Origin of the sequence: Streptomyces azureus (assembly GCF_001270025.1) — a bacterium.
Classification (GTDB): Bacteria; Actinomycetota; Actinomycetes; order Streptomycetales; family Streptomycetaceae; genus Streptomyces; species Streptomyces azureus.
On the sequence record NZ_DF968256.1, the window covers coordinates 1 to 53,713 of the forward strand.

Annotated in this window: 56 protein-coding genes, 2 pseudogenes and 1 riboswitch; of the genes and pseudogenes, 25 read left to right on the top strand and 33 right to left on the bottom strand. The window is 72.8% G+C overall.

Going from position 1 to position 53,713, the window contains the following annotated elements; all coding sequences use genetic code 11:
* The 5 genes from AOQ53_RS14915 to AOQ53_RS14935 form a co-directional block, all read left to right on the top strand.
* Nucleotides 1–323 (top strand): FecCD family ABC transporter permease (locus tag AOQ53_RS14915; protein WP_148640327.1); only part of this gene is annotated, 323 nt, incomplete at its 5' end.
* Nucleotides 324–340: 17 nt separating this feature from the next.
* On the top strand, nt 341–1,120 hold the full coding sequence (locus AOQ53_RS14920) for an ABC transporter ATP-binding protein (protein ID WP_078945321.1): 780 nt from the start codon (nt 341–343) through the stop codon (nt 1,118–1,120).
* A 195-nt stretch (nt 1,121–1,315) separates the two neighbouring features.
* Complete coding sequence (locus AOQ53_RS14925; RefSeq protein WP_174523290.1) at nt 1,316–2,071, top strand: hypothetical protein; 756 nt, start codon at nt 1,316–1,318, stop codon at nt 2,069–2,071.
* Nucleotides 2,068–2,610 carry a SixA phosphatase family protein gene (locus AOQ53_RS14930; protein WP_059417558.1) on the top strand — a complete coding sequence of 181 codons (543 nt, stop codon included), beginning with the start codon at nt 2,068–2,070 and terminating at the stop codon, nt 2,608–2,610. The genes AOQ53_RS14925 and AOQ53_RS14930 overlap by 4 nt, the downstream gene beginning before the upstream one ends.
* A 27-nt stretch (nt 2,611–2,637) precedes the next feature.
* Nucleotides 2,638–3,264: a YigZ family protein gene (locus tag AOQ53_RS14935; RefSeq protein WP_059417561.1), complete on the top strand. Its 627-nt coding sequence runs from the start codon at nt 2,638–2,640 to the stop codon at nt 3,262–3,264.
* Nucleotides 3,265–3,448: 184 nt separating this feature from the next.
* On the opposite strand, the gene AOQ53_RS14940 is transcribed toward AOQ53_RS14935, so the two are convergent.
* On the bottom strand, nt 3,449–5,026 hold the full coding sequence (locus AOQ53_RS14940) for an MFS transporter (RefSeq protein WP_236711698.1): 1,578 nt from the start codon (nt 5,024–5,026) through the stop codon (nt 3,449–3,451).
* A gap of 91 nt (nt 5,027–5,117) precedes the next feature.
* Between AOQ53_RS14940 and AOQ53_RS14945 the strand changes: the two genes are divergently transcribed.
* Nucleotides 5,118–5,705 (top strand): MarR family winged helix-turn-helix transcriptional regulator, encoded by a 588-nt coding sequence (locus AOQ53_RS14945; protein ID WP_059417722.1) that lies wholly within the window; start codon nt 5,118–5,120, stop codon nt 5,703–5,705.
* A gap of 93 nt (nt 5,706–5,798) precedes the next feature.
* Here the strand turns inward: AOQ53_RS14945 and AOQ53_RS46250 are convergent, their stop codons facing one another.
* Nucleotides 5,799–6,041 (bottom strand): hypothetical protein, encoded by a 243-nt coding sequence (locus AOQ53_RS46250; protein WP_059417563.1) that lies wholly within the window; start codon nt 6,039–6,041, stop codon nt 5,799–5,801.
* A 294-nt stretch (nt 6,042–6,335) separates the two neighbouring features.
* Here AOQ53_RS46250 and AOQ53_RS14955 point away from each other — a divergent pair, with 294 nt between their 5' ends.
* The 5 genes from AOQ53_RS14955 (at nt 6,336) to AOQ53_RS14975 (ending at nt 12,446) form a co-directional block, all read left to right on the top strand.
* Nucleotides 6,336–7,499 (top strand): exonuclease SbcCD subunit D, encoded by a 1,164-nt coding sequence (locus tag AOQ53_RS14955; protein ID WP_059417565.1) that lies wholly within the window; start codon nt 6,336–6,338, stop codon nt 7,497–7,499.
* Complete coding sequence (locus AOQ53_RS14960) at nt 7,496–10,492, top strand: AAA family ATPase (protein ID WP_059417567.1); 2,997 nt, start codon at nt 7,496–7,498, stop codon at nt 10,490–10,492. The genes AOQ53_RS14955 and AOQ53_RS14960 overlap by 4 nt, the downstream gene beginning before the upstream one ends.
* Nucleotides 10,462–10,911 (top strand): rhodanese-like domain-containing protein, encoded by a 450-nt coding sequence (locus AOQ53_RS14965; RefSeq protein ID WP_059417569.1) that lies wholly within the window; start codon nt 10,462–10,464, stop codon nt 10,909–10,911. The genes AOQ53_RS14960 and AOQ53_RS14965 overlap by 31 nt, the downstream gene beginning before the upstream one ends.
* Nucleotides 10,912–10,955: 44 nt before the next feature.
* Nucleotides 10,956–11,480 carry an immunity 21 family protein gene (locus AOQ53_RS14970; RefSeq protein ID WP_059417571.1) on the top strand — a complete coding sequence of 175 codons (525 nt, stop codon included), beginning with the start codon at nt 10,956–10,958 and terminating at the stop codon, nt 11,478–11,480.
* A 120-nt stretch (nt 11,481–11,600) separates the two neighbouring features.
* Nucleotides 11,601–12,446, top strand: a complete 846-nt coding sequence (locus AOQ53_RS14975) for an SDR family oxidoreductase (protein WP_059417573.1) — start codon at nt 11,601–11,603, stop codon at nt 12,444–12,446.
* Nucleotides 12,447–12,469: 23 nt separating this feature from the next.
* Here AOQ53_RS14975 and AOQ53_RS14980 read toward each other — a convergent pair whose 3' ends face one another.
* Nucleotides 12,470–14,161 carry a DUF885 domain-containing protein gene (locus AOQ53_RS14980; protein ID WP_059417575.1) on the bottom strand — a complete coding sequence of 564 codons (1,692 nt, stop codon included), beginning with the start codon at nt 14,159–14,161 and terminating at the stop codon, nt 12,470–12,472.
* A gap of 32 nt (nt 14,162–14,193) precedes the next feature.
* Complete coding sequence (locus tag AOQ53_RS14985) at nt 14,194–14,685, bottom strand: Lrp/AsnC family transcriptional regulator (protein ID WP_059417578.1); 492 nt, start codon at nt 14,683–14,685, stop codon at nt 14,194–14,196.
* Between the two features lie 59 nt (nt 14,686–14,744).
* Here AOQ53_RS14985 and AOQ53_RS14990 point away from each other — a divergent pair, with 59 nt between their 5' ends.
* Nucleotides 14,745–15,929, top strand: a complete 1,185-nt coding sequence (locus AOQ53_RS14990; RefSeq protein WP_059417580.1) for a trans-sulfuration enzyme family protein — start codon at nt 14,745–14,747, stop codon at nt 15,927–15,929.
* Nucleotides 15,930–15,996: 67 nt separating this feature from the next.
* Here AOQ53_RS14990 and AOQ53_RS14995 read toward each other — a convergent pair whose 3' ends face one another.
* From AOQ53_RS14995 to pdxR, 3 genes are all read right to left on the bottom strand, one after another.
* Nucleotides 15,997–17,262 carry a GNAT family N-acetyltransferase gene (locus AOQ53_RS14995; RefSeq protein WP_408055166.1) on the bottom strand — a complete coding sequence of 422 codons (1,266 nt, stop codon included), beginning with the start codon at nt 17,260–17,262 and terminating at the stop codon, nt 15,997–15,999.
* 149 nt (nt 17,263–17,411) lie between these two features.
* Nucleotides 17,412–18,986: an alkaline phosphatase D family protein gene (locus AOQ53_RS15000; protein ID WP_059417584.1), complete on the bottom strand. Its 1,575-nt coding sequence runs from the start codon at nt 18,984–18,986 to the stop codon at nt 17,412–17,414.
* A gap of 129 nt (nt 18,987–19,115) precedes the next feature.
* Nucleotides 19,116–20,555: a MocR-like pyridoxine biosynthesis transcription factor PdxR gene (pdxR, locus tag AOQ53_RS15005; RefSeq protein ID WP_059417586.1), complete on the bottom strand. Its 1,440-nt coding sequence runs from the start codon at nt 20,553–20,555 to the stop codon at nt 19,116–19,118.
* 180 nt (nt 20,556–20,735) lie between these two features.
* On the opposite strand from pdxR, the gene AOQ53_RS15010 reads away from it, so the two are divergent.
* The gene (locus AOQ53_RS15010; RefSeq protein ID WP_059417723.1) at nt 20,736–21,239 is read left to right on the top strand and encodes an SRPBCC family protein; all 504 of its coding nucleotides are present in this window, start codon (nt 20,736–20,738) and stop codon (nt 21,237–21,239) included.
* Nucleotides 21,240–21,269: 30 nt separating this feature from the next.
* Here the strand turns inward: AOQ53_RS15010 and AOQ53_RS15015 are convergent, their stop codons facing one another.
* Complete coding sequence (locus AOQ53_RS15015; RefSeq protein WP_059417587.1) at nt 21,270–22,100, bottom strand: alpha/beta fold hydrolase; 831 nt, start codon at nt 22,098–22,100, stop codon at nt 21,270–21,272.
* A 162-nt stretch (nt 22,101–22,262) separates the two neighbouring features.
* On the opposite strand from AOQ53_RS15015, the gene AOQ53_RS15020 reads away from it, so the two are divergent.
* Together AOQ53_RS15020 and AOQ53_RS15025 are read left to right on the top strand one after the other, a co-directional pair.
* Entirely contained in the window at nt 22,263–23,147 is an 885-nt protein-coding gene (locus tag AOQ53_RS15020; RefSeq protein WP_059417726.1) for an RNA polymerase sigma-70 factor, read from the top strand.
* A 168-nt stretch (nt 23,148–23,315) separates the two neighbouring features.
* Nucleotides 23,316–24,077 carry a GntR family transcriptional regulator gene (locus AOQ53_RS15025; RefSeq protein WP_059417589.1) on the top strand — a complete coding sequence of 254 codons (762 nt, stop codon included), beginning with the start codon at nt 23,316–23,318 and terminating at the stop codon, nt 24,075–24,077.
* 91 nt (nt 24,078–24,168) lie between these two features.
* Here the strand turns inward: AOQ53_RS15025 and AOQ53_RS15030 are convergent, their stop codons facing one another.
* From AOQ53_RS15030 to AOQ53_RS15040, 3 genes are all read right to left on the bottom strand, one after another.
* Nucleotides 24,169–25,326 carry an ROK family transcriptional regulator gene (locus AOQ53_RS15030; RefSeq protein WP_059417727.1) on the bottom strand — a complete coding sequence of 386 codons (1,158 nt, stop codon included), beginning with the start codon at nt 25,324–25,326 and terminating at the stop codon, nt 24,169–24,171.
* A gap of 86 nt (nt 25,327–25,412) precedes the next feature.
* Complete coding sequence (locus tag AOQ53_RS15035; RefSeq protein WP_059417591.1) at nt 25,413–26,075, bottom strand: response regulator transcription factor; 663 nt, start codon at nt 26,073–26,075, stop codon at nt 25,413–25,415.
* A 14-nt stretch (nt 26,076–26,089) separates the two neighbouring features.
* Nucleotides 26,090–27,259 carry a sensor histidine kinase gene (locus AOQ53_RS15040; protein WP_059417594.1) on the bottom strand — a complete coding sequence of 390 codons (1,170 nt, stop codon included), beginning with the start codon at nt 27,257–27,259 and terminating at the stop codon, nt 26,090–26,092.
* A gap of 108 nt (nt 27,260–27,367) precedes the next feature.
* On the opposite strand from AOQ53_RS15040, the gene AOQ53_RS15045 reads away from it, so the two are divergent.
* The 3 genes from AOQ53_RS15045 to AOQ53_RS15055 all read left to right on the top strand — a co-directional run bounded on the left by AOQ53_RS15045 (nt 27,368) and on the right by AOQ53_RS15055 (nt 29,526).
* Entirely contained in the window at nt 27,368–28,288 is a 921-nt protein-coding gene (locus tag AOQ53_RS15045; protein WP_059417596.1) for an ABC transporter ATP-binding protein, read from the top strand.
* A 2-nt stretch (nt 28,289–28,290) separates the two neighbouring features.
* On the top strand, nt 28,291–29,016 hold the full coding sequence (locus AOQ53_RS15050; protein WP_059417598.1) for an ABC transporter permease: 726 nt from the start codon (nt 28,291–28,293) through the stop codon (nt 29,014–29,016).
* Nucleotides 29,017–29,094: 78 nt separating this feature from the next.
* Entirely contained in the window at nt 29,095–29,526 is a 432-nt protein-coding gene (locus AOQ53_RS15055; RefSeq protein ID WP_059417600.1) for a hypothetical protein, read from the top strand.
* Between the two features lie 4 nt (nt 29,527–29,530).
* On the opposite strand, the gene mug is transcribed toward AOQ53_RS15055, so the two are convergent.
* From mug to AOQ53_RS15080, 7 genes and pseudogenes are all read right to left on the bottom strand, one after another.
* A complete protein-coding gene (mug, locus tag AOQ53_RS15060) occupies nt 29,531–30,076 on the bottom strand; it encodes a G/U mismatch-specific DNA glycosylase (protein ID WP_059417602.1) in 546 nt (181 codons plus the stop codon).
* A gap of 13 nt (nt 30,077–30,089) precedes the next feature.
* Nucleotides 30,090–31,532: an adenylosuccinate lyase gene (gene purB, locus AOQ53_RS15065; protein ID WP_059417604.1), complete on the bottom strand. Its 1,443-nt coding sequence runs from the start codon at nt 31,530–31,532 to the stop codon at nt 30,090–30,092.
* A 59-nt stretch (nt 31,533–31,591) separates the two neighbouring features.
* Nucleotides 31,592–31,672: pseudogene (locus tag AOQ53_RS48060) on the bottom strand (DUF4326 domain-containing protein); the annotation flags it as partial.
* 102 nt (nt 31,673–31,774) lie between these two features.
* A complete protein-coding gene (locus tag AOQ53_RS48065; RefSeq protein WP_078945322.1) occupies nt 31,775–31,876 on the bottom strand; it encodes an SHOCT domain-containing protein in 102 nt (33 codons plus the stop codon).
* Nucleotides 31,877–31,907: 31 nt separating this feature from the next.
* A complete protein-coding gene (locus AOQ53_RS15070; RefSeq protein WP_059417607.1) occupies nt 31,908–32,687 on the bottom strand; it encodes an SGNH/GDSL hydrolase family protein in 780 nt (259 codons plus the stop codon).
* A gap of 73 nt (nt 32,688–32,760) precedes the next feature.
* Nucleotides 32,761–33,774, bottom strand: a complete 1,014-nt coding sequence (locus AOQ53_RS15075) for a hemolysin family protein (protein WP_059417608.1) — start codon at nt 33,772–33,774, stop codon at nt 32,761–32,763.
* On the bottom strand, nt 33,771–35,111 hold the full coding sequence (locus AOQ53_RS15080) for a hemolysin family protein (RefSeq protein WP_059417610.1): 1,341 nt from the start codon (nt 35,109–35,111) through the stop codon (nt 33,771–33,773). Before AOQ53_RS15080 ends, AOQ53_RS15075 begins: the two co-directional genes overlap by 4 nt.
* Between AOQ53_RS15080 and AOQ53_RS48070 the strand changes: the two genes are divergently transcribed.
* Nucleotides 35,029–35,625 (top strand): amidase family protein, encoded by a 597-nt coding sequence (locus tag AOQ53_RS48070; RefSeq protein WP_408055165.1) that lies wholly within the window; start codon nt 35,029–35,031, stop codon nt 35,623–35,625. The genes AOQ53_RS15080 and AOQ53_RS48070 overlap by 83 nt on opposite strands.
* Nucleotides 35,577–35,974, top strand: a pseudogene (locus AOQ53_RS15085) (TetR-like C-terminal domain-containing protein); the annotation flags it as partial. The gene AOQ53_RS48070 and the pseudogene AOQ53_RS15085, both read left to right, overlap by 49 nt.
* On the opposite strand, the gene AOQ53_RS15090 reads toward AOQ53_RS15085, so the two are convergent.
* Genes AOQ53_RS15090 through AOQ53_RS15105 form a run of 4 tightly spaced genes read right to left on the bottom strand, consistent with a single transcriptional unit; the run spans nt 35,971 to nt 40,780 of the window.
* Nucleotides 35,971–36,396, bottom strand: a complete 426-nt coding sequence (locus AOQ53_RS15090) for a GNAT family N-acetyltransferase (protein WP_059417612.1) — start codon at nt 36,394–36,396, stop codon at nt 35,971–35,973. The pseudogene AOQ53_RS15085 and the gene AOQ53_RS15090 sit on opposite strands and share 4 nt — an antisense overlap.
* Nucleotides 36,397–36,438: 42 nt before the next feature.
* Entirely contained in the window at nt 36,439–37,347 is a 909-nt protein-coding gene (locus AOQ53_RS15095; protein ID WP_059417614.1) for an LLM class F420-dependent oxidoreductase, read from the bottom strand.
* Nucleotides 37,348–37,392: 45 nt separating this feature from the next.
* Nucleotides 37,393–39,960 (bottom strand): ABC transporter permease, encoded by a 2,568-nt coding sequence (locus AOQ53_RS15100; protein ID WP_059417616.1) that lies wholly within the window; start codon nt 39,958–39,960, stop codon nt 37,393–37,395.
* Between the two features lie 4 nt (nt 39,961–39,964).
* Entirely contained in the window at nt 39,965–40,780 is an 816-nt protein-coding gene (locus AOQ53_RS15105) for an ABC transporter ATP-binding protein (RefSeq protein WP_059417618.1), read from the bottom strand.
* Nucleotides 40,781–40,914: 134 nt separating this feature from the next.
* Here AOQ53_RS15105 and AOQ53_RS15110 point away from each other — a divergent pair, with 134 nt between their 5' ends.
* Nucleotides 40,915–41,154: a toxin-antitoxin system, antitoxin component gene (locus tag AOQ53_RS15110; protein ID WP_059417620.1), complete on the top strand. Its 240-nt coding sequence runs from the start codon at nt 40,915–40,917 to the stop codon at nt 41,152–41,154.
* Nucleotides 41,155–41,158: 4 nt separating this feature from the next.
* A complete protein-coding gene (locus tag AOQ53_RS15115) occupies nt 41,159–41,533 on the top strand; it encodes a hypothetical protein (protein ID WP_059417728.1) in 375 nt (124 codons plus the stop codon).
* A 9-nt stretch (nt 41,534–41,542) separates the two neighbouring features.
* On the opposite strand, the gene AOQ53_RS15120 is transcribed toward AOQ53_RS15115, so the two are convergent.
* The 6 genes from AOQ53_RS15120 to bioB form a co-directional block, all read right to left on the bottom strand.
* Nucleotides 41,543–42,226, bottom strand: coding sequence for a class I SAM-dependent methyltransferase (locus AOQ53_RS15120; RefSeq protein WP_059417622.1), 684 nt, complete (start codon nt 42,224–42,226; stop codon nt 41,543–41,545).
* Between the two features lie 69 nt (nt 42,227–42,295).
* Nucleotides 42,296–43,225 carry an endonuclease/exonuclease/phosphatase family protein gene (locus tag AOQ53_RS15125; RefSeq protein WP_059417624.1) on the bottom strand — a complete coding sequence of 310 codons (930 nt, stop codon included), beginning with the start codon at nt 43,223–43,225 and terminating at the stop codon, nt 42,296–42,298.
* A gap of 9 nt (nt 43,226–43,234) precedes the next feature.
* On the bottom strand, nt 43,235–44,134 hold the full coding sequence (gene bla, locus AOQ53_RS15130) for a class A beta-lactamase (RefSeq protein ID WP_236711699.1): 900 nt from the start codon (nt 44,132–44,134) through the stop codon (nt 43,235–43,237).
* Nucleotides 44,135–44,218: 84 nt separating this feature from the next.
* Nucleotides 44,219–44,944 (bottom strand): dethiobiotin synthase, encoded by a 726-nt coding sequence (gene bioD, locus AOQ53_RS15135; RefSeq protein ID WP_059417625.1) that lies wholly within the window; start codon nt 44,942–44,944, stop codon nt 44,219–44,221.
* 1 nt (nt 44,945) lies between these two features.
* A complete protein-coding gene (locus AOQ53_RS15140) occupies nt 44,946–46,226 on the bottom strand; it encodes an adenosylmethionine--8-amino-7-oxononanoate transaminase (protein WP_059417627.1) in 1,281 nt (426 codons plus the stop codon).
* The gene (gene bioB, locus AOQ53_RS15145) at nt 46,219–47,397 is read right to left on the bottom strand and encodes a biotin synthase BioB (RefSeq protein ID WP_059417628.1); all 1,179 of its coding nucleotides are present in this window, start codon (nt 47,395–47,397) and stop codon (nt 46,219–46,221) included. The genes AOQ53_RS15140 and bioB overlap by 8 nt, the downstream gene beginning before the upstream one ends.
* A 150-nt stretch (nt 47,398–47,547) precedes the next feature.
* Here bioB and AOQ53_RS15150 point away from each other — a divergent pair, with 150 nt between their 5' ends.
* A complete protein-coding gene (locus tag AOQ53_RS15150; protein WP_059417630.1) occupies nt 47,548–48,675 on the top strand; it encodes an 8-amino-7-oxononanoate synthase in 1,128 nt (375 codons plus the stop codon).
* A 63-nt stretch (nt 48,676–48,738) separates the two neighbouring features.
* Here AOQ53_RS15150 and AOQ53_RS15155 read toward each other — a convergent pair whose 3' ends face one another.
* Entirely contained in the window at nt 48,739–48,969 is a 231-nt protein-coding gene (locus AOQ53_RS15155) for a DUF397 domain-containing protein (protein ID WP_059417631.1), read from the bottom strand.
* A gap of 9 nt (nt 48,970–48,978) precedes the next feature.
* Entirely contained in the window at nt 48,979–49,839 is an 861-nt protein-coding gene (locus AOQ53_RS15160) for a helix-turn-helix domain-containing protein (RefSeq protein WP_059417633.1), read from the bottom strand.
* 214 nt (nt 49,840–50,053) lie between these two features.
* Between AOQ53_RS15160 and AOQ53_RS15165 the strand changes: the two genes are divergently transcribed.
* The gene (locus AOQ53_RS15165) at nt 50,054–50,512 is read left to right on the top strand and encodes an ATP-binding protein (protein ID WP_059417636.1); all 459 of its coding nucleotides are present in this window, start codon (nt 50,054–50,056) and stop codon (nt 50,510–50,512) included.
* An 11-nt stretch (nt 50,513–50,523) separates the two neighbouring features.
* Here the strand turns inward: AOQ53_RS15165 and AOQ53_RS15170 are convergent, their stop codons facing one another.
* On the bottom strand, nt 50,524–51,441 hold the full coding sequence (locus tag AOQ53_RS15170; protein ID WP_059417638.1) for a LysR family transcriptional regulator: 918 nt from the start codon (nt 51,439–51,441) through the stop codon (nt 50,524–50,526).
* A 90-nt stretch (nt 51,442–51,531) separates the two neighbouring features.
* Between AOQ53_RS15170 and AOQ53_RS15175 the strand changes: the two genes are divergently transcribed.
* Nucleotides 51,532–52,161 carry a LysE family translocator gene (locus AOQ53_RS15175; RefSeq protein ID WP_059417640.1) on the top strand — a complete coding sequence of 210 codons (630 nt, stop codon included), beginning with the start codon at nt 51,532–51,534 and terminating at the stop codon, nt 52,159–52,161.
* Here the strand turns inward: AOQ53_RS15175 and AOQ53_RS15180 are convergent.
* Both AOQ53_RS15180 and AOQ53_RS15185 read right to left on the bottom strand, forming a co-directional pair.
* Nucleotides 52,097–52,738: a DUF6328 family protein gene (locus AOQ53_RS15180; RefSeq protein ID WP_059417641.1), complete on the bottom strand. Its 642-nt coding sequence runs from the start codon at nt 52,736–52,738 to the stop codon at nt 52,097–52,099. The two genes, AOQ53_RS15175 and AOQ53_RS15180, sit on opposite strands and share 65 nt — an antisense overlap.
* An 81-nt stretch (nt 52,739–52,819) precedes the next feature.
* Nucleotides 52,820–53,293: a C40 family peptidase gene (locus tag AOQ53_RS15185; protein WP_059417643.1), complete on the bottom strand. Its 474-nt coding sequence runs from the start codon at nt 53,291–53,293 to the stop codon at nt 52,820–52,822.
* Between the two features lie 3 nt (nt 53,294–53,296).
* A riboswitch (cyclic di-AMP (ydaO/yuaA leader) is annotated at nt 53,297–53,493 on the bottom strand.
* Nucleotides 53,494–53,713: the final 220 nt, after the last annotated feature.

Sequence of the window (53,713 nt, forward strand, 5' to 3'; positions counted from 1 at the left end):
CCGCGCTCGGGGTGTCCGTGGCCCGCACCCGCCTGGTGCTCTTGTGCGTCACGGCCCTGCTCACGGCCGCGCTGGTCAGCTCGGCCGGGGCGATCGGCTTCGTCGGGCTGGTCCTGCCGCACGCCGCGCGGGCCCTGGCCGGTCCCGGGCACGTCCGGCTGCTGCCGGTCACCGCACTCGCCGGCGCGGTGTTCCTGGTGTGGGTGGACACGCTCGCCCGTACGGTCCTGGATCCGCAGGAGGTGCCGGTGGGAGTCGTGACGTCGCTGATCGGGGTGCCGGCGTTCGTGGCGGTGCTGTACCGGACACGGAGGGTGCGGTGAGCGGGGTGGAAGCGGAGGTGAGCGGTGCCGGGCTGCGGGCCGAGCGGGTCGGTCGCCGGGCCGGCGGGCGCCTCGTCCTCGACGGTGTCGTCCTCGCGCCGGAGACCGGCTCCACCGTCGGCGTCCTCGGACCCAACGGCTCCGGCAAGTCCACGCTGCTGCGGCTGCTGGCCGGGCTGCTCACACCGACCGCCGGAGTCGTCACCCTCGACGGCACGCCACTGGGTGGCCTGCCCCGCCGTACGGTCGCCCGCCGCCTCGCCGTGGTCGAGCAGCAGGCCGACACACAGGTCGAGTTGACGGTCGCGGACGTAGTACGGCTGGGCCGCGTGCCGCACCGCCGCGCCTGGAAGCCGGCGTCGCCGGACGACGAGCGTGCGGTGCGCGGCGCTCTGGAGCGCACCGGCCTAGCCGACCGCGCCGACCAGCCCTGGCACACCCTCTCGGGCGGCGAACGCCAACGGGTGCAGATCGCCCGCGCGCTCGCCCAGGAACCCCGCGAACTCCTCCTGGACGAGCCGACGAACCACCTCGACATCCACCACCAGCTCGGCCTGCTCGCCCTGGTCACCGGCCTGCCGGTCACCACCGTCGTGGCCCTGCACGACCTCAACCTCGCGGCGATGTACTGCGACCAGGTCGTCGTGCTGAGCGCGGGGAGGGTCGTGGCGGGTGGTGCTCCGGGCGATGTCCTGACGGAGGAACTCATCGCCGAGGTGTACGGGGTGCGGGCCGCCGTCAGCTGTGACGGCCCCGGGCGGCGGCCTCATGTGCGGTTCCTGGGGACGCTGGGCTGAGCGGGCGGCGGGCGATCCGACGGGTGCGTTGCGGGGCCACGGAGTCTTCACCGACCGGCGTCTCGTCCCCGGGGCGACCTCTGCCCCGGGGACCTGGTCCGTCCGGCACGCCATTGGTGGGGTGTTCCCGCCACACTGGCCGGAAAAAGCCGCACGTGCCTGCGTGGGGCAGCCCGCCCGTCCTACGCTCGCCTCGTGCTGCGCATCATCGACGCCCGTACCGGCGAGCCGGTCGACGCCGCTCCGGCCCGCCGGGGCCTGACCCGTGTCGAGGTGCACGCGCCCGGCTCCGACCCGACGAATCTGCGGGTGCTGCTCGTGGCGGACCTGCTCGTGCGGGCGCTGGAGATCGGCGGCACGCCGGTGTGGGCCCTGCTGACCGGCGGGAGCCGGCAGGCGGAGCTGCGCGCGGACGCCGCGGCCCTCGGCATCCGCCCCTTCGAGGACAGCCCCGACGTCGGCGCCGGACTGGGCGAGGCCCAGGTCGTCCATGTCGCCGCCGAGGGCAGGACGGCCCCTGACGGGGTGCGGATCGCTGTCGCGCCCGTGGAGGCGACGGAGCCAGGCCCGTCGAACGGCCAGCCGGCGGGAGCCGGAACGCCGGGCGGTGTCGACCCCACCGTCCTGCGTCTCGCTCTGCTCACCCGGCACCGCAACGCCCCCGTCCGGCTGGAGGCGGCCTTCCTGGACGACGCCGGCGCCACCCTCGCCCGCTGGCGCGCCGCGGTCGCCCGTTGGGCCCGAAGGCCCTCCCGGCCCGTCCCTGACGATGTGCGGCGGCGGTTGCGTGAGGCCTGGGAGGACGATCTGGACGTGCCGCGGGTGCTCGACGAACTGCGGCGGCTGGAGAACGAGCCGGAGCTGCCGGACGGGGCCCGTTTCGAGACATACGCCTACGCCGACCGGCTGCTCGGCCTCGAACTCACCCGCGACCTGGGAGCCCTGTCATGATCGAGCGCGCCGGAGCGGGCCCGCTGCGCCGACTGGTCGTGCTGCGGCACGCCAAGTCCGCCTGGCCCCTGGACGTCGCCGACCACGAGCGCCCGCTCGCGCCGCGCGGCCGCCGGGACGCCCCCGCGGCCGGGCAGGCCCTGGCCGAGGCCGACTGCCTGCCGGACCTCGCGCTGTGCTCCACCGCCGTACGCGCCCGCCGGACCTGGGAGCTGGCCGCCGCCGAGTGGGGCACGCCCCCGCCGGTCCGCTACGACCGGCGCCTGTACGCCGCCGGCCCCGCCGGTCTGCTGGCCGTCGTGCAGGAGGTGTCGGCCGAGGTGGAGACGCTGCTGCTGATCGGGCACAACCCGGGCCTGGAGGAACTGGTCCTGGCGCTCGCCGGTGACGGTCTCGACGACAGCCTGGAGCGGGTCCGCACGAAGTTCCCTACGTCGGCCATCGCCGTACTGTCCTGGTACGGCACGACCTGGCGGGCCCTCACCCCCGGCACCGCGCTGCTCACCTCCCTGGCCGTGCCCCGGGGCGCGAAGAAGTAGCCCCGGGCCCGCGCATAGGGTGGCCGGATGCAGGACGAATACCGTACGGTCGCCCGCGCCGGCGTGCACGAGACCGAGGTCAACCGCTCCCGCTTCCTGTGCGCCCTCGCCCCGGCGGCCACCGAGCAGGAGGCGCAGGACTTCATCGCCGCGGTCCGCAAGGAACACGCCGACGCGTCCCACAACTGCTGGGCCTACGTCATCGGCGCCGACGCCTCTGTCCAGAAGGCGAGCGACGACGGCGAACCCGGTGGCACCGCCGGCGTCCCCATGCTCCAGATGCTGCTGCGCCGCGACATGCGGTACGTCGTCGCCGTCGTCACCCGCTACTTCGGCGGGGTCAAGCTGGGCGCCGGCGGGCTCATCCGGGCGTACGGCGGAGCGGTCGGCGAGGCCCTGGACACCCTCGGCACGCGTACCCGCCGCCGGTTCCGGCTGGCCACGGTCACCGTCGACCACCAGCGGGCCGGGAGGCTGGAGAACGACCTGCGTACCGGTGGGCGCGAGGTGCGGGACGTGCGCTACGGGGAGGCGGTCACGATCGACATCGCGCTGCCGGACGCCGACGTGGACGCCTTCCGGGCGTGGCTCGCCGACGCGACCGCCGGAACGGCCGGCTTCCAACCGGGCGGGGAGGCGTACGGCGACGCCTGACGCGCCGTCGGTCACCTGCGCGGCGCCCGGGAGCCGGCCCGTCGGGCGTCACCGGTGGTGGAGTGGGACGGCTGCCCGCAGCGCACCACCGAGGGCGTCGGGCACGCGTACGGGCTCCGCCCCCTCGGCCGGATCGGAGAAGGGGCGGAGCGACGGGTGCCGGAGCGGCTGTCGCGGACGGCGGCTATCGGTCGGTGCCGGTGACGGCGGGCTCTTCCACTCCGGTGGGGCCTCGGGCGCCCTCGGCCCCCGCACCCCCCGCTTCCGCGCTCGCTGGTACGCGGCCCAGCCGGACGGCGAGCAGTGCCGTGCCGACGGCGAGTGCCGCGAGGACGTAGGCGGTGAGGTCGAAGGCCTCCGCGAAGTCGGCCGTGCCGGTGTCCGGTCCCGGTGCCTGGGGATTGGTACCCAGGAAGCCGCGGTACAGGGCCCCGATGACGGCTACCCCGAAGGCCATGCCCGCTTGGGTGACGGTGTTCAGCACACCTGATCCGGCGCCCGCGTCGTCCGGGTGGACCCGGGAGAGGACGGTGTCCACCAAGGGCGCGACGACCAGGCCCTGCCCGAATCCGGAGACCCCCATCACCGCCGCGAGGCCGATCGCCTGGCTCGTGCCCTCCAGGCCGGTGACGGCGGGCACGGCGGCGAGAGAGGCCGCCATGACCAGGCCGCCCGCCACCGACACCCCGATGCCGAACCGGGCGGCGAGCCTGCGGCAGGCCGCGGAGGCGGCGATGAATCCGAGGCCGAGCGGCACAAAGACCATGCTCGCTGCCAGCGGCGTCAGCCGGAGGCCCGACTGGAGGTGGTAGGTGAGAACCAGGAACAGCCCGGCGTTGCCGGAGAAGAACAGCAGCACGGTGCCCATGCTGAGCGGGAAGCCCTTGGCCCGCAGCAGCCGGCTCGGCAGCAGCGGGTCGTTGCCCCGGGATTCCGTCCAGCGCTCCCACCGCAGGAAGGCCATGGTGCCGGCCGCACCGAGGGTGAAGCAGACGTACGTCCACCAGGGCCAGCCGTGCTCGCCGCCGAGGATCAGCGGGATGAGCACGAGAGGCAGCAGCACGGCGGTGAAGACGGCGCCGACGATGTCGAGCCGCGGCAGATCGGTGCTGCGGCTCTCGGCAATGGCGGGCACGGCCGCGCACAGGATCGCCGCGCCAATGGGCACGTTGATCAGGAAGATCACGCGCCAGCCCAGACCGGCCACGTCGAGGTCGAGCAGCAGGCCGCCGCCGACGAGGCCTGCGATGACGCCCGCGCCGATGGAGGCACCGTAGGCGCCGACGGCACGTGCGCGGTCGCGTTCGTGGACGAAGACGGCCCGGATGAGCGAGAGCACCTGCGGTGTCATCACCGCGGCCGACAAACCCTGGAGCACCCGGGCCGCGATCAGCGTGGCCGGGCCGGGCGCGAGCGCGCACAGCAGGGACGTCAGGGTGAAGGTGGCCACGCCGTACTGGAAGGTGCGCTTGCGGCCGATCCGGTCGCCGAGCCGGCCACCGGTTACCATGCCCGCTGCGTAAGCGATCACGTAACCGTCGATCACGAACTGGAGTTGGCCGAACCCGGCGTTCAGGTCCGCCTGGATCCCCGGAGCCGCGACGTTCACGATGAACATGTCGATCTGGCTCATGAACATCGCGAGCAGGACCACGGTGAGTCCCGCCCAGTCCCGGCCGGTGGCCCGGGGAGGGCCGGTGGCGGTGGCGGCCCCGGCCTCGGCTCCCGCCTTCGGGCTCGCTTTCCGTGTCTCTGTGCGCATATCACCACTCGGTTCGAACGTGCGCTGAAGCGCGCTTGTTTAGTGCTAAATTCAGATCTAAATGTAGCAGGTCGGTGTGGAGGGTGAGCTCATGACGGCATCAGAGGAAACCGATCGCCGACCGGCGGGAGAGGACCCGGTGGACGCCATCGCGGCTGCCTGGAGCCGTGAGCGGCCCCAGACCCCGGTGAGCTCCATCGGCGTGGTCACGAGGATCTGGCAGCTCGCCAAGCACTTCGGCGACGACCGCCGGCGGGTCCTCGCCGAAGCAGGGGTCGATCCGGCCACGCTCGATCTGCTCAGCGTGCTGCGCCGCAGCGGCCCGCCCTACACGCTGAGCACCCGGGACCTCGCCGGGCACTCCCTGGTGACCGCGGGCGCCATCTCCCAGCGGGTCGCGCGTGCCGAGCGCGACAACCTGGTCACGCGCCGCCCCGCCCCCGGCCGCAGCCGCGCGGTTCTGGTCGAACTGACCCCGGCCGGGCACGAGTTGGTGGAGCGCACGGTGGACCGGGTGCTCGCCCGCGAGGCGCAGCTGCTGGAACGCCTGGGCCCGGAGCGGCGCGAGGCACTCGCCGAGTTGCTGCGCGAGCTGCTCGACGACGTGCAGGACGAGCTGAACGTGCGGGGTGTGTCCCATGTCGGGCACGAGGGCCTCGACCCCACGGGGCGGGGCTGAGCCGGACCGTCGTCGGTACGGCTGCCCCGTGGCCGTCCCGGGGGAGCCGTGCCGTCCTGTTCCCGGGGCGGCGGGACCGGCTCGGTATTGGGCTCAGTACCCGTATGCGCTGGGCGTGTTCCGGCCGCCGTCCACCGGGATTTTCGCGCCGTTGACGGCCCGCACCCGGTCCGAGAGCAGGAAGGCCATCACCTCGGCGACTCCCCGCCGGGACGCCGCATGCACGATTTCAACCGCCTGCACCTCACCAACGAGAAGGACCTGCGGGCCCGGACCCAGGCGCTGCTCGCCGCCCGCTCCTCTCCCGCCTTCGACGCCGGCGAGCTCAACCCACATGCTCGACCTCCCGCAGGGCCGCTACCACACGCAGCTGCACCGCAACGGGCTGGAGACCGCGCTGCGCCTGGACCGGTGGAAACGGGAGCACGACCTCGCGCCGGAGTGACCTGTTCCACGGCATACGCGCGGACATTTCCCCTGAATTGACGCCCGATGGCTGGGGCATCCCGAGGTTCGTGATGGACCAGGTGCCCGCACGGGTTAGCGTGGTGGGTGCTGACAGCGAGCCGTGCCGGCTCGTACGGGTCGTGGAGCGGTAGCAGGGGGAGACATGCAGGTCGGAGCGGCGTCGTGAGACTGCTGCACACGTCCGACTGGCACCTGGGCCGGTCGTTCCACCGGGTGAACATGCTCGGCGCCCAGGCCGAGTTCATCGGCCACCTCGTCGCGACCGTGCGGGAGCGGGCCGTGGACGCGGTGCTCGTGTCGGGGGACGTCTACGACCGGGCCGTGCCGCCGCTCGCCGCGGTCGAGCTGTTCGACGACGCCCTGCACCGCCTCGCCGACCTCGGCGTGCCGACCGTGATGATCTCCGGGAACCACGATTCGGCCCGCCGGCTGGGCGTCGGCGCGGGCCTCATAGGGCGGGCCGGCATCCATCTGCGGACCGAGCCGTCGGCGGCCGGCACCCCGGTGGTGCTGGCCGACGCCCACGGGGACGTCGCCTTCTACGGACTGCCCTACCTCGAACCGGCCCTGGTGAAGGACGAGTTCGGCGTGGAGAAGGCCGCGCACGAGGCCGTGCTCGCCGCCGCCATGGACCGGGTCCGCGCCGACCTCGCCGCGCGAGCGCCCGGCACGCGCTCCGTCGTCCTCGCGCACGCCTTCGTCACCGGCGGCGAACCCAGCGACAGCGAACGGGACATCACCGTCGGCGGCGTGGCCGCGGTGCCCGCCGGCGTCTTCGACGGCGTCGACTACGTGGCGCTCGGGCACCTGCACGGCTGCCAGAGCCTCACCGACCGCGTCCGCTACTCCGGCTCTCCGCTGCCCTACTCCTTCTCGGAGTCCGCGCACCGCAAGAGCATGTGGCTCGTCGACCTGGCCGCCGACGGCTCCGTCGACGCCGAGCGCGTCGACTGCCCGGTGCCGCGCGCCCTGGCCCGGATCCGGGGCAGGCTGGAGGACCTGCTCGCCGACCCGGAGCTGGCGCGGCACGAGGAGGCGTGGGTCGAGGCGACGCTCACCGACCCGGTCCGCCCGGCCGACCCCATGGCCCGGCTCGCCGAGCGCTTCCCGCACACCCTCAGCCTCGTCTTCGACCCCGACCGGACCGAGGACGATCCCGAGGTGTCGTACGCCCGGCGCCTCGCCGGCCGCAGCGATCAGCAGATCGCGGAGGACTTCGTCGCCCACGTGCGCGGCGCCGGACCCGACGCGCACGAACAGGGCGTGCTGCGGGACGCGTTCGACGTGGTGCGGGCCGACGAGACCGTACGGGAGGTCGCCCGGTGAGGCTCCACCGGCTGACGGTCACCGCCTTCGGACCCTTCGGAGGCACCCAGACCGTCGATTTCGACGAGCTGTCGGCGGCCGGGCTGTTCCTGCTGCACGGACCCACCGGCGCGGGCAAGACATCCGTCCTCGACGCCGTGTGCTACGCCCTGTACGGCTCGGTGCCGGGAGCCCGGCAGGGCAGCGGACAGGGCACGGCCCTGCGCAGCGACCACGCCGCACCGGCGACCCGCACGGAGGTCACCCTCGAACTCACCGTGGCCGGACGCCGCCTGGAGATCACCCGGCAGCCGCCCTGGGAACGCCCCAAGAAACGCGGCACCGGCACGACCCTCGACAAGGCCCAGACCTGGCTCCGCGAGTACGACACCACGGCCGGGGCCTGGAAGGACCTCAGCCGCTCCCACCAGGAGATCGGCGAGGAGATCACCCAGCTGCTCGGCATGAGCCGGGAGCAGTTCTGCCAGGTCGTGCTGTTGCCGCAGGGCGACTTCGCGCGGTTCCTGCGCGCCGACGCCGAGGCCCGCGGCAAGCTGCTGGGCCGCCTGTTCGACACCCGCCGCTTCGCCGACGTCGAGAAGCGCCTCGCCGAGCGCCGCCGCGCCACCGAGACCCAGGTCCGGGACGGGGACGCCGCGCTGCTGGCCGACGCCCACCGCATGCAGCAGGCCGCGGGCGACGCCATGCGGCTGCCGGACCTGGCCCCCGGCGAACCAGGACTCGCCGACGCCGTGCTGGGCGCCGCCGCCGTCGCCCGCAGCACCGCCCGCGAACAGCTCGCCGTCGCCGAGTGCACCCTCACCGCCGCCGAGTCCGCGCAGGCCGCCGCCGCCCGTGCCCTCGACGACGTACGCGAACTCGCCCGCCTCCAGCGGCGGTTCGCTCAGGCGCGGGAACGGGCGGCGCTCCTGGAGGAACGGACCGAGGGGTACCGGCAGGCGCAGAAGCGCATGGAGCGCGCCCGCAAGGCCGAGGCGGTCGCACCCGCCCTGGACCTGCGGGAGACCGCCGACGCCGAACACCGCCGGGCGGCCGCCGCCGAGGCAGGCGCGCGTGCCCTGCTGCCCGAGACCTTCGCCGACGCGGGCGCGGCCGGACTCGCGGCCGCCGCCCGCCGGGCCGCCGAGGAACTGGGCGGACTGGACTCGGCCCGCCGCGCAGAGCGGCGGCTGACCGAACTCCTCGACGAACGCGCCGGCCTGGACCGCCAGGAACGCGCCGACGCCGACGTCCTTCAGGAGGCGGACGCCTGGCTCGACGGCTGGGAGGAGACGCGCACCGCCCTCCAGGCCGGCGTCGACTCCGCGCAGCAGGCCGCCTCCCTCGCCGAACAGCTCGCCGTGCGCCGCGAGCCCGCGCGGCAGCGGCTGAAGGCGGCCCGGCTGCGCGACCAGCTCGCCGAGGACACGAACAAGGCCGTAGAGCAGGTCCGCACCGCACAGGAAGAGGTGCTGGGCGCCAAGCAGCACTGGCTCGACCTGAAGGAACAGCGCCTGACCGGCATCGCCGCCGAACTGGCCGCGCACCTCACCGACGGCGAGCCCTGCGCCGTCTGTGGTGCCACCGAACACCCCGCCCCGGCCCGCAAGGTCGCCGGGCACGTCGACCGCGAGGCCGAGGAAGACGCCCTGGCCGCCTACCAGCACGCCGACGAACAGCGTGCCGAGCGCGAGCGGAACCTCGGTGTCGTCCGGGAGGCGCTGGCCGCCGCCACCGCCGAGGCCGGTGACACCCCCACCGGACAACTCGCCCGCGAGGCCGAGGAGCTGGAGGAACAGTACTCGCGGGCCCGCCGGGGCGCCGCCGAGCTGCACGCCGCGCAGGAACGGCTGCGGCAGGCCGGGCACGAGCACGAGCGGCGCGTCGCCGCCCGGCAGGAGGCCGCCGTGCGGAGCGCCGCCCGGGTCGGTCACCGGGAGCGGCTGGAGAGCGAACGCGCCGCCCTGGAGGAGGAGCTGGACCGGGCGAGGGGCGCCCTGGACAGCGTCGCCGCCCGGGCCGCGCAACTGGAGCGCCGAACCGCGCTGCTCACGGACGCCGCCGACGCCGCCCGCGCCGCCGAGGACACCGCCCAGCGGCTCAAGGACGCCGACGCCCGCCTCTCCGACGCGGCCTTCCGCGCCGGCTTCGACACCCCGCGGGACGCGGCCGCCGCCCTCCTCGACGACGCCGCCCACCGCGAGCTGCAACGGCGGCTGGACGCCTGGCAGACCGAGGAGGCCGCCGTACGGGCCGTCCTCGCCGAGGCCGACACCGCGGCCGCCGCCCGGCAGCAGCCCGCCGACCTCGCCTCGGCGCAGCTTGCCGCCGACGCCGCGGCCCGCCGGCTGCGTGACGCCGCCTCCGCCCACGACGCCGCCGTCCGGCGCTGCGCCGAACTCGACCGGCTCTCCGCCCGGGCGACCGCCTCCGTCCGCCGGCTGGCGCCGCTGCGCGAGGAGTACGACCGGGTCGCCCGCCTGGCCGGCCTCACCGCCGGCACCTCGGCGGACAACGAACGCCGGATGCGCCTGGAGTCGTACGTGCTGGCGGCCCGCCTGGAACAGGTCGCCGCCGCCGCGACCGTACGGCTGCGGCGCATGTCGTCCGGCCGCTACACCCTCGTCCACTCCGACGACCGCACCGGACGCGGCCGCAGCGGACTCGGACTGCACGTCGTCGACGCCTGGACCGGCCGCGAGCGGGACACGGCGACGCTCTCGGGCGGCGAGACGTTCTTCGCCTCGCTCGCCCTCGCCCTCGGCCTCGCGGACGTCGTCACCGATGAGGCGGGCGGGGTGCGGCTGGACACCCTCTTCATCGACGAGGGCTTCGGCAGCCTCGACGACCAGACCCTCGACGAGGTCCTCGACGTCCTGGACTCCCTGCGCGAACGCGACCGCAGCGTCGGCATCGTCAGCCACGTGCCCGACCTGCGGCGGCGGATCCACGCCCAACTGGAGGTCGTCAAGGGCAGGTCCGGATCGGTGCTGCGGCAGCGCGGCGTGGGCTGAGGTCAGCGGCCCAGGCCGCCGCCCACTTCCGCGCCGGTCTCGCCTTCCACACCGACGTGTCCGACGTCGCCGCCCTCGCGGCCGGCGGCGACCCCGGCTTCGTCGTCGTCGACTCCCGCTCCACCGAGGCGTGGGACCAGGGCCGCATCCCCGGCGCCGTCGACCTGCCGACCGCGCTCGCCCGCGAACAGGCCGCACACGTCCTCGGCAGGCCGGTACCGGTCGTGACGTACTGCTGGGGCCCCGGCCGCAACGGCGCCGCCCGTGCCCTCGCCGAACTCGGCTACCTGGTCAAGGAGATGCTCGGCGGTTTCGACTGGGTGCGCGAGGGCCTCGAGTTCGAGACCTGGCAGGGCCCGGAACGGCGTGCCCCGGATCCCCTGACGGCACCCGCGGAGGCCGGCGACTGCGGCTGCTGACCCGCGAAACCCTGAAGGGAGTTGACCATGTAGGTTCTTGCGCCATGGTGCGATACGCGGAGCCGGGCGTCGTGGAATGGGTGGAGTCGGGCGGCGGGCCGCTGATAGCGGTACCCGAGACGGTTCTGCCGTTCTGGGCGGGTGCCGACGGCGAGGAGACGGCCTCGGATTACGACCGGGCCTGTGAGGTGGACGGGCACGTCGGGCTCCTGCCGGTCGGCGACTGCACGGCCCTGGTCCTGGGCGACGAGCCTGCCTCGACGGCCTATCTGCCCGACCAGGGGATGTTCGTCCGGTGGTGCGCGGCGAATTCCGAGGACGAGTTGCTGGCGAGCGTGCCGGTGGCAGTCGACACGGCGGAGTGGGAGCCGGAGGTTCTGTGGGAGGTGCCGGGGGCTGTGCTGCTTTTCGACGCGGCATGGCCTGGGGCGGAGCCGGACCCTTCGGGGATCGAGCGGGTCCGGGTGGGGCTGGAGCCGGGGCGCTACGCGGTTCGGGCGGCTCGGGTGCAGCCCGGGCCCGAAACGTGGTTGGGCTTGGTTCAGTTGAGGTTGCTTGTGCCCAGGTGACCGTGGGGTCTTCGCTGTTCGGCGAGTGCGGGTCGTCTGTGGCTGGTCGCGCAGTTCCCGCGCCCCTGAGGGGGCGATATTCGCGTGCATCGGTCCCAGAGGCCCGGCCACGATGATCGTATGCCTCGACTTCCTCAGCCCCGTCCCGAAGAACTCCGCCGCGACCCCCTGCCCCTGCGCGGCCGCACAGCCCTCGTCACCGGTGCCAGCCGGCGCAGTGGCATCGGGCACGCCGTGGCCCGGCGCCTCGCCGCCTACGGGGCGAGTGTCTATCTGCACCACCATGTGCCGCACGATGCCGGTCAGCCCTGGGGCGCCGACCGTCCCGAGGACGTGGTCGCGTCCGTGCGCGAGGCGCTCGGGGATCCCGCAGCCCGGGTCGTCGACGGGCCCGGTGATCTCGCCGATCCGGCCGTGCCCGGTGAACTCGTCGGCAGGGCCGCCGAGGCGCTCGGCGGGCGTCTCGACATCCTCGTCGCCAACCACGCGCAGAGCGGGTTCGACGGCTCCCTGGACGAGATCGACACGGCGATGCTCGACAGGCACTGGGCGGTCGACACCCGCTCCGTGATCCTGCTGCTCCAGGCCTATGCGCGGCTGCGTTCCGCGCTGCCGCCGCGCAGCCCGGGCGGACGCGTGGTGATGATGACCTCCGGCCAGGACATCGCGGGCGGCATGCCCTGGGAGCTCGCCTACGCCCTCCAGAAGGGCGCCCTCGCCTCCGTCACCCGCTCCCTGGCGACGGCGCTCGCCGACCACGCGGTTACCGTGAACACCGTCAATCCGGGGCCCGTGGACACGGACTACATGACCGGCGAGGACTACGAGGCCATCGCGGAGCTCTTCCCCGCCGGGCGGTGGGGCATGCCCGACGACCCGGCCCGCCTCATCGCCTGGCTGGCCACGGACGAGGCGGAGTGGGTCACCGGGCAGGTCATCGACTCCGAGGGCGGCTTCCGCCGTTGACTTCCCCTGGAGGCCGACTTCCCCTAGAGCCGGGACAGTTCGTCCACCAGGTCGTCCAGGCCCAGCGAGCCCTGCGACAGGGCCGCCATGTGCCAGGCCTTCGGATCGAAGGCGTCGCCGCGCCGGGCGCGGGCCTTCTCGCGGCCCAGCAGCCAGGCCCGCTCGCCGAGCTTGTAGCCGATGGCCTGGCCCGGCATGGACAGATAGCGGGTCAGCTCGCTCTCCACGAAGTCCGCGGGCCGGCTGCTGTGCGAGCCGAAGAACTCCTGCGCCAGCTCGGGCGTCCAGCGCTCGCCCGGGTGGAAGGGGGAGTCGTCCGGGATCGCCAGCTCCAGGTGCATGCCGATGTCGATGATGACGCGCACGGCACGCATCATCTGCGCGTCAAGGTAACCGAGCCGGCGCTCCGGGTCCGTCAGGAAGCCCAGTTCGTCCATCAGGCGCTCGGCGTACAGGGCCCAGCCCTCGGCGTTGGCGCTCACCATGCCGACACTCGCCTGGTAGCGGGAGAGGTTCTGCGCCACGTGCTTCCACTGCGCCAGCTGGAGGTGGTGGCCGGGCACGCCCTCGTGGTACCAGGTCGACACCAGGTCGTAGACGGGGAAGCTCGTCTCGCCCATGGTCGGCAGCCAGGTGCAGCCCGGGCGCGTGAAGTCGTCCGACGGCGGCGTGTAGTAGGGAGCCGCGGCGCTGCCCGGAGGGGCGATGCGCGACTCCACCCGGCGCACCCGCTCGGCCAGGTCGAAGTGGGTGCCGTCGAGCGCGTCGATCGCCTCGTCCATCAGGGACTGCAACCAGTCGCGGACCTCGTCGACGCCCTCGATGTGCGTGCCGTGCTCGTCCAGGTGCGCCAGCGCCACCCACGGAGTGGCGGCACCGGGCAGGATCTTCTCGGCCTCCGCCTTCATCTCGCCGAGGAGGCGGTGGTACTCGGACCAGCCGTACGCGTACGCCTCGTCCAGGTCGAGATCCGTGCCGTTGTAGTACCGCACCCAGCGCGCGTACCGCTCCCGGCCCACCACGTCCGGCGCGCCCTCGATCGCCGGCGCGTACACGTCCCGCATCCAGTCGCGCAGCCGCAGAACCGCCTCGGTGGCCGAGCGGGCCGCCGTGTCCAGCTCGGACCGCAGCGCCTCGGGGCCGGCGGCCGCGAAGGTCTCGAACCAGCCACGGCCCTCGCCGTCGGCGTCCGCCCACTCGCCGAGCTGCTCCACGAACGTGGCCGTGGCACGCGGCCCGCCGTACAGCTTCCGCTCCAGGCCGAGCGCCAGGGACTCCCGGTACCCCTCCAGCGCGGCCGGGACCGCGCGCAGCCGCTCGGCGATCGCCGCCCAGTCCTCCTCCGACTGCGCCGGCGTCACGGTGAACACCTGGCGCACCGCATGAGCGATGGAGCTCAGATTGCTGACGGAACGCAGACTCTCCTCGGCCTCGTGCACGCCGAGCTCGGCGTTGAGCCGCTCACGCAGCAGCCGCGCGCACCGGCGCTCGATGTCACTGTCCGCGCCGGGCAGCCGCTCCGCCTCGTCCAGCCGGGCCAGCGTCCGGCGCGCCAGCTGCGCGAGCGCCTCCTGCCCCGCGGGCGAGGTGTCGGGCAGCCTGCCCGAACTCTCCTTGACGCCGAGGAACGTGCCGGTGATCGGGTCGAGGGCGACGAGCTCGTCGACGTACGCGTCGGCGACCTCACGGGGCAGCGGGCTCTTGATCTCAGACATGCGGTCCATCCTGGTACGACGTGCAGCGCACGTCACGCGGATTGAGCCGAGGGCGAAGGCGGCAGCAGCGGCCCGCACTCCCACTGCTGGAAGATCAGCCGGGTCTCCACACGAGCCACCTCCCGCCGCGAGGTGAACTCGTCCAGCACGAGCCGCTGAAGGTCGGCCATGTCGGCGACCGCGACATGGACGAGGTAGTCGTCCGGCCCGGTCAGGTGGAAGACCGTCCGCGACTCCGGCAGGGCGCGGATCCGCTCCACGAACGGCCCCACCAGCTCCCGCCGGTGCGGCCTGACCTGCACCGACAGCAGGGCCTCCAGCCCTCGCCCCAGCTTGGCCGGATCCAGCTCCAGCCGGTGCCCCAGGATCACGCCCGAGCGGCGCAGCCGGGCCACCCGGTCCAGACAGGTCGACGGCGCCACCCCGACCTGGGCGGCGAGATCCCGGTACGTCGTCCGGGCGTCGTTCTGCAACAGCCGCAGCAGGTGGAGATCGACCGGGTCCAGTACGACAGATTCCGCCATCGGCCGAACGTAGCACGGGCTTCTCACCCTCGGGCCCGGTCGGTGTTCACCCTTCCGTCATGGACACAGCGAGCATGGGCGCCCACGACGACGTACGCACCGCACCGAGAGCACTCGCCACCGAGGCCGTCCACGCCGGGCGGGACGACCTCGCCCGGCAGGGGCTGCACGCCCCGCCGATCGACCTGTCCACCACCTACCCGTCGTACGACAGCCGCGGCGAGGCGGCCCGTATCGACGCGTTCGCGGCCACCGGGGCGGAGCCGGACGGCCCGCCCGTGTACGGGCGGCTGGGCAATCCGACCGTCGCCCGCTTCGAGACCGCGCTGGCCCGCCTGGAGGGCACCGAGGCGGCGGTCGCGTTCGCCAGCGGCATGGCCGCCCTGAGCGCCGTCCTGCTCGTACGCGCCTCCATGGGGCTGCGGCACGTGGTGGCCGTACGCCCCCTCTACGGGTGCAGCGACCATCTGCTGACCGCCGGGCTGCTGGGCTCGGAGGTGACCTGGACCGACCCGGCCGGAATCGCGGAGGCACTGCGTCCGGACACCGGCCTGGTGATCGTGGAGTCCCCGGCCAACCCCACGCTGGCCGAGGTCGACCTCCGGGCCGTCGCACACGCCTGCGGCTCGGTGCCGCTGCTCGTGGACAACACGTTCGCCACGCCGGTGCTCCAGCGCCCCGCCGGACAGGGCGCACGGCTGGTGCTGCACAGCGCCACCAAGTACCTCGGCGGCCACGGGGACGTGCTGGCGGGCGTCATCGCCTGCGACGAGGACTTCGCGGGCCGGCTGCGGCAGGTCCGCTTCGCGACGGGCGGCGTCCTGCACCCCCTGGCTGGCTATCTGCTGCTGCGCGGCCTGTCCACCCTCCCCGTCCGGGTACGGGCCGCCTCCGCCAACGCCGCCGAACTCGCCCACCGCCTCGCCGCCGACCCGCGCGTAGCCCGTGTGCACTACCCGCGCATCGGCGGCGCGATGGTCTCCTTCGAGACACACGGCGACCCTCACGAGGTCATCGCCGGTGTCCGCCTGATCACCCCGGCGGTGAGCCTCGGCAGCGTGGACACCCTCATCCAGCACCCGGCCTCCATCAGCCACCGCATCGTGGACGCGGACGACCGCAGGGTGGCCGGGGTGAGCGACCGGTTGCTGAGGATGTCGGTGGGCTTGGAGGACGTGGAGGACCTCTGGTCGGATCTCGACCAGGCGCTGAAGCGCCCCACCAGGGGCGCGGAGCTGTACTGATATGCGGCCCCGCCGCGTGGGCGCGACAAGCCGCGACGAACCCGCACCCGCCGACACACAGACGCTCCTACGACGCTGAGGCGCTCCCCAACTCACCCGCACTCGACCCGACCGGCTCACCCAGCCGCGCGGTGATGACCAAGGTCCCCTCCTCGACCTGATAGTCGAGGGGGAGGCCCAGCCCCCGCATCGCAGCAACCATCCCGGTGTTGGACGACTGCGTCACGGCGTACACACTCCTGCAACCCCCTTCCGCGGCCATCGCGACCAGCCGGCCCAGCAACTCCCCGCCGACACCACGCCGCTGCCACGCGTCCTCGACGATCAACGCGACTTCCGTCTCGTCCCCGTCCCACAGCAGATGCCCGAGCCCGACCAGCCGCCCGGAGGCCGTCTGCACGGCGAGGGTACGGCCGAAGCGCGGACTGAGCAGGTGGTTGAGATACCGGTCGGCGTCCCCGACCGGCCCGTGGTAGCGCAGCCTGAGCGTGCGGTCCGAGCACCGCTCGTGCATCGCCCTGGCCGCCTCCAGATCACGGGTGTCGGCCCGGCGCACCGTGATGTCGCTGCCCTCGGCCAGAGTGAGCACGTCCCGGCCGTGCGGGACGCGCGGCCCGAGCCGGGCGTCCAGTTCCACCAGGGCCCTGGCCCGGGCGAACTCGGTCGGTGTGAAGGCCAGGTACGGCCGCTCCACGGTGATGACTCCGCCTTCCGGGGCGCGCAGGCGCATCACGGTGTCGTCGAGGGCTCCCTCCACCGGGACACCGTGGGACGCCCGGCCGCCGCCGGCCGGGGCGGGCTGGGAACGGATCGTGCACCGGCCCAGCAACTGGCGCAGCGCCAGGGGAAGTTCCGCGGCATCCAGGGCGGTCCGGGTGGCGAGGCCCAGCACCCGGGTCGGCGCGTCCACCAGGTCGTGGGCGTCGGCCCGCTCGAGCCAGGTGTCGGTGCCGCCGGCCGTCCGGACCGCCGTGGCGATCCCCGAGGCCGGCAGCTCGCCCGGGGCACGCAGCAGGAACTCGTCCACCGTGCCCTCGGCCAGCGGATGTGTCTGGAGGCTGAGGATGTCGACCCGGTGCCCGGCGAGGGCCGTGCACAGGGCCGCCAGCGATCCGGGCTCGTCCTTCACCGTGGTCCGCATCCGCCACAGCGTGTTCGATGCAGGCGTCTTCGCCCCCGGCACCGGCTCCGGTGCCGGGGACTCGGTATCGTCCGTCGGCGGCGCGTGTTCGTGGCGTCGTGTTCGCCAGGTCTGGAGCGCCGCCGCGACCCGCTGCCACGGGTTGGCCGGGCGGCAGTCGTTCAGGTGCGTCGCATCAGTCACTTTTCGCATCATGCACCCACTGTGACCGAACGGTGTTGCGTGATCACGAACGCATTGTGACCGGCGGGTAAAAGGGTTGGCTTGCCCTCTTTATCGACCCTTCAAACGTTGCGCGCCGTACCTTACGCCGTGCCTGACGCCGCACCTCGCGTCGCACCTCACTGGCCGACCAGGCCCGGCTGGAGCACCTTCGTGAACAGCACGGTGCCGTCCTGCTCGCGCAGACGCACCGTCAACTCGCCGCTGCCGCCGTCGATGTCGACCTCGCCGAAGAACTGGTAGCCCCCGGCGGGGGAGACGTTGGCGGTCGTCGGTGCTTTCAGGAACACACGGTCGGGACCGAAGGTGCCGTCGAGCGTGTTCGCCGGGAACGCACCGGCGTTCAGCGGGCCCGACACGAACTCCCAGAACGGCTCGAAGTCGGTGAAGGTGGCCCGCGACGGCTGGTAGTGCTGCGCCGAGGTGTAGTGGACGTCGGCCGTGAGCCACACCGTGCCGGTGATCCTGCGGTGCTTGACGAAACGCAGCAGCTCGGCGATCTGGAGCTCACGGCCCAGGGGCGCCCCGGGGTCGCCCTGGGCCACGGCCTCGATGTTCGGCCTGCCGTCGCCGGTGTCCGGGACGACCAGCCCGATCGGCATGTCGGAGGCGATCACCTTCCACACCGCGCGGGAGCGGGACAACTCGCGCTTGAGCCACTCCAGCTGCTCGCGGCCGAGGATGCCCTGCGGGTCGGTGGGCTGGTCGTCCGGCGAGTTGGCGTTGCGGTAGGTGCGCATGTCCAGCACGAAGACGTCCAGCAGCGGGCCGTGGTGCTGCACCCGGTAGACGCGGCCGTCGGGGCGGCGCAGCGTGGAGATCGGGAAGTACTCCGAGAAGGCGCGGCGGGCGCGGGCGGCGAGCACGTCGACGTTCTTCTCGGTGTACCGGGTGTCGCCGAGGATCTCGCCCGGGTACCAGTTGTTGGTGACCTCGTGGTCGTCCCACTGGATGATGGAGGGGACCCGGGCGTTGAAGGCGCGCAGGTTCTCGTCCAGCAGGTTGTAGCGGAAGTTGCCGCGGAACTCCGCCAGGGTCTCGGCGACCTTCGCCTTCTCCTCGGTGGTGATGTTCCGCCAGGTACGGCCGTCGGGCAGGGCCACGGTCTCGGTGAGGGGCCCGTCGGCGTAGATGTTGTCGCCGCTGCAGATGAAGAAGTCCGGGTCGAGGGCGGCCATCGCCTCGTAGATCCGGTAGCCGCCGAGCTCCGGGTTGATGCCCCAGCCCTGACCGGCCAGGTCGCCGGACCAGACGAACCGCACGCCGTCACGCCGCTTGTCGGAGGCCGTGCGGAAGGTGCCGGTGACCGGCTCGCCGGTGCGGCGCGGGTCGTCCGGGTCGGCGAGCAGTACCCGGTAGTGGATCTGCTCGCCGGACGGCAGGCCGCGAAGCCGGGTCGTGCCGGTGAAGTCGGTGCCCTGACCCAGCAGCGGGCCGTGCCATCTGCGCGGGTTGCGGAACGACTCGGTCGCCGACGTCTCGACGATCATCCGGGCCGGCCGGTCGGACCGCACCCACACCAGCCCGGAGTCGCAGGTCACGTCTCCCGCCTGCACACCCCACCCCGCCTTCGGACGCCCCGACCGCGCGAAGGCCGGCGCCGCGCCGAGAGCGGTGGGCAGGGTGAGGGCCGCCGACGCGGCGAGGGAGCCACGCAGGACGCTACGGCGCGCGGGGAACGGACGGTGTGACATGGATGCGCCTCCAGGGACGAGATCCGGCCAGTGTGCACAGCCACAACTACTGGCACGCCGCAGCGCACACACGAACCCCAAGTGAACAACTGACCGCAGCGGGAGGGGAACCGGCGGGAACCCGCGAGCTCAGCCGGAGTCACCCGTGGCCGCCTCCGCCATCAGACGTACGCCCTCGTGGATCCGGGCGGGCGGTACGTGCGCGTAGCCCAGAACGAGCCGTGTCCGCTTCGGCGCGTCGGTCTCCTCCCGCGCGGGACGCGGGTGTGCGTAGGCCGACAGGGGGCGTACCGCCACCCCGGCCGCCGTCACGCGGGTGAGGAAACGCTCCTCGGGGCCGTAGCGCTCCGGCAGGGTGGCGATCACGTGCAGGCCGGCGGCGATGCCCGAGACCCGGGAGCCGGGGAAGTGCTCGTCGAGGGCGGCGGTCAGGGCGTCACGGCGCTCACGGTAGGCGCGCTGGCAGCGGCGCAACTGGCGGTCGTAGTCGCCGCGCTCCAGGAAGCGGGCGAACAGTGCCTGGTCGAGGGCCGGATGGCCGAGGTCCAAGGTGCGCTTGCGTTCGACGATCTCCTCCGCCCAGGACTCGGGCACCAGCAGCCAGCCCAGCCGCAGGCCGGGCGCGAGGGACTTGCTGACCGAGCCCGTGTAGGCGACGTGGTCCGGGTCGAGGCCCTGGAGCGCGCCGACGGGAGCGCGGTCGTAGCGGAAGTCGCCGTCGTAGTCGTCCTCCAGGACGATGCCGTCCACGGACCGCGCCCAGTCCAGCAGCGCGGCGCGACGGCGGGCCGAGTAGGCGATGCCGGTGGGGAACTGGTGGGCCGGCGTCGTCACCACGGCCCGCACACCCGACGCCCGCAGCGGTTCCAGGGCGATTCCCTCGCCGTCCACCGGCAGCGGTACGGCGGTGGCTCCGGCCGAGGCGTACAGCGCGTCGTGCTGGGGACTGCCCGGGTCCTCGACACCCACCGTGCGCACCCCGCGCCCGTGCAGCGCGAAACCCAGCAGCGTCGCCGCCTGGGCCACCCCGGAGACCACCACGATCCGCTCCGGGTCGGCCACCACACCCCGTCGCCGGGCGAGCAGTTCGGCCAGCGCGGTACGCAGCCGGGGCAGCCCGCGCGGATCGGGATACCCCAGCTCATGGTGCGGCAGTTCCGCCAGCACACCGCGCTGCGCGGCGGCCCACGCCGAGCGCGGGAACAGCGACAGGTCCGGCATCCCGGGCACGAAGTCCGCCCGGGCCCCGGGGGAGCGCGGAGCGAGGTCGTGCGCCCGCGGCCGGGCGGCCCGCACGGCCGAGCCCACCCACGTCCCGGCGCCCCGGCCGCTGCGCAGATAACCCTCCGCCGTCAGCTGCTCGTACGCCTCCGTGATCAGCCCGCGCGAGACCCCCAGATCGGCCGCGAGGTCCCGGCTCGACGGCAGCCGCGTGCCCGGTGCGAGCCGGCCCGAGCGGACCGCCTCGCGCAGCGCCGCCTGGAGGGAACGGCCACGCGTGCGTGCCGGTGCCGAAGCGGCCGGGAGCAGCAGCTCCCAGGCGGGCGACGCGGGTTCGTTGCGGTCCATGCGGTCAGTCTGCCGGATCCGTCGGCGGGCCTTCCGTCACCCGCCTTGCATGGGACGGCGGCTGTCGGCCACCAGCGTCCGAGCGCGCGTCGGCGTGCGTCGGCCGCGCCCCCGGCGTGCGCTGCGGTTCCCCGATCGGGGTAGTTGCCGGGCCGGAGGACAGGGCAGTTTCCGCCCGTGATCACCGTGCTGAACGTCCACGAACGTGAGCTGCCCGCGGCACCGGCAGCCGTCGGCACCTTGATCGACTCCCTCGGCACCGGGAACGACCGGCTCTGGCCGCCCGGCTGGCCGCCGGTGCGCTTCGACGGGCCGCTGGCCGTCGGCGCGTCGGGCGGCCACGGTTCCGTGCGGTACGAGGTGAGTCACTACGTGCCGGGGGAGTGGGTGCGGTTCCGCTTCACCGGCCCGCGCGGATTCCGGGGCTTCCACGAGTTCAGCGTCCAGCGCCTGGGCGAGGAGCGCACCGTCCTGCGCAACACCCTGGTGCTGCGCCCCCGGGGAGTGCGCTGGTTCGGCTGGCTGCTGTTCTTCCGCCCCCTGTACGACGCGGCGTTCCGGCAGAGCCTGGACTGCGCCGAGCGCGCACTGACCGGGAAGGTCGCGCGTCCGACCGACTGGGGCTGGTACGTACGGCTGTTGCGCGCCGCGACCGCGCGGGTGGCGCCCGAGTCGGCCGAGTGACGACGACCGACCGGCCGGGCGCCCGGCCCCTCAGCGGCTGCCGTCGAGGAGGACCCGGGCGACCAGGGCCGGGTCGTCGTTCATCGGGACGTGGCCGCAGCCGGGCAGCCTTACCAGCCGGGCGCGGGGGATGACGCTCTTGGCCCGCACGCCCTGGCGAGGGATCAGCAGCCGGTCCCGGTTGCCCCACGCCACGGTGACCGGTGTGCCCACGATGTCGTCGGTGAACTGCACGGACCTGCCGGAGCGGAGAGTCTCGGAGAACCCCTGGGACCGGGCCAGGGCGAGCGTCTCGGCGACCACGGCCTCGGGCGAACGACGGCCCGGGCGGGCGTAGATGGTGCTCGTCAGCAGCGTGCGGCCGATCGCCGGGCGGGCCAGTCGTTCGACGACGGGCAGCGGCATCCGCTGGGCAATCTGCCGCATCGTCATCAGCACCGTGAACGCGTAGCGGCGCTCGAGCTCGTTCCAGAACCCCGCGGGGGACAGGGCGGTGACGGAGCGGACGAGCTGCGCCCGGGCCAGGTCCAGGGCCAGCAGGCCGCCCAGCGAGTTGCCCGCCACGTGCGGCCGTTCGATCTCCAGCGCCTCGCAGAGCGCGGCGAGGACGGTGTTCATGGTCGGCAGGTCGTGCGCCATGCCGTCCGGCAGCGCCGGCGACTCGCCGCACCCCGGCAGGTCCACGGCGATCACGTCCCGCTCGGCCGCCAGCGCGGGTATCACCGGGTCCCACACCTGCCGGTGGTGACCGATGCCGTGCAGCAGGAGCAGCGGTTCGCCGCTGCCCCGACGCGTGTAGGACAGGGTCACGTTCTGCTCGCCGTGTGCGGAGGCGACTTTGAAGGAGACGGTGACGGACATGCGGTGCTCCTCGGCTGTACTCGCTGACGGACGCCGTAGACAGCTTGTCAGCAATTACTACCGGCGGGTAGCCCCGAGTTGCCGCCACCGTCCCGGCCGCGGCTGTCCGGGAGGGGCGATTCCGCCTGGACAGCGCCGGACCGGTGGGTTGGGATGGAACCCGTGACCACCGAGACCGCGACCGACGTCTTCGAAGAGCACCGCCCCGTCCTGCTGGGCGTCGCCTACCGCATGCTGGGCCGCGTCGCCGACGCGGAGGACGTGGTCCAGGAGGCCTGGCTGCGCTGGTCGGGCAGCGATCGCGGCGATGTGCGCGAACCGCGCGGCTACCTCGTACGGATCACCACCCGCCTCGCCATCGACCGGCTGCGCGAGATCAAGGTCCGCGGGGAGACGTACGTGGGTCCGTGGCTGCCCGAGCCGTACGTCACCGACTTCGGCGACACCGTGCCGGACACCGCTGAGCGGGCCGTGCTCGCGGACTCCGTCTCGCTCGCCCTCCTCGTCGTGCTGGAGTCTCTGTCACCGTTGGAGCGGGCGGTGTTCGTGCTGCGTGAGGCCTTCGGCTTCCCGTACGCCGACATCGCCGCCATGCTCGACCGCGGCGAACCGGCCGTGCGCCAGCTGGCCGGAAGGGCGCGCAAGCACGTCGAGGAGCGGCGGCCGCGCTACGAAGTCGACCCGGCCCGGCGGCGCGACCTCACCGAACGGTTCCTCGCCGCCGCGGCGGGCGGCGACCTCGAAGGGCTGATGGAACTGCTCGCCCCGGACGTCCGGCTCGTCGGCGACAGCGGAGGCAGGAAGCGGGCGCCGCTGCGGGTCCTGCGGACCGCGGACAAGGTGGGCCGCTTCCTCGTCGGCGCCGCGCGGAAGAGCTACTCCGGCCTCTCCGTGCGTTTCCTGGAGCTCAACGGCGGCCCGGCCGTGCTGTTCCTGTCCGGCGGCAGGCCCGACTCCGTCTTCCAGCTCGACGTCGCCGACGGCCGTGTCCAAGCGGTCTACATCGTCCGCAACCCTGACAAGCTGCGCTCGCTGGCCGCCGTCTAGACGGCGCCGCAGAACCACCGCCGCGCCCTCGCATGAACCTCCCGTGAACGTTCCCGGCCATTGGTCTTGACCAAGCATCAGGGCCGCCCTATGGTCGCAGAGAAGTGAAACAACCTTTAAAAAACAAGGGCGCTAAAGCCGCCGACCACGGCGATTGCGGAGGACAGGGTGGGGACCACGCAGTTGGAATCGGTGCCGGAACCGAAGTACTGGCATCTCAAGACCGTGCTCAGTGAAGCGCTCGACTCGGAGTTCTCCGTGGGGGAGATCCTGCCCAACGAGCGCGACCTCGCGGCCCGCTTCGGCGTCGCCCGCGCCACGCTCCGCCAGGCCCTGGAGCAGCTCGAACTGGAGGGCAGGCTCCAGCGCCGCCGCGGTGTCGGCACAACCGTCGCGCCGCCCCGCATGGGCGTCTCCCTGGGCACCGGCCCGCACACCTGGCCGGGCGGCCCCGAGGACGACTGGCAGCCCGTCGACTGCACGGCGGCGGTGCCGCCCGCGGCGGTCGCCGAGGCGCTGGAGACCGGCCTGGAGGAGCCCGTGCACATCGTGCGGCGCTCCCGGGTCTCGCACGGTCGGCCCGTCGCCGCCGAACTGCTGTACGTCCCGCAGTCCTCGGTGCCCGAGCTCGCCGGCATCGACGCGCCGTCCGGAGCGGCACGCGCGCGTGCGGTGCTGGGCGAGCTCCAGCGGCTGGAGCTGGAGCGGCAGGAGAACGCGGTGGAGCTCGGCTCCGCCGGGGCCGACGACGCGAAGGAACTGGACCGGCTGCCGGGGGCGCCCGTGCTCGTGGTGACGACCCGGTTCGTCGCCGCGGGGCGCGCGGCCGCGTTGTCCGTCGCGACGTATCGCGCTGACACGTGTCGGTTGACCTTCGGTGATGCGGGGGGCGTGGAGATCCACGCCGGGCCGCAGCGGCAGGCGTCCTGACCGTCGCCACCATCCGGGTGCGGTCCGTGGGGGGGCTGCCGGTTCGTCGTGGCTGGTCGCGCAGTTCCCCGCGCCCCTGTAGGCGTTGTCGTCAGCGGCGAGTCGTCGTCGTGCCTTCCACGCTGAAGAGCTGCTCCTCCACGTGGTCCAGAGCCAGGCGCAGGGCGCCCGTGGCCACTGCCGCGTCTCCGAGGCGGGACAAGGTCACCTGCGGAGGGCGCAGACAGTAGTGGGCCAGTTCCTGGCGGAGGGGATCCAGGACGCCGTCCAGGCCTGCTGCCCAGCCGCCGATCACGACCAGTTCCGGGTCGAGGGCGAGGACCAGGGCCGCCACGTCGTGGACCAGGCGCTGGAGGAAGCGGTCGACTGCCGCGCGGGCCCGCTGGTCGCCCTCGCGGGCCTGCGCGAAGACCTCGGCGACGGCCTGTTCGTCGAGCGGGTGCAGCGGTTCGTCCGTGGTGGACAGCAGCGTCTCCGGTGTCACCTCCCGGCCGAGCAGATGCAGCGCGCCGATCTCGCCGGCCGCCCCGCCGTAGCCCCGGTGCAGCCGCCCCCCGATCAGCGAACCGGCGCCCGGGCTCAGCCCCGCCAGCACGAACACCACGTCGTCCGACTCGGTGGCCGCCCCCTTCCAGTGCTCGGCGACGGCCGCCGCGTTGGCGTCGTTCTCGACCAGGACCGGGCACTTGAACGACCGGCTCAGCCGCTCGCCCAGCCGCAGCCCCGTCCACCCGGGCAGCGCGGTGCTCAGCCGTACCGTGCCGTCCGCCTCGACGATCCCGGGTGTCGCCACGCCCACGGCCCGAAGCGAGCCGCGTGCGACACCGGCCCGGCGCAGCAGCTCGGCGACGGCGCCGCGCAGCCGCTCCAGCCGCTCGTCGGCCCCCGCCGTCTCGGGCACGTCCTTGGCCTGGGAGCCGATCACCCGGCCGTCCAGGTCGGCCAGCAGCGCGGCCACCCGGTGCGCGCCGATCTCCAGCCCCAGCAGATGCCCGGCCTCCGCCCGGAACCGGAACCGCCGCGCCGGCCGCCCCTGCCGCCGGGCGGCACCCTCCTCGGCCGCCTTCTCGACGACGAGGCCGGCCTCGATGAGCCCTTCGACGACGCCCTCGACGGTCGGCCGGGACAGCCCCGTCACCCGGGTGATCTCGGTCAGCGTCGCGCAGTCCGTGGCACGCAGCGCGTGCAGCACCACCGCGGAGTTGATCCTTCGCAGCAGCGAGGGATCCCCGCCGGTCAGCCGCCCCACCGTCCGTCCTCCCAGCTCGCGCGTGTTGGCCGGATCGTACTCGGCGCGGCGCACCCCGGCGAGGGACAGGCACCGGCCCCCGCCGATCACCCAGGCGCCACGAACCCCGACTCGTACGCCGCGATCACCGCCTGCGTGCGATCCCTGGCTCCCAGCTTCGCCAGTACGGCGCTCACATGCGACTTCACCGTCTCGGTGCCCACGACCAGCCGGGCGGCGATCTCCCCGTTGGACAGGCCCCGTGCCATCAACCGCAGCACCTCGCCCTCCCGCTCGGTCAGCTGGGCCCGCTCCATCGCCGCCCGCGCGGCCCGGTTCCCGCCGTCGTCGCCGTACTCGGCGGCCAGCTGCCGCACCGAGGCCGGGAACAGCAGCGACTCGCCCTCGGCGATCAGCCGCACCGCGTGCACGATCTCGGCCGGCCGGGCCCGCTTCAGCAGGAACCCGTCGGCGCCCGCCCGCAGCGCCTCGTACACGTACTCGTCGTTCTCGAACGTCGTCACCACGAGGATCCTCGGCGGCTCGTCGACCGTCCGCAGCAGCGACCGGGTGGCCTCGATCCCGTCCAGCAGCGGCATTCGCACGTCCATGGCGACCACGTCGGGCCGCAGCTGCCGCACGAGCGGGATCACCGACGCCCCGTCCGCGGCCTCCCCGACCACCTCGATGTCGGGCTGGGCCTCCAGCACGGCCCGCAGACCCGCGCGCACCAGGGGTTCGTCGTCGACGAGGAGAACGGTGACCGGCATCGGACCAGCGTAGATCAACTCAAGGGCAGCTCGGCATGGACCTGCCAGTCACCCTCGTCGGGGCCGGTCCGGGCCAGCCCGCCGAGCAGGGCGGCGCGCTCGTGTATCCCCCGCAGGCCGCTGCCGCGCCCGGGGCCGGGTATCGGCTCCGTCAGCGGGTTGCGTATCGCGAGGACGAGGGTGTCCGCGGCGACGTGCACACGGACCCGTACGGGAACGGCTCCGGCGTGCCGCAGCACATTGGTCAGCGCCTCCTGCAGGATCCGGTAGCCCTCCCGGGACACCGGCCCGGGCACCGCGTCCACGGGGCCGGTCACCGCGGCGTCGACCTTCGCCCCGGAAGTGCGCGCGGACTCCAGCAGGCGGTCGGCGTCCGCGAGGGTCGGTCTGCTGCTCACCGGCTTCCCCGACTCGCGCAGGACACCGAGCACCCGCTCCAGGTCCTCCAGAGCGGCTCGGCCGGTCTCCTCGATCGCGCCCAGTGCCCGGTCGGTGAAGGCGGGATCGCCCGCCGCCCGCGCGGCCCCCGCCTGTACGACGGCGACCGTGAGCGCGTGGCCGATGGAGTCGTGCAACTCGCGGGCGATGCGCGTGCGTTCAAGGAGCTGTTCGGTGCGCTCCTCCATGGCCGCGAGCCGCTCCGCGGGAGACGGGCCGAGGAGCTTCACGGCCAGCGCGGTGATGAGGTGACCGGACCAGACCACGACCACGGGCAACAGCAGCAGTGGCAGGGGCGCGAGCAGGGCGTGCCACCAGTGGTGCTCCTCGACGCTTACGTAGCCGTCGGCGGCCGGCCCCTGACCCAACCCCGTCGTCAGCAAGTCGACCGCGAGGAAAGGCAACTGGACGGAGAGGTGGGCCACGATCCAGCCGAGGGCCAGCCGCGCCTCCAGCCACACCACCGTCCGACCGCGGTCGGCCCACGTGGCCGACGGGGTGGCCACGATCTCCGCATTCTCGCTGTCATGCCGCCGGCCGGTCAGCAACAGACGGGCCTGGAACCCCTCCACCAGTCGTGTGGCGGGCACGAGGCCCGCGAGTCCGAGCAGCACGGCGGCCGTGGCCTGGGTCCACCACGCCTCCTGGACGAACAACCACAGGGACGGCCACACGAAGGCCACCAGCAGGTGCAGCCACCGCGTGTACGTCACCGCCCGCGTCAACGGGCGCGGCATGCGGACCATTGCCCCATCGTGCCAGCCGCCACCGACAGCGAGCCTCCCCCGCACGGGGGAGACGATCTCCACCGCCGGGGGAGGCCCGCACCCCGGCCGACCGGCCACGCTGCTGCCATGACCAGCATCGAAGTCCAGGACCTCACCAAGGAGTACGGCACCAGACGGGCCGTGGACGGCCTCACGTTCCGCGTCCTGCCCGGCCGCGTCACCGGCTTCCTCGGCCCCAACGGCGCCGGGAAGTCCACCACCATGCGGCTGGTGCTCGGCCTCGACCGGCCGACCGCCGGTACCGCCACCCTCGACGGCCGCGCCTACCCGACGTTGCGCGAACCCCTGCGCCATGTGGGCGCCCTGCTCGACGCGCAGGCCGCGCACGGTTCCCGCACCGCCCGCGACCACCTCCGCGTCCTGGCGACCAGCAACCGCATCCCGGACCGGCGGGTCGACGAGGTACTGGAGGAAACCGGCCTGGCGTCGGTGGCCCGGCGCCGTGTACGGACGTACTCCCTGGGCATGCGCCAGCGCCTGGGCATCGCCGCCGCCCTGCTGGGCGATCCCGAGGTGGTCATGCTGGACGAGCCGTCCAACGGCCTCGACCCCGAAGGCATCGTGTGGATCCGGCAGTTGCTGCGCCGGCTCGCGGGGGAGGGCCGCACGGTCCTGGTCTCCAGCCACCTGATGAACGAGACCGCCTCCTTCGCGGACCACCTCGTCGTCCTCGGCCGGGGCCGGCTGCTGGCCGACACCCCGATGCGGGACTTCATCGACGCGCGCGTGCAGCCCAGCGTGCGCATCCGCACGTCCGACCCCGCCGCCCTCCGGAGCGCTCTGGCCCGGCACGGCCAGGACGCTGTGGAACACCCGGGCGGTCACTGGACCGTGCACCACGCACGCGTGGACGACATCGGCCGCATCACCTCCGCCGCGGGTGTGCCGGTCCTCGAACTCACCGCCGAGGAAGGCACGTTGGAACAGGCCTATTTCGACCTCACGTCGGCCGAAGCCGAGTTCACCACCCAGCCGCAGGAGGCCTGACCATGGAACTCACCCCCGTCCTCCGCTCCGAGTGGCTGAAGATCCGTACGCTCCGCTCGCTCCCGGGAGCGCTCCTGGCCCTGTTCGCCGCGACCACCGCGTTCTCCGCGATCGCCGGGGTCTCCGAGACGTCGGGCCCCGGCTTCGACCCCCTGTTCACGTCCCTGTCCGGTGTCGTGCCGGGGCAGATCGCGGCCGTCTCCTTCGGCGCCATGGCCGTGTCGTCTGAGTTCCAGTCGGGCGCGCTCCGGCTCTCGCTGGCCGCGGTTCCGCGGCGCGGCCGGTGGTTCGCGGCCAAGGCGGCCGTCATCGCCGTGCCGGCCCTGCTGGTCGGACTGGTGACCGCGCTCGCCGCACTCCTGGTGGCGCGGGCCGGGCTCGGCCCGGCGGCCGACGGGCTCGGCACCGGCGAGCAGGTGCGCGGCGTCGTGGGCTGCGGCGTCTACCTCATGCTGATGGCACTGTTCGCCGCGGGGCTCGCCGCCCTGCTGCGCAGCGGCGTGGCCACGCTGTCCCTGCTGATCCCGTTCATCCTCGTCGTGTCGTTCGTGATCGGCGACGCGACGGGCACCGTCGCCGACTTCCTGCCCGACAAGGCGGGACAGCTGGTCCTGAGGGAGACGTACGACGGGACCCTCGGGCCGTGGTCGGGGCTCGCGGTGACCGCGCTGTGGGCGGCGGCCGCCCTGCTGGCGGGGGCGTGGAGCCTGCGCCGCCGGGACGCCTGACCGGAGACCCGACCGGAGAACGGCCGGAACAGGGGTGACGCCCCGCCAAGTGTCAGTGGCGGCGGGTTTACTGGACCCATGAACATCGCACAGCACATCGCCCTCATCGACGAGCTGTGCTACCGCCCCTTTCCGGCGGAGCACGGCCCGTCGGACGTCGGCGTTTCCGGACCCGGTCATCACACCGCGGTGTTAGACGCCGCGGGCGACGACGACCCGGCCCTCCGCGCGGTGACGATCGACCAGTACGAGAAGGACCGGGACGCCGTCTACGAACTCCTCGCCTCACGCTGGGGCGACACACCCCCCTACAACCTGCAGACCGTCCTGCTGCGCACCGAGCAGGAGGAGATACCGCGGCCGTGGGCCGAGTTGAGCGAGCGCGCGAGCGTCGCGTACCTGTGGGAGGTGGAGGGCACCGGCCGCTGGGTCGCCGTGGCGGTCACCGACCGCGACACCTCGCAGGAGGTCCAGCTCCTGGCCGTGGTCACGGAGACGGACCCGCCGTAGGAGATCAGCTCTCGGCGGCTTCCCGCAGCCGCGCGAACTCCTCGGCCATCGTCTCGGCCGTCCAGTGCGCGTTCAGCCCGCTCGGATTGGGCAGCACCCACACACGCGTGTCTCCGATCATCCGCGACTGCGGCCCGACCCGGGCCTTCCGGTCGTCGAACGCGGCGCGGTACGCGGTCACTCCGACCACGGCCAGCCAGCGCGGCCGCAGCCGCCCCACCTTCAGCGCGAGCAGCCGCCCGCCTTCCTGGTACTCCTCGGCGCTCAGCTCGTCGGCCCGAGCGGTCGGCCGCTCCACGACATTGGTGATGCCGAGCCCGTACGACAGCAACTCCTGCTGCTCGGACGGCTTCAGCAGCCGTGGTGTGAACCCGGAGCGGTGCAGCACCGGCCAGAAGCGGTTGCCGGGGCGGGCGAAGTGATGGCCCGTCGCGGCCGTCATCAGACCGGGATTTATGCCGCAGAACAGCACGCGCAGACCGTCCGCGACCACATCCGGCACGACTCGGTCGCGGGCGGCCTCAAGCTCCTCGGGCGTGAAACGGGGCATCCTGAGCGGCGCGTCAGAGGATCGCGCCGGGCGTGTAGCCCGCGGCCTGGGGGTGCTGCTTCACGATCTCCTCGACCCGGGCGACGACGGCGGCGACCTGGTCGCCCGCGGCACCCGTGAAGGACAGCTTGTCCGCCATCAGCGCGTCCAGCTCGGCGCGGTCGAGCGGAATGCGCGTGTCGGCGGCCAGCTTGTCGAGCAGCTCGTTGCGCTCGGCTCCCTGCTCGCGCATCGCGAGCGCGGAGGCCACGGCGTTCTCCTTGATCGCCTCGTGCGCGAGCTCGCGGCCCACACCCGCGCGCACGGCACCCATCAGCACCTTGGTGGTCGCGAGGAACGGCAGGTAGCGGTCCAGCTCCCGGGCCACGACCGCCGGGAACGCGCCGAACTCGTCGAGCACCGTCAGGAACGTCTCCAGCAGACCGTCCAGCGCGAAGAACGCGTCCGGCAGCGCGACCCGGCGCACCACCGAGCAGGACACGTCGCCCTCGTTCCACTGGTCGCCCGCCAGCTCGCCGGTCATCGAGGCGTAGCCGCGCAGGATCACCATCAGGCCGTTGACGCGCTCGCAGGAGCGGGTGTTCATCTTGTGCGGCATCGCCGAGGAACCGACCTGGCCCGGCTTGAAGCCCTCGGTGACCAGCTCGTGCCCGGCCATCAGCCGGATCGTCTTCGCCAGCGACGACGGCGCGGCCGCCACCTGTACCAGAGCCGTCACGACCTCGTAGTCGAGCGAGCGCGGGTAGACCTGGCCGACCGACGTGAACGCCTGCGAGAAGCCCAGGTGCGTGGCGATCCGCTGCTCCAGCTCCGCGAGCTTCGCGGCGTCCCCGCCCAGCAGGTCCAGCATGTCCTGCGCGGTGCCGACCGGGCCTTTGATACCGCGCAGCGGGTAGCGGCCCAGCAGCTCCTCGATGCGGCCGTAGGCGACGAGCAGCTCGTCGGTGGCGGTCGCGAAGCGCTTGCCGAGGGTGGTGGCCTGCGCGGCGACATTGTGCGAGCGGCCGGCCATGACCAGCTCGCCGTACTCGCCGGCCAGCTTGCCCAGACGGGCCAGGACCGCCACCGTGCGGTCGCGCATCAGCTCCAGCGAGAGCCGGATCTGGAGCTGCTCGACGTTCTCGGTGAGGTCCCGGGAGGTCATGCCCTTGTGCACGTGCTCGTGCCCGGCGAGGTCGTTGAACTCCTCGATCCGCGCCTTCACGTCGTGCCGCGTGACCTTCTCACGCTCGGCGATGGAGGCCAGGTCGACGGTGTCGAGCACACGCTCGTAGTCCGCCAGCGCCGCGTCCGGCACCTCGATCCCGAGGTCCTTCTGGGCCCGCAGCACGGCGAGCCAGAGCTGCCGCTCCAGCCTCACCTTCTGCTCGGGCGACCAGAGCGTGGCGAGCTCGGCGGAGGCGTACCGTCCGGCGAGGACGTTCGGGATGCGGGGCTTGGCGGGAGCGGAAGTCACGTGGACGGATTCTACTGGCGATTCGTGCAGGCCAGCGCCGCGGGTACCTTCGTGGGAACCTACGAGAGGTGCTCGACGAGGTCCGCGGGTAAGTCCGCGTGGCACGGCTGAGGCGCGCACCAGCAGGCCAGCGCGGTGCGGCACGGTTCGTCCTGGACCTGTGCGCGAACGCGACGAAGCCCCGGCGGGGAGGACCCAGCCGGGGCTTCTCCTCTGCCTGCGGTGCCTACAGGCTGCGGTGCCTACAGGCTGTCGAGGATCTTCGTCCGTCGGTCGTGGTATTCCGCGTCCGTGAGCGCGCCAGCCGCCCGCAACCGGCCCAGCGTCGCCAGGCGCGCAGCGATGTACTGGCACGGAGCGGCTTACGGGAACCGCCTACGCCCGGTCCTCGTACGGCAGCAGCTCGGGCCGCTTCGGCGGCAGGCCGTCGCCCGAGGAGCGGCCCGTCAGGCGGCGGCCGATCCAGGGCAGCAGGTGCTGCCGGGCGAACCTCAGGTCCGCCGCGCGGCGCATGACCCAGCCGGGCGGCAGCGTCGTCGGCATCGGAGTGCGCCACTCGGTGTCCTCGGGCTCGTAGCCGAGTGCCTGCCACACCGCCTCCGCGATCCGGCGGTGGCCTTCGCCCGTCAGGTGCAGCCGGTCCACGTCCCACATCCGCGGGTCGGCGAGCGAGGGGGCGCCGTACAGGTCGACGACGATCGCGCCGTGCCGTGCGGCGAGCTCGTCGACGCAGGCGAACAGCTCCTCCATGCGTGGGCGGAACCGCTCCAGGACGGGGCCCTGGCGGCCCGGGCTGCGCATCAGCACGAGCTGCCGGCAGGCGGGGGCCAGCTTCTCCACGGCCTCCTCCAGGAGAGCGCGCACCCGGACCATGTCGCACTTGGGCCGCAGGGTGTCGTTGAGCCCGCCGACCAGGGTGATCACGTCGGCGCCCATGGCCGCCGCGACGTCCACCTGCTCGTCGACGATCTGGCGGATCAGCTTGCCGCGCACCGCGAGGTTGGCGTAGCGGAAGCCGGGCGTGCGGGCCGCCATCCGCGCGGCGAGGAGGTCGGCCCAGCCCCGGTAGGTGCCGTCGGGCAACAGGTCCGACATGCCCTCGGTGAAGGAGTCGCCGACCGCGACGAGGCTGGTGTAGGTGGGGTTCGTGTGCATGGCGACGGAAATAGTATCCCGTGCACATACCCAGCAGTCGGTCACCCGTCAGGGGGCCTCGGGAGCCGGGCCCTCACGCCCGCTGGCCGAACAGCTCCCGCAGTACGTCCTCCATGGTCACGAGGCCGGCCAGCCGGCCGTCCGCTCCGAGGACGGCCGCGAGGTGCGTACGGCTGCCCCGCATCGCCGTGAGGACGTCGTCCAGCGGTGTGTGCTCCCGCACGCGCGCGATGGGCCGCATGTCCCGCAGACGGAACGGCACGTCACGCCCGACGGCCTCCAGCGCGTCCTTCACATGCAGATAGCCGACGATCCGCCGCCCCTCGTCCACCACCGGGAAGCGGGAGAACCCGGACTCCGCCGACAGCCGCTCCAGTTCGTCCGGAGTGACGCCCACGCGCGCGTACACCACCCGTTCCAGCGGCAGCACCACGTCGCGCACCGGACGGCGGCCGAGTTCCAGCGCGTCGTGCAGCCGCTCCTGGGCGCGGTCGTCGATGAGGCCGGCCTCGCTGGAGTCCTTCACGATCCGCGCTATCTCGGCGTCCGAGTAGGAGGCGGCGACCTCCTCCCGCGCCTCCACGCGCAGTAGCTTTAGCAGGGCGTTGGCGAAGGCGTTCACCGTGAAGATCACCGGGCGCAGCGCCCGGGACAGCGTCACCAGGGGCGGGCCGAGCGTCAGCGCGCTGCGCACCGGCTCGGCGAGCGCGATGTTCTTCGGCACCATCTCGCCGAGCAGCATGTGCAGATACGTGGCCAGGGCCAGCGCGATCACGAAGGACACCGCGTGCCCCGCGCCCTCGGGCACGCCCATCGCGTGGAACACCGGCTCCAGCAGGTGCGCGATCGCCGGCTCGGCCACCACGCCCAGCACCAGCGTGCACAGCGTGATGCCGAGCTGCGCGGCCGCCATCAGCGCGGAGACGTGCTCCAGGCCCCACAGCACGCTCTTGGCGCGCCGGTCGCCCCGGTCGGCGTAGGGCTCGATCTGGCTGCGGCGCACCGAGATCAGCGCGAACTCGGCGCCGACGAAGAAGGCGTTGACGACGAGCGTCGCCAGACCGATCAGCAGCTGGACGGTGGTCACAGCTCCACTCCCTTCTCGTCGGGCTTCTCGTCGTCGAGGGGCGCTTGCAGCCGGACGCGGGAGGCCCGGCGGCCCGTGGCGTCCAGGACCTCCATCCGCCAGCCGGCGACCTCGAGGGTGTCACCCACGGCCGGTATCCGGCCGAGCACCGTCGCCACCAGCCCGGCGAGCGTCTCGTACGGCCCCTCCGGTGCGCGCAGCCCGACGGCTTCGAGCTGGTCCACGCGCGCGGAGCCGTCGGCCGAGTACAGCGCGTGGCCGGCCTCGTCCGTGCCGGCCGGCGCGAGGTCGGGCAGCTCGTGCGGGTCGTGCTCGTCGCGCACCTCGCCGACGACCTCCTCGACGATGTCCTCCAGGGTGGCCACGCCCGCCGTGCCGCCGTACTCGTCGATCACCACGGCCATCGTGCGCTTGCCGGAGAGCCGGTCCAGGAGCCGGTCGACGGTGAGCGTCTCCGGGACCAGCAGCGGCTCGCGCATCAGCTCGGAGACGAAGATCCGGGTCCGCCGCTCCGCCGGTACCGCCAGTACGTCCTTGACGTGCGCCGTTCCGACGACCGAGTCGAGGGTGCCGCGGTAGACGGGGAACCGGGACAGGCCCGTCGCGCGGGTCGCGTTCGCCACGTCCTCCAGGGTCGCCTGCACCTCCAGGGCGACGACCTGTACCCGGGGCGTCATCACGTTCTCCGCGGTCAGGTCGGCGAGGTTCAGCGTCCGTACGAACAGCTCGGCGGTGTCGGCCGCCAGGACGCCTTCCCTGGCGGAGTGCCGGGCGAGCGCCGCCAGCTCCTGCGGCCCGCGGGCCGACGCCAGCTCCTCGGCGGGCTCCACACCGATCCGGCGCACGACACGGTTCGCCGTGTTGTTGAGGTGCCTGATGAAGGGCCGGAACGCGGCGCTGAACCAGCGCTGGGCGTTGCCCACGGTCTTGGCGACCGCCAGCGGCGACGAGATCGCCCAGTTCTTGGGCACCAGCTCGCCGACGACCATCAGGAACACCGTGGACAGAGCGGTGCCCAGCACCAGCGCCAGACTGTGCGACGCCGACCGTGAGACGCCGATGTCCTCCAGCGGCCCGGCGATCAGCGCGGCGATCGACGGCTCGGCGAGCATGCCGACGACCAGGTTCGTGACCGTGATGCCGAGCTGTGCCCCGGAGAGCTGGAACGTCAGGTTCCGTACGGCCTTGAGTGCGCCCTGCGCGCCCCGCTCGCCGCGTGCCACCGCCTGCTCCAGCTCGGCGCGCTCGACCGTGGTGAGGGAGAACTCGGCCGCCACGAAGGCGCCGCAGGCGATCGAGAGCAGGATCGCCGCCAGAAGGAGGAGCACTTCGGTCATCGGTTCACCCCCGTTCCATGGTTCTCCAGGACGGGGCGGAACGCGCGGTGTCGCGTACTGGGAGGCTCGCCCATGGGCGGACGCTCACAACCTTTCATGCAGAACCGAGTGGCCATCCAAGGGTAAAGGATGGGCAAAGTCCGACCATCGCGCGCAGACCGACAGCACCGTCGCCGCACGCCTGTCGGCGGCCGGAGCGGTCCTGGTCGGCAAGACCACCCGCACGAGTTCGCCTACGGGCACCAACCCGCAGACCCACAACGCCCGGGATCCCGGCCGGGTCGCCGGCGGCTCCAGCGGCGGATCGGCTGTCGCCGCCGGCACCGCCACCTTCGCCCTGGGCACAGACACCGGCGGATCCATCCGGGTGCCCGCCGCGCTGAACGGGGTCGTCGGCCTCAAACCGACCTACGGCCTCGTCCCGCGTCACGGTGTCACGTCCCTGTCCTGGTCACTGGACCACATCGGCCCGACACCGAACCCGGGGACCTCATCACCCTGGCGTCCGGCCTGACGGCCTGGGCGAAGCAGTTCCTCGACCAGATGTCCTCGCCCACCGGCCGCGCCTGTGTCCGCTACGCCCTGCTCGGCGACCCGGACGGCGGCAACGCCGGCCAGAGCTCCGCCTACGCCGCCGAGCAGACCGGCGTCATCCTCAGCCGCGCGTCCGAGCCGGGGGGAACCGGCACCCGGCGTGGAGACGGTCATCGACCAGGTCGTCGCGCCCGTGATGTACCGCATCCTGTTCCGCCCGGACGGACTCGACACCGCCTACCCACCGGCTCGTGGCAGGAGTCCTCAACCCGAGCAGCCCGAGCAGCCGACGGGCCGGTAAGGGCCTTCACGCCGACCGGCATGCCTAGTCCGTGAGGGGCTTCACCCAGCGCCGCCACTGCTCCTCGGGCGCGTACCCGGCGGCACCCCACGCCCGGTGCGCGGTCTCGTTGCGTGTGAGCACCATCGCGTCCGCGCGCCGCCCGCCGAGCCGTACGAACCGCTCCTCGGCCGCGGCGAGCAGCGCGGAGGCGATGCCCTGGCGGCGGTGGTCCGGATGCACGGCCAGCCGGTAGAGGTGGCAGCGCCAGCCGTCGAACCCCGCGATCACCGTCCCGGCCAGCTCGCCGCCCCGCTCTGCCAGGATCAAGGCCTCGGGGTCGCGCGCGACCAGCCTCTCCACCCCCGTGCGGTCGTCACTGATGCTCGTGCCCTCGGCGGCCACCTTCCAGAAGGCCAGCACGGTGTCGAGGTCCTCGGGCGTCGCGGCCCGGATGTGCAGCTCGGTCATGCCGTGATCGCATCACGCAAGGCCGCCTGCGGGCACACCATTTCAGAATCTGGACGTCAGGCCCCCGCGCACCCGCTCCATGACCGGCGCGAACGCCTCCATGTAGGGCTCAAGGACCGTCAGATACGTGAAGCCGTAGCGCTCGCGCCGGGCCAGGACCTGCTCCGTGAGCTCGTCCAGGGTGCCGACCAGAGAGACGGGGAGCTCCAGGACCTGGTCCACCGTCAAGTCGGGGAAGTATTCGAGGAACGGCTGAACCGCGGCCTCGCGGTCCTCGGTTCCGATCACCATCTGGAGGATCAGGTTCAGCTCGGGCGGCTCCTCGCGGTGGTCCTCCGTGAACTTCAGGTACCGCGCCACGCGTTCGCCGAGCTCGTCCGCGGTGATCGGCGACAGCTGCCCGGTGGCGCTGCCCGGCACCGTACGCGCCCCGGTGAACGCCGCGATGTCGGCGTGCTCGGCGCTCAGCCGCAGCATCCGGTCGCCGTTTCCGCCGATCAGCAGCGGCACCCGGGGCCGCTGCGCCGCCTGCGGCTGGTGCTCGTCCGAGCCCAGCAGCCGCTTCAGCTCCTCGACCGTGCGCCGCAGATGGTCGACCCGCTCACCGGGCGAGCCGAACGGCAGCCCGGCCGTCTCGTGCTCCGCCCGTGCGTAGCCGGCGCCGAGCCCGAGCTCCAGACGGCCGCCCGTCAGCGCGTCCGTCGTGGCCACCTCGCGGGCCAGCAGCGCCGGGTTCCAGAAGCCCGCGTTGAGCGTGAACGTGCCGAGCCTCGGCCGCTCGGTCGCTTCGGCCGCCGCCACGAGCGCCGGGAAGGGCGCCGGCATGCCCAGATGGTCGGGGACGAGGATCACGTCGTATCCGAGTTCCTCGGCCCGGCGGCACTTGGCGCGCCACTCTTCGGCGGACGCGGGTTCGAGCAGGTTGACCCCGAAGCGGAACGGGCGCGACATGAACTCTCCTCACGCGGAAGCGACTTGAGTACCGAAGCGATTCCATCACTCGTGCGCGATGGCCGCCAGTACGTTCATGCGGGACGCACGCAACGCCGGGAGCAGCGCCGCCACGACTCCCACCACCGCCGAGCCGATCACCACCGCGACGATCGTGAACCACGGGATCGCGAGGGCCGCCATGCCCTGGAGGGCCAGCACCTCGTGTGTGCACACGCCCCACACCAGCCCCAGCGCGAGCCCCAGGACGGCCCCGAACACCGCGATCACCACCGACTCCAGCCGGATCATCCGCCGCAGCTGCCGCCGCGCCAGCCCGATCGCCCGCAGCAGCCCGATCTCCCTGGTGCGCTCGACGACCGACAGCGCGAGGGTGTTGACCACGCCGAGCACCGCGATGATGATCGCCAGCCCCAGCAGCGCGTACACGAGGTACAGCAGGACGGCGATCTGGTCGTGCACCAGCTGCTTGTAGTCGGCCAGGTCCCGCACCTGCACCTGCGGGTACGGATCCAGGGTCCGCTCCAGGTTCGCGCGCAGATCGTCGTCGCTCGTGCCGGGGGCGGCGTTGACGTACAGCGCGGAGTCCTGCCCGCCCGGCGCGTACCGCTCCAGGGTGGCGAGGCCGAAGTAGAGCCCGCCCTGCGTGCCGAACCCCTCGGCGGCGTCCTGGTCGGTGAGGGCGCCGACCGTCAGCTCGGCCCTGCGCCCGCCCGGGAACTCCACCGGGAGCATGCTGCCCACCCGTACGTCGTGGTCGCGTGCGAAGTCCCGGTCCATGGCGAGGCGCCCGTCCGCGAGCGCGGCCGCCGAGTTTCCTTGTACGTAGGTGATGTTGGCGACCTCGTCGAGCCGCGGATCGTAGCCCGCGGCGGTCGTCTCCACCCGGTCGCCGTCCGGGAGCCGCACCGCGACCGGCGTGAACCGCCCCCGCACGAGCAGGCCCACGCCCTCGGTGCCGCGCACCTCGTCGGTGACCTCCTTCGGGAACGGCAGGAAGTTGGTGTTCTGGATCACGAAGTCGGCACCCAGCGTCTTGTCGATCTGCTGGTCGAACGAAGCGGTCATCGACTCGCTCGCCACCGACATCCCGCCGACCAGGGCGAGGCCCACCATGAGGGCGGCCGCGGTGGCTCCGGTACGGCGGGGATTGCGCAGGGCGTTGCGCTGGCTCATCCGGCCGATCGACCCGAACAGCGCGGGGAAGGCCGCGCCGAGGACGCGGATCACCGGGCGCACCAGCAGCGGCCCGGCGATCACGGTCGCGATCAGGGAGAGCACGACACCGAGCCCCAGCAAGGACGCCGCCGACGATGTCTGCTCCGACACCGCACACCCCACGAGCGCCGCCGCACCGGCCGCCCCGACGACCGCGCCCGCCACCGCCCGCACCCGCAGCGGCCGGCCCACACCGGCGACCTCGGCGTCCGAGAGGGCGGCCATCGGCGAGACCCCCGCGGCCCGCCGCGCCGGCAGGTACGCGGCGACGAAGGTGACGCCGAGCCCGACGACATACGCCGTCACGGGCGTCACCCAGCCGATGACCATCTCGTCGGCGTCGATGTTCATGCCGAGCAGGCCCATCAGCTCGATGAGCCCGGCCGCGAGCCCGATGCCCACGGCGAGCCCCAGCGTGGAGCCGACCACGCCGAGCAGAAGGGCCTCGGTGAGCACCGAGCGGCGGACCTGGCGCCGGTCGGCGCCGAGCGCGCGCAGCAGCCCCAGCTCGCGGGTGCGCTGGGCGATGAGCATGGAGAAGGTGTTGACGATCAGGAAGACGCCCACCAGCACGGCGACCCCGGCGAAGCCGACCATCACGTACTTGATGACGTCGAGGAATCCGCCCAGCTGCTCGACATCCGACTTCGCCTGCTCGTCGGCGGTCCTGAAGTCGTAGGTGTTCGCGCCGAGCGCGGCGGCCACCCGCTGCTTGAGCCGCTCGTCGCTGACGCCCTCCGCCGCGTCGACCGAGATGCTGGTGGCTCCCCGCGGGCTGCCCAGCAGCTTCGTCTGCGCGGTGGGGGTGTCGAGGAAGACCAGTGCGGCGCCGGGGTTGGTGGTGGTGAACGTGGCGATGCCCACGACCCGGACCTCGAACGACCCGGGCGGCGCGATCACGGTGAGGGTGTCGCCGATCGCCACGTCCTTGCGGTCGGCGGTCTCCGAGTCGAGCAGCGCCTGCCCGTCGCCGCGCGGGGCGTGACCGGAGGTCAGTTCCACGGGGCTGCGCTCGGTCGGGTTCCAGGCGGTGCCGAGCGTGGGAGCCCCGGTGGTCGGGCCGACCGGCTCGTTCTCCTCGTCGACGACGGTGAGGCCGTCCACGTCCACCTCGGCGCGTGCCGCCGCGACCCCGTCGACCTGCCGCACGCGTTCGGCGAGCGCGGCCGGCAGGGTGGCCGTCCGGCCGGAGGGCACCGCCTCGTCGAGGCCCTCCTTCGGACTGACGGTGACATCGGCCGCGGTGGAGGCGAACAGCCGGTCGAACGTACGGCTGACGGTGTCCGAGAAGATCAGGCTGCCCGTGACGAACGCGACGGACAGCAGGACGGCGAGCGCCGAGAGCAGCAGCCGTCCCTTGTGCGCCAGGAAGCTCCTCAAGGTCGCCTTGAGCACGGGATCAGTTCTCCTCGGAAGCCGCCGGGGCGTCGTCGAAACGGGTCCGGATCACGTCGAAACGCTTCATGCGCTCCAGCACGGTCTCCGCCGTCGGCCGCCGCATCTCGTCCACGATCCGGCCGTCCCCGAGGAAGAGCACCAGGTCGGAGTGGGCGGCGGCGCCCGGGTCGTGGGTGACCATGACGACGGTCTGCCCGAGCTCGTCCACCGCCTCGCGCAGGAAGCCGAGCACCTCCAGGCCGGCACGCGAGTCGAGGTTGCCGGTCGGCTCGTCCGCGAAGATCAGCTCGGGCCGGGAGGCCAGCGCCCGCGCACAGGCCACCCGCTGCTGCTGGCCGCCGGAGAGCTGCGAGGGCCGGTGCCCGAGCCGGTCCCGCAGGCCCAGGGTGTCGATCACCTGGTCCAGCCACTTGTCGTCGGGTGTCCTGCCCGCGATGTCCATGGGCAGGGTGATGTTCTCCAGCGCGTTCAGGGTCGGGATGAGGTTGAACGACTGGAACATGAACCCGATCCGGTCGCGGCGCAGCCGCGTCAGCTCGCGCTCCTTCAGACCCGTGATCTCCGTGTCGCCGAGCCACACCTGCCCGGCCGAGACGGTGTCGAGCCCCGCCAGGCAGTGCATCAGCGTGGACTTCCCGGAGCCCGAAGGGCCCATCACCGCGGTGAACCGGCCGCGGACGATGTCGACGTCCACCGAGTCGAGCGCGAGCACGGTCGTCTCGCCCGAGCCGTACGCCTTGATCAGACCGCGGGCCCGGGCCGCGATCCCGTCGGCCGACGCGAGGCCGGGGACGTGCTCCGCGGCAGGTGTGGACAAGGCCGCCTCCTCATGGTGGACATCCGATTTCGTTACCTTGCCCGAGGGTAATGTGACGCGGCCCACACTCGGTATCCTCCTCGGGTCGGAGTCCGCCCTTGTCGGTGCTAGCACCTTCGCGCTAGCGTCGAGGTATGGCGAAGACCCAGCTGAACGTGCGAGTCGACGAAGACACCGCCCGAGCCGCCCGCGAGCGCGCCCTGGCCCGCGGCATGAGCGTCAACCGCTACATCGAGGAGCTGGTCAGGCAGGACACCGGCGAGGTGGGCCACACGTTCGTGGAGGCCGCCGCCGACTTCATGAAGCAGTACGAGTCGGTCTTCGCCGAGGAGTTCGGCCCGGACCGTGAAGGCACGCGCGAAGGTCGCCACTGAACCCTTGAACAACCTCCGGATCGATCTCGCCTGGCTGCTGATGCTCGCCGAGCAGAAGACCCCGTCAGACCCCCAGGTCACCGACTGGGGAGCCCTCGTCGCCGCCGTCGCACGCCACCAGGCCGCCATATTCGACGTCCCCGTCTACGACAGCCCGCACGCCCGCGCCGCAGCGCTGCTCCAGCTGCTGATCCACGTCCCCGCGCTGGAACGCTCCAACGCCCTGTTCGCCTCCGCCGTCGCCTACGCGTACCTCGTCGCCAGCGGCGCCAAGGTCGTCACCTCACCCGAGCAGGTCCGCGACCTCGCCCGGCTGGTCAAGAGCGGCGAGGCGTCCGTGCGGGACATCGAGCAGGAGCTGCGCCAGTGGAGCCTGTGACCTCGCGGGCTACGAACTGACCGGGCGCCATGCCGTGCCCAGCACGCAGTACGAGATGGGCAGCGTCGGCCCCCGTTCGGGCATCAGCACCTGCCGGTAGGGGCCGAGCTCGAAACCGGCGTCCCGCATCGCCCGCACCGGCTCCCGTGCCAGGTGGCAGCCCCCGCTCACCACCGGCCACACCGTCCGGTCCAGCGCGCGCTGGCTGAAGGTCATCACCCGGCCGCCGCCCCGGCCGTGCTCGAAGAACCGCACCTCACCGCCCGGCCGCAGCACCCGCCGCAGCTCCCCGAGCGCCCGGGGCACGTCCCGCACACTGCACAGCACGAGCGACACCACGGCCGCGTCGAAGCCCTCGCTCTTGACCGGCAGCGCCTCGGCCACCCCCGGCACCACGTCGACCGGCACCTCCGCGCGCAGGGCGGCCTCCACGGCCAGCTGCCGCAGCCGCCGCTCGGGCTCGATGGCCACGACCTCGGAGACGGTGCCCGGGTAGTGCGCGAAGTTCAGTCCGTTGCCGGCGCCGATCTCGATCACCCGCCCCGACAGCCCGCCGAGCAGCCTCTCGCGGACTCTGCCCATGCCCATCCGGGTCTCGGCGGTGACACTGACCCGGGCGTAGCAACGGGCGAACAGCGGATGGTGCACGGCATCCCGTGGCACCTTGCCGGAGCGGGCGGACCGGAGCGGCATGGAGACCTCCCTGACGAGGCGGGCCCTACCGCGATTCTCCCCCGGACGAGCCCGGCGCACCCCTGCCGTCTACCGCAGGAGTATGCGGCCCAGCACCGGCCGATGGTCACTCCCCGTCGCTTCCAGCGCCGACACCTCCGTCACCTCGACGCCCCGCCCCAGCACCTGGTCGATCCTCGTCACCGGCAGGGCGGCCGGCCAGCTGAACGCGAACCCCGAGGGCGGGGCGCCCAGTCGGGAGGTGAGCGGGCCGAGCCCCCGGTCCTGCACCGTGCCGTTGAGGTCGCCCACGACCAGGAGCCGGTCGGCCGGGTCGTCGGCGATACGGGCCCCGAGCAGTGCCGCGCTCTCGTCGCGGGCCGCCGAGGCGAACCCCGTCGGGCCCAGCCGGACGGACGGCAGGTGGACCACGTACACCGCGATCTCCCCGCCGGGCGCGGACACCGTGACCCGCAGACCGCGCTGCCAGCTCTCCGGGAAACCCGCGGGCCGGATGTCCACCGGTCGCACGTCCGACAGGGGCCAGGCCGACCAGAGCCCGACCGTGCCGTGGACCGCCCGGTGCGGATGGGACGCGCCCAGGACGTCCTCGAACACGGGCCGCCGCGCGGGCGTGAGCTCCTGCACGGCCACCAGACCCGCGCGGGTGGAGCGCAGCGCCCGCGCGGTGCCCGCCGGGTCGGCGTTGTCGTCGGCCACGTTGTGCTGGACGACGGTCAGGTCGTACGACTCCGGCGGCGAGGACAGCCACAGCCCGCCGAACATCCAGAGCCAGACCGCCACGGGCACCAGGCAGGCGAGCAGCCCCGCCACCGACCGCTTGAGCACGGCGAGACATCCGAGGAGAGGCACGGCCACGCCCAGCCACGGCAGGAACGTCTCCAGGAGGCTCCCGAGACGCCCGGCACCATTGGGCACGGCCGAGTGCAGGGCCAGCAGACCGGCGACACCGACGGCGCCCCCGACGAGCCAGGCGTCCCACGGCCGTCCGCCTCTCATGCGCACCCCCTACGCGAGTTCAGCCGCCAGCAACGCGGCCGTCTCGGCCACCAGCGTGTTGTCGGCCGGGGCGTCCTCCTCGGGCTGGGTCGTCAGGACCGACAGCACGATCGGGGGGCCGTCCGGCGGCCAGGTGATGCCCACGTCGTTGGCGCCGCCGTGCCGTCCGCCGCCGGTCTTGTCGGCGAGCAGCCAGTCGGCGGGCAGGCCCTTGCGGAACTTCTCGGTACTGGTGGTGTTGCGCAGCAGCCAGTCCGTGAGCCGCGCGCGGTCCCGGGGCTCCAGCGCGTTGCCGAGCACGAGACGGGCGTAGGTCAGGCCGATGGCACGCGGGGACGTCGTGTCGGTGACGCGCCAGGGCTCCGCTGAATTGAGCTCGGGCTCCCACCGGTCGAGCCGGGTGACACCGTCACCGACCGAGCGGCAGAAGCGCGTGATGGCGGTCGGTCCTCCCAGCTCCTTCAGGAGCAGGTTGCCCGCGGTGTTGTCGCTGAAGCGGATGGTCGCGTCGCACAGTTCGCCGACGGTCATGCCGGTCGCGAGGTTCTCCTGGGTGACGGGGGAGTACCCCGACTTCGTGACGTAGTCCTGGGTGTAGCGGATGCGCCGGGCGAGGAACTCACCATCGCGGTCGAGGTCGCGCAGGACGGCCGCGGCGGTGAGCGTCTTGAACACCGAGGCCATCGGGAACCGTTCGCCGGCCCGGTACGCCACGGTCCGGCCCGTGCGCAGATTGCGGGCGTACACGCCCAGCCGGGCGGTGTGCTCCCGCTCCAGTTCCCTCAGCCGTGCGGTGACGCCGCCCGTACCGGGTAAGGCGTGGGCCGTGCCGCCGCCCAGCGAGAGAGCGGCGGCGGCGCCCAGCGCGAGGGCCGTTCGACGGGACGGGCGTGGGTGTGTGGTGTGCACGGTGCTCCCTTCGGACGTGATCACGTACGCAGTCCAACACGCGATCACGTCCGCGCCGGTTTCACCGCGCGTCCGCCGAAACTCTCAGGACGCCCTGGGTGCCTCCCGCACCTGGAACGCCTCCGCGTCCCACGTGCCGTCCAGGCGCGGCGCCAGCCAGTGCGGTGCCGCCGCCCGGAAGGCGGTGGGAGGGAGGGCCCCCGACCCGGCGGGAACGGAGCCCAGCAGCGGCGCTCCGGCCACGTCCGGCAGATCCGCGAGATTGCAGCGCGAGGCGAGGTCCGGCGCGGCGGGCCAGCTTCCGATCACGATCCCCGCCAGACCCAGCCCCCGCGAGCGCAGTTCACGCGCCGTCAGTTCCGTCGTGTTCAGCGTGCCGAGCCCCGCCGACGCCACGACCAGCACCGGCGCCGACAGCAGCCGGGCCGCGTCCGCCAGGGTGCCGCCGGCCGGGTCGAACCGTACGAGCAGTCCGCCCGCGCCCTCGACCAGCACGAGGTCGTGCTCGGTGGCGAGCTTGGCGGCGGCCTCCGCGACCTCGTGCGGGTGCACGGGGGCGCGACCGGCCCGGCGGGCGGCCGTGGCGGGCGCCAACGGCTCGGGGTAACGGGCGAGTTCCGCCGTCGTCACGGTACCCGCCAGCCTCGCGACCTCGGCGGCGTCCCCCGGCTCGTCCGGCCGTACGCCCGTCTGCGCGGCCTTCAGCACGGCCACCGAACGGCCGGCCGCCAGCGCCGTCGCGGCCACCGCGGCGGTCACGACCGTCTTGCCGACCTCCGTGCCCGTGCCCGTGATCACCAGTACCGACATGTCATCCCTCCCGCGCCGCCGCACACACCGCCCGCGCGATGCGCGCCACATCCGCGTCGCCCGTCACGTACGGCGGCATGGTGTAGATCAGATCGCGGAACGGCCGCAGCCACACGCCCTCGCGTACGGCCGCCTCCGTGGCCGCCTTCATGTCCACGGCGTGATCCAGCTGCACGACGCCGATGGCGCCGAGCACCCGCACGTCCTCGACGCCCGGAAGCTCCGCGGCCGCCGCGAGCCCGTCCCGGAGCCCCGCCTCGATCCGCTTGACCTCCGTGAGCCAGTCCTGGCCGAGCAGCAGCTCGATCGAGGCGCAGGCCACCGCCGCCGCCAGCGGATTGCCCATGAAGGTCGGGCCGTGCGCCAGCACCGGCACCTCGCCGCGCGAGATGCCGTCGGCCACCCGCGAGGTGCACAGCGTCGCCGCCATCGTCAGATAGCCGCCGGTCAGCGCCTTGCCCACGCACATCACATCCGGCGTCACGGCCGCGTGCTCCGCCGCGAACAGCGCGCCCGTACGGCCGAAGCCGGTCGCGATCTCGTCGAACACCAGCAGCACGTCGTGCGCGTCGCACACCTCGCGCAGCACCCTCAGGTAGGCGGGGGAGTGGAACCGCATCCCGCCCGCGCCCTGCACCACCGGCTCCACGATCACCGCGGCCAGCTCGTCGGCGTGCCGCTCGATCGACGCGCGCAGCTGCTCGGCGTACGACTCCTCGTACGCGACCGGCGGCGGACCGACGAACACCTGACGCGGCAGCACCCCGGTCCACAACTCGTGCATCCCGCCCTCGGGATCGCACACCGACATCGGCTGCCAGGTGTCGCCGTGGTAGCCGCCGCGCCAGGTCAGCAGCCGCTGCTTGCGGGGGCGGCCCAGCGAGCGCCAGTACTGGAGGCACATCTTGACGGCGACCTCGACCGACACGGACCCGGAGTCGGCGAGGAACACATGCTCCAGACCCTCGGGCGACATGTCGACAAGGTGCTTCGCCAGTCGTACGGCGGGCTCGTGGGTGAGCCCGCCGAACATCACGTGGCTCATCCGCTCCAGTTGCTCGCGCGCCGCCTCGTTCAGCACCGGGTGGTTGTAGCCGTGGATCGCCGACCACCAGGACGACATGCCGTCGACCAGCTCTCCCGAGCCGTCGGCGAGCCGCAGCCGCACCCCGCTCGCCGACTCCACGACGAGCGGTTCCTGCCGCCCGGGCATCGGGCCGTACGGATGCCACACGTGCCGCCGGTCGAGCTCCAGCAGTTCGGGCACCGTCAGCTCAGGCATTGGGCGCGAGGTCCGTTCCCGCGCCCCGGCGGCGGACGGCGACCAGGTCGGTACGGGGCTCGGCGGACGTCCGGGGCTCCGCGGCCTCCGGGGCAGCAGCGGAACCGCAGACTCCACCACCCCCCTCGGAACCGCACACCCCGCCGCCGTCGTGGCAGCCGCCGGACGCGCGGTGCTCCGGCAGCGTCACCTGGTCGGTGCCCTCCACCTCGAACCCGGCGTCCGCGATCATCTCCAGGTCGGCCTTGCCCGCCTGGCCCTCGGTGGTGAGGTAGTCGCCGAGGAAGATCGAGTTGGCCAGGTGCAGGGCGAGAGGCTGCATCGTGCGCAGATGGACCTCCCGGCCGCCCGCGATGCGCACCTCGACGTCCGGGCACACGAAGCGCACCATGGCCAGGATCCTCAGGCAGCGCTGCGGGGTGAGGTTCCACTCCTTGCCGAGCGGGGTGCCCTCGACCGGGATCAGGAAGTTGACCGGAACCGAGTCCGGGTCCAGATCGCGCAGCGAGAAGACGACGTCGACCAGGTCCTCGTCCGACTCGCCCATGCCGGCGATCAGCCCGGAGCAGGCGGACAGCCCTGCCGCGTGGGCCTTCTCGACGGTGTCCACGCGGTCGGCGTACGTGTGCGTGGTGGTGATCTCCCCGTACGTCGCCTCGGACGTGTTGAGGTTGTGGTTGTAGGCGTCGGCGCCCGCCTCGCGCAGCCGCTCGGCCTGTCCGTCGGAGAGCAGGCCGAGGCAGGCGCACACCTCGACGCCCTCGTTCTTCTCCTTGATGGTCCTGATCGTCTCGGAGACCCGGTCCACGTCCCGGTCGGTCGGACCGCGCCCGCTGGCCACGAGGCACACCCGCTTGGCGCCCCCGGCCACACCGGCCGCCGCCGCGTCGGAGGCCTGATCCGGTTTGAGCCACGTGTACTTCAGGATCCCGGCCTGGGAGCCGAGCCGCTGCGAACAGTACGAGCAGTCCTCGGGGCACAGGCCGGACTTCAGGTTGACGAGATAGTTGAGTTTCACCCGTCGGCCGAACCAGTGCCGGCGCACCTTCCCGGCCGCGGCCACCACATCGAGCAGGTCGTCGTCGGACGTCGCGAGGACGGCCAGTGCCTCTTCGCGGGTCGGCAGCTCGCGCCGAAGCCCCTTGTCCACCAGCGTGTTCAGCAGGTCCATGGGAGCCGATCCTGTCCTACGGAGGCGCCCGGGGCCAAGGAGACTTCGTACAACAGAGTCGCTTCGAGGTGTGGGTATTGCCACACACTGACCTGCTGGAGCTCCCGCTAGTGTCTGTGCACTGCCTACAAATTCCCCGGAGGACCACCCATGGCGTTCGGCTGGATCGACGAGCAGGCGCGGCTGCGCCGCCATGCCGGACTCGTACGGACTCTGCGCCCCCGTCCGGCCGTTTCACCGCTCCTCGATCTGGCGAGCAACGACTACCTGGGGCTGGCCCACCACCCCGAGGTCACCGAGGGCGCGGCCCGTGCCGCGCGGGTCTGGGGCGGCGGCTCGACCGGCTCCCGGCTCGTCACCGGCAGCACCGAACTGCACGCCGAACTGGAACAGGAACTGGCCGGTTTCTGCGGTGCCGAGGCGGCCCTCGTCTTCTCCTCCGGCTACGCGGCCAACCTCGCGGCGGTCACCGCGCTGGCCCCGCACGGCTCCCTCATCGTCTCCGACGCGGGCAACCACGCCTCGCTCATCGACGGCTGCCGGCTGGCCCGCGGCACGACCCAGGTGGTGGCGCACGCCGACCCGGAGGCCGTGCGCAAGGCGCTGCACACGCACGAGGGCACGGCGATCACCGTGTCCGACACGGTCTTCTCGGTCGACGGCGACGCGGCCCCGCTCGCCGCGCTCGCCGAGGCGTGCCGGGAGCACGGCGCCGGACTGGTGGTCGACGACGCCCACGGCCTGGGCGTCCTCGGCGACGGCGGCCGCGGCGCCCCGCACGCGGCCGGGCTCGCGGGCGCCGACGACGTGGTCGTGACGGTCACGCTGTCCAAGTCGCTCGGCAGCCAGGGCGGAGCCGTCCTCGGCCCCGCCCGGGTGGTCGACCACCTGGTCAACGCGGCACGGACGTTCATCTTCGACACGGGTCTCGCCCCCGCGGCGGCGGGGGCGGCCCTGTCGGCACTGCGGCTGCTGCGCCGCGAGCCGGAGCGGGCGGCGCGCGCCCGTGCGGTGGCGGGCGAGTTGTACACACGCCTGACCGCCGCGGGCCTGGAAGCGGTACGTCCGGACGCCGCGGTGGTCTCGGTGCGGGCGCCCTCCCCCGAGGACGCCGTGCGCTGGGCGGCCGAGTGCCGCGCGGCGGGCCTGGCCGTGGGCTGCTTCCGTCCTCCTTCCGTACCCGACGGCATCTCACGGCTCAGGCTCACCGCCCGCGCGGACCTGACCGGGGAACAGATCGAACGCGCTGTACGACTGATCGGCGAGACGCGGTCATGAGTCGGCGTGACACGGCCGTGCGTCGCTCGACGGTGGACGGATCAGAAGTGGTCGGGATTCGGCTCAGATGCGGTCGATCGCGGCCGTGAACTCCGCCCAGCTCCTCGGGGAGAAGAGCAGCGCGGGCCCGGCCGGGTCCTTGGAGTCGCGCACGGCGAGCAGCCCGGCCCAGGGCGGGGCGTCCGGAGACGCGGTCTCGACGCAGTTGTTCGCGCCGGTGCTGTAGCTGCTGCGCAACCACCGCACACCGTGCAGTTCGATGCTTGAGGGGACGTGACGAGGCAGTGCACGCATGGTGCCTCCTTACGCGCCGGCGGCTGTCCCGGCGATGAAATCCAACGAGTCCTCGGGCGAAAGGGCGTGGATCTGCAGGGCGTTGAAGGCCTCCGTGTAGGCCTGGAGGTCTTCTTTCCGTTCGAGGTAGAGGCTACTCGTCAAGTGGTCGAGAACAACCACATCCAGATCAGATGTGCTCGAAAATGAGAAGATAACGAAAGGGCCAGTGACGCCGATGTGAGCCCCGGCGGCGAACGGCAGCACCTGGAGCCGCACTTGGGGCAGCCGCGCCGCCTCGACCAGTCGTTCCAGCTGCCGGGCCATGACCCCCGGCCCGCCCACCTCCCTGCGCAGCACCGCCTCGTCCAGGACGGCGCTCAGTTCCAGCGGCGGATCCGCGCGCAGCACGTCCTGCCGGGCCAGCCGCACCTCGACCAGCGTGTCGAGCCGGTCCTCCGGCAGGCCCTCCACCGCGGCCTTAGTCACCGCACGGGCGTACTCGGGCGTCTGGAGCAGCCCCGGGACGACGGTGGTCTCCAGCGTGCGCATCGCGCCGGCCTGGGACTCCAGGCTGATGAAGTCCCGGTAGGTCGGCGGCAGCACCCCGCGGTAGGCGTGCCACCAGTGGTGCCGGCCGCCGTCGTCGTCGGACCCCGCCAACATCATGAGCAATTCGCGCAGTTGGGTGTCCATCACGGCGTACGCGTCGAGAAGTAACCGGACATCGGCCGGTTTCACCCCGCTCGTGCCCGTCTCGATTCGGCTGACCTTCGACTGGTGCCAGCCCACCAGTCGGGCCGCCTCACCACTGGTGAGCCCCGCCGAGGTGCGCAGCGCGCGAAGTTCGGCGCCCAGTTTCCGGCGGCGCACCGCGGGACCGTGCTGCATGGGCTACTCCTTACTCCTTCCGAGCCACCCAAAAACGGTCTCGCGTCGCAGAGTTCACCGCTTTGAGCGACAGATATATGCATATCTTGGTGGATCGCCGCCCTTGAGGGGTGTTCTGGTGGCACTCTGGCGACGAAGCACCAGTCCGGGACCGTACTCGAACCTTCCGCTCCGTGTCGGACTGCGGTCCCGTTGGGAAAGGGACGACGTCGCCATGGCAGACCATTTGGAAGCATCCGTCACTCTGCCGAGCGATCCCGCCTCGGTCTCCGCGGCGCGCGCCTACGTGGTGGGCACGCTGGCGGAGTGGGGTCTGCCGACGGACACGGAAGTGTCCGACTCCATCCGGCTCATCATCTCCGAACTCGCCACCAACGCCGTCCAGCACACCTTCGGGCAGTCGCCCACCTTCACGGTGGACGTCGCACTCGACCGCGACGAACAACTGCGCATCGGCGTCACGGACAGCCACCCACGATTCCCCAGACGCCTGCCTGCCGCCGTCCAGCAGGACAACGGCCGCGGCCTCGTCATCATCCGCTGGCTGACCGCGGAGTGCGGCGGCAGGCTCAGGATCCGCCCCACCCGCGAGGGCGGCAAGACCATCTCGATCGAACTCCCGTGGACCGTCCCGGCCCAGCCCGTGCCCGCGGCGCGGCAGCAGGAGCCGTGATCTCACCGCATCTATGACGTGTGCCGCGCGCGGCCGAACGCCCCGCGCAGCAAGGCCCGGAAGGCCTCCACGGCCGGCGCCGCCTCCTCGCCCCGGTAGGCGACCGAGATCGTACGGCGCAGCTCGCCCGCTCCGAGCGGGCGCACCCCGACCGGCGTGACCGACGTCCGCGCCACCATCTCCGGTACGACGCCCACCCCGAGCCCCGCGCTGACCAGCGCGCACACCAGCGCATACCCGGGCGTCGACACCAGGACCGACGGGCTGGCACCGGCCCCGGCCAGCGCCGCCTCCACACCCTGCCGGGACGGATGCTCCGGCGCCATGCTGATCAGCGGCTGACCCGCCAGTTCCGTCAAGGGAAGCCTGGACGTGCCGTCGGCGAGGGCATGCCCCGGGGCGGTCACCAGCACCAGTTCCTCGACCAGGACCGGCTCCGTGCGCACGGAGGCGGGGAGCGCCAGGGCGTCGGCCGGCTCGTACGTGTGCGTCAGGGCCAGGTCGATCTCACCGGTGGCCACGGCCGTGACACCGGTCGGCGGTTCGTGGTCGGCGACGGACAGCTCCACATCCGGGTGAGCCCGGCGGAACGCGCTGAGCACCGGCGGCAGCAGATGGATGCCCGCCGTCTGGAACGTCCCGAGCCTCAGGACACCCCCCGACAGACCGGCCAGCCGGGCCAGTTCGTGGCGAGCCAGTTCCAACTCGTCGAGCACGCGCCGGGCCCGTGCCACCAGCAGCTCGCCCGCGCCCGTCAGCCGCGCCCCGCGGTGATGCCGGACCAGCAGCGCCGAGCCCGCCTCCCGCTCCAGCTTGGCCAGTTGCTGGGAGAGCGCGGGCGGGGTGTAGCCGAGGCGCTCGGCGGCCCGGGTGATCGACCCGGCCTCCGCGACGGCGACCAGCGCCGCGAGCCGGGTCGGATCGTACATGTCTGACCTCCACAGACCAAAGCATTGCTTAAGGCCTGCCCAGGATATTCGACATACCTGCTGAAGGCTCCGGCCCGGCAGGCTGGCCGCATGGACGCACAACTCATCGCCTTCACCGGGGTGGCGGCGGGCATGGTCGCCATGCCGGGCGCCGACTTCACGGTCGTCGTGCGCAACGCCCTGGTCTCCCGCCGGGCCGGTGTCGCCTGCGCGCTCGGCATCGCGGGCGGGCTGCTCCTGCACACCGCGCTGGCCGTGGCGGGCGTCGCCGCGGTCCTGGCCGCCGTCCCCGCGCTGTTCCGCTCGCTCCAGTTGCTGGGCGGCGGCTATGTCCTGTACCTGGGGGTGCGGACGCTGTGGTCGCTGCGCCGGCCCCGTGCCGTGCCCGTCGAAGCCGCCGGAACCGTCTCGTCCGCCGCGCGTCCCCTGCGGCAGGGCTTCGTCACGAACGCCCTGAATCCGAAAGCGCCCATCACCTTCCTCAGCCTGCTGCCGCAGTTCGTGCCCGCGGGCAGTCCCGCGCTGCCCCGGACCCTGCTGCTGGCGCTGATCGTGGTGGTCCTCGCCCTGCTGTGGTTCCCGGCCGTGGCCCTGCTGGTGGACCGGCTGGGCCGGTGGCTGCGCGAACCACGGGCCGCGCGGGCCGTCGAGGGGGTCACCGGCGCCGCGCTGACGCTTCTCGGTGTGCTGCTCCTTCTCGAGCCGCTGAGGGCTGCCTGATGGTGCCGCGCAGCGGCGCGGGGATCCGGACGGTGCCCTGGGGCGCCGGCTCCTCCACAGTGGCCTCGGGCCGCCCGGGGCTGCCGTGCGTCTCCTCCCGCAGCCCCGCCCGCCGCACCAGCCGGGGGAGCAGCCCCCACAGGCCGACGCAGACCAGGAACGTCGCCGCGCCCGCTGCGATGCCACCGGCCCGACTGGTCGTCACATCCACCACCAGCAGCACGGAACCGCTGAACGCGAACACCAGCACGATCAGGCCGGTTGCGGCCAGTCGTGAGGAGACCTGCACGATGCGGGGCTTGGCGCCCTGCTGGAAGAGCGAGCGGTGCAGCGCGGCCGGTGCGGTGAACAGCGCCGCTGCCAGGACCGCCAGCAGCAGCGTGATGACGTAGGTGACGCGCTGGACCGTGTCGAGGGACGTGAAGCGCGAGGTGAAAGCGAGCGACAACAGGAACGCGAACAGGATCTGTACGCCCGTCTGGGTGACCCGGAGCTCCTGGAGCAGCTCGACGAAGTTCCGGTCGGCGCGTTGCAGCGGGGTCTCGCCGCGTGCGGTGCAGGGACGGTGCTCGGCCATGGGTCACGGGTAACCACTTGAGGCCGTGTCACGCTCCGGCGTGCGGCGGCGCGTCAGGGACGCCGCCGCACGCCGGGCGGATCACTTCACGCGCCCGTACCAGACGCTCTTGGTCCAGATCTTCTGCAGCCGCACCACGTCCCCGCTCTTCGGGGCGTGCCAGAGCTTGTTCTTACCCGCGTAGATACCCACGTGGTACACGTTGCTGCCCGAGTGGAAGAACACCAGGTCTCCCGCCTTGCGGTTCTTGGCGGAGATGTGGCGCGTCTTGTTGTACTGCTGGGCGGCCGTGCGGGGGAGCTTCTTGCCGACCTTCTTGAACGAGTAGAGCGTGAGCCCGGAGCAGTCGAACCTGTGCGGACCGGTGGCCCCGTACCTGTAGGGCGAACCCTTCTTCGAGGCCGCGATCTGGAGTGCCTTCGTCCCATGGGTGGCTGCCGAGGCCTCCGAGGAGAAGCCGGGCGTCACGATCGAGCCGCCCACCGCGGCGATGGTGAGGGCCGAGGCCGTACCGGCCCGGACCATGAGCGACGGGACACGATTGAGCGCAGTCATGCGCAACCCTTCGTCAGCCGCCTGTGAAGGATGACCTGTCGGATTCGGGCTGGCGAAGTTGCCCGGCCGCTGACGCGGCTTCACCCCAAGGGCTGCTCGGACCCGGTCATGGCGTGACCGTCCCGGCGACCCGTCGTGCTTGGGTCCTCCACTCCTGCCGATCCACTCCTGTCGACCGGTCATCCAGGCGGCGGCAGGACTCGGCGTCCGCCCGGACCGCCCCGCCGCTGCGGCGGGGGCTTGTCGTCAGTCAGGGATCTTGGCTCATGGTTGTCCCGAAATCCCAACGGAACCGGGGGTTTGTGTTGTTACTCACCACTCACCCGTTCGGGTGGACACGTCTGTGTTCGAGCCACCGTCCACGGGCCCATCGGCCGCCGGACCAGCGATGGAATGTCCTATTCCGCTCCTCGGCCACGC

Excerpts from the sequence above, each read along its gene's own strand:
- AOQ53_RS15155 (WP_059417631.1), bottom strand. The coding sequence starts at position 48,969 with ATGCGTGCACTGCCTCGTCACGTCCCCTCAAGCATCGAACTGCACGGT.
- AOQ53_RS15110 (WP_059417620.1), top strand. The coding sequence starts at position 40,915 with ATGGCGAAGACCCAGCTGAACGTGCGAGTCGACGAAGACACCGCCCGA.
- AOQ53_RS14940 (WP_236711698.1), bottom strand. The coding sequence starts at position 5,026 with ATGCGCACAGAGACACGGAAAGCGAGCCCGAAGGCGGGAGCCGAGGCC.
- AOQ53_RS46250 (WP_059417563.1), bottom strand. The coding sequence starts at position 6,041 with ATGTGGGTTGAGCTCGCCGGCGTCGAAGGCGGGAGAGGAGCGGGCGGC.
- AOQ53_RS14980 (WP_059417575.1), bottom strand. The coding sequence starts at position 14,161 with ATGTCTGAGATCAAGAGCCCGCTGCCCCGTGAGGTCGCCGACGCGTAC.
- AOQ53_RS15165 (WP_059417636.1), top strand. The coding sequence starts at position 50,054 with ATGGCAGACCATTTGGAAGCATCCGTCACTCTGCCGAGCGATCCCGCC.
- AOQ53_RS14975 (WP_059417573.1), top strand. The coding sequence starts at position 11,601 with ATGCCTCGACTTCCTCAGCCCCGTCCCGAAGAACTCCGCCGCGACCCC.
- AOQ53_RS14995 (WP_408055166.1), bottom strand. The coding sequence starts at position 17,262 with ATGCGAAAAGTGACTGATGCGACGCACCTGAACGACTGCCGCCCGGCC.
- AOQ53_RS14945 (WP_059417722.1), top strand. The coding sequence starts at position 5,118 with ATGACGGCATCAGAGGAAACCGATCGCCGACCGGCGGGAGAGGACCCG.
- AOQ53_RS15125 (WP_059417624.1), bottom strand. The coding sequence starts at position 43,225 with ATGAGAGGCGGACGGCCGTGGGACGCCTGGCTCGTCGGGGGCGCCGTC.
- AOQ53_RS15180 (WP_059417641.1), bottom strand. The coding sequence starts at position 52,738 with ATGGCCGAGCACCGTCCCTGCACCGCACGCGGCGAGACCCCGCTGCAA.
- AOQ53_RS15070 (WP_059417607.1), bottom strand. The coding sequence starts at position 32,687 with ATGCACACGAACCCCACCTACACCAGCCTCGTCGCGGTCGGCGACTCC.
- AOQ53_RS15050 (WP_059417598.1), top strand. The coding sequence starts at position 28,291 with ATGGAACTCACCCCCGTCCTCCGCTCCGAGTGGCTGAAGATCCGTACG.
- AOQ53_RS14935 (WP_059417561.1), top strand. The coding sequence starts at position 2,638 with ATGCAGGACGAATACCGTACGGTCGCCCGCGCCGGCGTGCACGAGACC.
- AOQ53_RS15095 (WP_059417614.1), bottom strand. The coding sequence starts at position 37,347 with ATGTCGCGCCCGTTCCGCTTCGGGGTCAACCTGCTCGAACCCGCGTCC.
- AOQ53_RS15120 (WP_059417622.1), bottom strand. The coding sequence starts at position 42,226 with ATGCCGCTCCGGTCCGCCCGCTCCGGCAAGGTGCCACGGGATGCCGTG.
- AOQ53_RS15045 (WP_059417596.1), top strand. The coding sequence starts at position 27,368 with ATGACCAGCATCGAAGTCCAGGACCTCACCAAGGAGTACGGCACCAGA.
- bioD (WP_059417625.1), bottom strand. The coding sequence starts at position 44,944 with ATGTCGGTACTGGTGATCACGGGCACGGGCACGGAGGTCGGCAAGACG.
- AOQ53_RS15080 (WP_059417610.1), bottom strand. The coding sequence starts at position 35,111 with ATGACCGAAGTGCTCCTCCTTCTGGCGGCGATCCTGCTCTCGATCGCC.
- AOQ53_RS15160 (WP_059417633.1), bottom strand. The coding sequence starts at position 49,839 with ATGCAGCACGGTCCCGCGGTGCGCCGCCGGAAACTGGGCGCCGAACTT.
- AOQ53_RS15150 (WP_059417630.1), top strand. The coding sequence starts at position 47,548 with ATGGCGTTCGGCTGGATCGACGAGCAGGCGCGGCTGCGCCGCCATGCC.
- AOQ53_RS15015 (WP_059417587.1), bottom strand. The coding sequence starts at position 22,100 with ATGTCCGTCACCGTCTCCTTCAAAGTCGCCTCCGCACACGGCGAGCAG.
- AOQ53_RS15185 (WP_059417643.1), bottom strand. The coding sequence starts at position 53,293 with ATGACTGCGCTCAATCGTGTCCCGTCGCTCATGGTCCGGGCCGGTACG.
- AOQ53_RS14990 (WP_059417580.1), top strand. The coding sequence starts at position 14,745 with ATGGACACAGCGAGCATGGGCGCCCACGACGACGTACGCACCGCACCG.
- AOQ53_RS15000 (WP_059417584.1), bottom strand. The coding sequence starts at position 18,986 with ATGTCACACCGTCCGTTCCCCGCGCGCCGTAGCGTCCTGCGTGGCTCC.
- AOQ53_RS15140 (WP_059417627.1), bottom strand. The coding sequence starts at position 46,226 with ATGCCTGAGCTGACGGTGCCCGAACTGCTGGAGCTCGACCGGCGGCAC.
- AOQ53_RS15055 (WP_059417600.1), top strand. The coding sequence starts at position 29,095 with ATGAACATCGCACAGCACATCGCCCTCATCGACGAGCTGTGCTACCGC.
- AOQ53_RS15090 (WP_059417612.1), bottom strand. The coding sequence starts at position 36,396 with ATGACCGAGCTGCACATCCGGGCCGCGACGCCCGAGGACCTCGACACC.
- AOQ53_RS14930 (WP_059417558.1), top strand. The coding sequence starts at position 2,068 with ATGATCGAGCGCGCCGGAGCGGGCCCGCTGCGCCGACTGGTCGTGCTG.
- AOQ53_RS15040 (WP_059417594.1), bottom strand. The coding sequence starts at position 27,259 with ATGGTCCGCATGCCGCGCCCGTTGACGCGGGCGGTGACGTACACGCGG.
- AOQ53_RS14985 (WP_059417578.1), bottom strand. The coding sequence starts at position 14,685 with ATGGCGGAATCTGTCGTACTGGACCCGGTCGATCTCCACCTGCTGCGG.
- AOQ53_RS15175 (WP_059417640.1), top strand. The coding sequence starts at position 51,532 with ATGGACGCACAACTCATCGCCTTCACCGGGGTGGCGGCGGGCATGGTC.
- AOQ53_RS14970 (WP_059417571.1), top strand. The coding sequence starts at position 10,956 with ATGGTGCGATACGCGGAGCCGGGCGTCGTGGAATGGGTGGAGTCGGGC.
- AOQ53_RS15170 (WP_059417638.1), bottom strand. The coding sequence starts at position 51,441 with ATGTACGATCCGACCCGGCTCGCGGCGCTGGTCGCCGTCGCGGAGGCC.
- AOQ53_RS15035 (WP_059417591.1), bottom strand. The coding sequence starts at position 26,075 with ATGCCGGTCACCGTTCTCCTCGTCGACGACGAACCCCTGGTGCGCGCG.
- pdxR (WP_059417586.1), bottom strand. The coding sequence starts at position 20,555 with ATGGACCGCAACGAACCCGCGTCGCCCGCCTGGGAGCTGCTGCTCCCG.
- mug (WP_059417602.1), bottom strand. The coding sequence starts at position 30,076 with ATGCCCCGTTTCACGCCCGAGGAGCTTGAGGCCGCCCGCGACCGAGTC.
- bioB (WP_059417628.1), bottom strand. The coding sequence starts at position 47,397 with ATGGACCTGCTGAACACGCTGGTGGACAAGGGGCTTCGGCGCGAGCTG.